Annotated in this window: 50 protein-coding genes, 2 tRNA genes and 2 pseudogenes (2 of these 54 running past the window's edge); 36 read left to right on the top strand and 18 right to left on the bottom strand. The window is 73.5% G+C overall.

The genetic code is table 11. The features are described 5' to 3' along the window. The 8 genes from OOK41_RS30025 to OOK41_RS29990 all read left to right on the top strand — a co-directional run. A protein-coding gene (locus tag OOK41_RS30025; RefSeq protein WP_207892754.1) for a diguanylate cyclase crosses the window boundary here: on the top strand, positions 1–527 show its final stretch. The gene continues 1,759 nt to the left of window position 1, outside the view; 527 of the gene's 2,286 nt are visible here — the last part of the coding sequence; its start codon lies off the left edge, out of view; its stop codon occupies positions 525–527. 9 nt (positions 528–536) lie between these two features. After that, complete coding sequence (locus OOK41_RS30020; protein WP_266267507.1) at positions 537–1,538, top strand: UTP--glucose-1-phosphate uridylyltransferase; 1,002 nt, start codon at positions 537–539, stop codon at positions 1,536–1,538. Further along, positions 1,535–2,848, top strand: a complete 1,314-nt coding sequence (glp, locus tag OOK41_RS30015; protein WP_117668816.1) for a gephyrin-like molybdotransferase Glp — start codon at positions 1,535–1,537, stop codon at positions 2,846–2,848. The genes OOK41_RS30020 and glp overlap by 4 nt, the downstream gene beginning before the upstream one ends. 164 nt (positions 2,849–3,012) lie before the next feature. Next, positions 3,013–3,663, top strand: coding sequence for a GNAT family N-acetyltransferase (locus OOK41_RS30010; RefSeq protein ID WP_117668817.1), 651 nt, complete (start codon positions 3,013–3,015; stop codon positions 3,661–3,663). Positions 3,664–3,832: 169 nt separating this feature from the next. Further along, positions 3,833–4,627 carry a hypothetical protein gene (locus OOK41_RS30005; protein WP_266267506.1) on the top strand — a complete coding sequence of 265 codons (795 nt, stop codon included), beginning with the start codon at positions 3,833–3,835 and terminating at the stop codon, positions 4,625–4,627. A 283-nt stretch (positions 4,628–4,910) separates the two neighbouring features. Next, a tRNA-Ala gene (locus tag OOK41_RS30000) sits at positions 4,911–4,984 on the top strand. Positions 4,985–5,217: 233 nt separating this feature from the next. After that, entirely contained in the window at positions 5,218–5,691 is a 474-nt protein-coding gene (locus tag OOK41_RS29995; RefSeq protein WP_266267505.1) for a hypothetical protein, read from the top strand. Positions 5,692–6,101: 410 nt separating this feature from the next. Continuing rightward, positions 6,102–7,478, top strand: coding sequence for a M23 family metallopeptidase (locus tag OOK41_RS29990; RefSeq protein WP_266267504.1), 1,377 nt, complete (start codon positions 6,102–6,104; stop codon positions 7,476–7,478). A gap of 117 nt (positions 7,479–7,595) precedes the next feature. On the opposite strand, the gene OOK41_RS29985 is transcribed toward OOK41_RS29990, so the two are convergent. Next, positions 7,596–8,450, bottom strand: coding sequence for a hypothetical protein (locus OOK41_RS29985; RefSeq protein WP_266267503.1), 855 nt, complete (start codon positions 8,448–8,450; stop codon positions 7,596–7,598). A 193-nt stretch (positions 8,451–8,643) separates the two neighbouring features. On the opposite strand from OOK41_RS29985, the pseudogene OOK41_RS32125 reads away from it, so the two are divergent. Both OOK41_RS32125 and OOK41_RS29980 read left to right on the top strand, forming a co-directional pair. Continuing rightward, positions 8,644–8,904: pseudogene (locus OOK41_RS32125) on the top strand (winged helix-turn-helix domain-containing protein); the annotation flags it as partial. Beyond that, positions 8,790–11,729: a BTAD domain-containing putative transcriptional regulator gene (locus OOK41_RS29980; protein ID WP_353962220.1), complete on the top strand. Its 2,940-nt coding sequence runs from the start codon at positions 8,790–8,792 to the stop codon at positions 11,727–11,729. The pseudogene OOK41_RS32125 and the gene OOK41_RS29980, both read left to right, overlap by 115 nt. A 74-nt stretch (positions 11,730–11,803) precedes the next feature. On the opposite strand, the gene OOK41_RS29975 is transcribed toward OOK41_RS29980, so the two are convergent. The 6 genes from OOK41_RS29975 to OOK41_RS29950 form a co-directional block, all read right to left on the bottom strand. After that, the gene (locus tag OOK41_RS29975; RefSeq protein ID WP_266267501.1) at positions 11,804–12,649 is read right to left on the bottom strand and encodes a hypothetical protein; all 846 of its coding nucleotides are present in this window, start codon (positions 12,647–12,649) and stop codon (positions 11,804–11,806) included. A gap of 223 nt (positions 12,650–12,872) precedes the next feature. Next, a complete protein-coding gene (locus tag OOK41_RS29970; protein WP_266267500.1) occupies positions 12,873–13,529 on the bottom strand; it encodes a 4'-phosphopantetheinyl transferase in 657 nt (218 codons plus the stop codon). Next, positions 13,522–13,662 (bottom strand): hypothetical protein, encoded by a 141-nt coding sequence (locus OOK41_RS29965; RefSeq protein WP_165878293.1) that lies wholly within the window; start codon positions 13,660–13,662, stop codon positions 13,522–13,524. The genes OOK41_RS29970 and OOK41_RS29965 overlap by 8 nt, the downstream gene beginning before the upstream one ends. Before the next feature lie 138 nt (positions 13,663–13,800). Next, positions 13,801–14,616: a peptidase gene (locus OOK41_RS29960; protein WP_266267499.1), complete on the bottom strand. Its 816-nt coding sequence runs from the start codon at positions 14,614–14,616 to the stop codon at positions 13,801–13,803. A gap of 2 nt (positions 14,617–14,618) precedes the next feature. Next, positions 14,619–15,938 (bottom strand): VWA domain-containing protein, encoded by a 1,320-nt coding sequence (locus OOK41_RS29955; RefSeq protein ID WP_266267498.1) that lies wholly within the window; start codon positions 15,936–15,938, stop codon positions 14,619–14,621. 505 nt (positions 15,939–16,443) lie between these two features. Next, positions 16,444–18,039, bottom strand: coding sequence for a dolichyl-phosphate-mannose--protein mannosyltransferase (locus tag OOK41_RS29950; protein ID WP_266268043.1), 1,596 nt, complete (start codon positions 18,037–18,039; stop codon positions 16,444–16,446). A gap of 212 nt (positions 18,040–18,251) precedes the next feature. On the opposite strand from OOK41_RS29950, the gene rsmI reads away from it, so the two are divergent. Next, positions 18,252–19,100 (top strand): 16S rRNA (cytidine(1402)-2'-O)-methyltransferase, encoded by an 849-nt coding sequence (rsmI, locus tag OOK41_RS29945; protein ID WP_117673276.1) that lies wholly within the window; start codon positions 18,252–18,254, stop codon positions 19,098–19,100. 55 nt (positions 19,101–19,155) lie between these two features. Here the strand turns inward: rsmI and OOK41_RS29940 are convergent, their stop codons facing one another. Then, positions 19,156–20,217: a hypothetical protein gene (locus OOK41_RS29940; protein WP_266267497.1), complete on the bottom strand. Its 1,062-nt coding sequence runs from the start codon at positions 20,215–20,217 to the stop codon at positions 19,156–19,158. A 259-nt stretch (positions 20,218–20,476) separates the two neighbouring features. On the opposite strand from OOK41_RS29940, the gene metG reads away from it, so the two are divergent. Further along, positions 20,477–22,300: a methionine--tRNA ligase gene (gene metG, locus OOK41_RS29935; RefSeq protein WP_117673274.1), complete on the top strand. Its 1,824-nt coding sequence runs from the start codon at positions 20,477–20,479 to the stop codon at positions 22,298–22,300. 81 nt (positions 22,301–22,381) lie between these two features. Here metG and OOK41_RS29930 read toward each other — a convergent pair whose 3' ends face one another. Further along, positions 22,382–23,233 (bottom strand): alpha/beta fold hydrolase, encoded by an 852-nt coding sequence (locus tag OOK41_RS29930; protein ID WP_117673272.1) that lies wholly within the window; start codon positions 23,231–23,233, stop codon positions 22,382–22,384. Positions 23,234–23,330: 97 nt separating this feature from the next. Beyond that, a complete protein-coding gene (locus tag OOK41_RS29925) occupies positions 23,331–24,578 on the bottom strand; it encodes a hypothetical protein (protein WP_266267496.1) in 1,248 nt (415 codons plus the stop codon). Positions 24,579–24,727: 149 nt separating this feature from the next. On the opposite strand from OOK41_RS29925, the gene OOK41_RS29920 reads away from it, so the two are divergent. The 6 genes from OOK41_RS29920 to OOK41_RS29895 all read left to right on the top strand — a co-directional run bounded on the left by OOK41_RS29920 (position 24,728) and on the right by OOK41_RS29895 (position 30,677). Next, on the top strand, positions 24,728–25,642 hold the full coding sequence (locus OOK41_RS29920) for a TatD family hydrolase (RefSeq protein WP_117673299.1): 915 nt from the start codon (positions 24,728–24,730) through the stop codon (positions 25,640–25,642). Between the two features lie 4 nt (positions 25,643–25,646). Continuing rightward, positions 25,647–26,516, top strand: coding sequence for a 16S rRNA (adenine(1518)-N(6)/adenine(1519)-N(6))-dimethyltransferase RsmA (rsmA, locus tag OOK41_RS29915; protein WP_266267495.1), 870 nt, complete (start codon positions 25,647–25,649; stop codon positions 26,514–26,516). A gap of 135 nt (positions 26,517–26,651) precedes the next feature. Further along, positions 26,652–27,608, top strand: coding sequence for a 4-(cytidine 5'-diphospho)-2-C-methyl-D-erythritol kinase (locus tag OOK41_RS29910; RefSeq protein ID WP_266267494.1), 957 nt, complete (start codon positions 26,652–26,654; stop codon positions 27,606–27,608). 106 nt (positions 27,609–27,714) lie between these two features. Beyond that, a complete protein-coding gene (locus OOK41_RS29905) occupies positions 27,715–29,517 on the top strand; it encodes an ABC-F family ATP-binding cassette domain-containing protein (RefSeq protein WP_266267493.1) in 1,803 nt (600 codons plus the stop codon). A gap of 116 nt (positions 29,518–29,633) precedes the next feature. Next, entirely contained in the window at positions 29,634–30,089 is a 456-nt protein-coding gene (locus tag OOK41_RS29900) for a DUF4383 domain-containing protein (protein ID WP_117673262.1), read from the top strand. Positions 30,090–30,206: 117 nt separating this feature from the next. Then, positions 30,207–30,677 (top strand): DUF4383 domain-containing protein, encoded by a 471-nt coding sequence (locus OOK41_RS29895; RefSeq protein WP_117673260.1) that lies wholly within the window; start codon positions 30,207–30,209, stop codon positions 30,675–30,677. Positions 30,678–30,699: 22 nt separating this feature from the next. On the opposite strand, the gene OOK41_RS29890 is transcribed toward OOK41_RS29895, so the two are convergent. The 3 genes from OOK41_RS29890 to OOK41_RS29880 are packed head-to-tail and all read right to left on the bottom strand — an operon-like array spanning position 30,700 to position 32,635. Beyond that, complete coding sequence (locus tag OOK41_RS29890) at positions 30,700–31,392, bottom strand: TetR/AcrR family transcriptional regulator (protein WP_117673258.1); 693 nt, start codon at positions 31,390–31,392, stop codon at positions 30,700–30,702. Positions 31,393–31,451: 59 nt separating this feature from the next. Next, positions 31,452–31,580: a hypothetical protein gene (locus tag OOK41_RS29885; protein WP_266267492.1), complete on the bottom strand. Its 129-nt coding sequence runs from the start codon at positions 31,578–31,580 to the stop codon at positions 31,452–31,454. Positions 31,581–31,621: 41 nt separating this feature from the next. Continuing rightward, the gene (locus tag OOK41_RS29880) at positions 31,622–32,635 is read right to left on the bottom strand and encodes an acyl-CoA desaturase (RefSeq protein ID WP_266267491.1); all 1,014 of its coding nucleotides are present in this window, start codon (positions 32,633–32,635) and stop codon (positions 31,622–31,624) included. Positions 32,636–32,882: 247 nt separating this feature from the next. On the opposite strand from OOK41_RS29880, the gene OOK41_RS29875 reads away from it, so the two are divergent. From OOK41_RS29875 to cysN, 8 genes and pseudogenes are all read left to right on the top strand, one after another. Then, a tRNA-Gln gene (locus tag OOK41_RS29875) sits at positions 32,883–32,953 on the top strand. A 33-nt stretch (positions 32,954–32,986) separates the two neighbouring features. Further along, positions 32,987–34,573 (top strand): annotated as a pseudogene (gene glmU / locus OOK41_RS29870) (bifunctional UDP-N-acetylglucosamine diphosphorylase/glucosamine-1-phosphate N-acetyltransferase GlmU). A gap of 51 nt (positions 34,574–34,624) precedes the next feature. Further along, positions 34,625–35,605, top strand: coding sequence for a ribose-phosphate diphosphokinase (locus tag OOK41_RS29865; RefSeq protein WP_117673252.1), 981 nt, complete (start codon positions 34,625–34,627; stop codon positions 35,603–35,605). 352 nt (positions 35,606–35,957) lie between these two features. After that, positions 35,958–36,650, top strand: a complete 693-nt coding sequence (locus OOK41_RS29860; RefSeq protein WP_266267490.1) for a 50S ribosomal protein L25/general stress protein Ctc — start codon at positions 35,958–35,960, stop codon at positions 36,648–36,650. A gap of 119 nt (positions 36,651–36,769) precedes the next feature. Then, positions 36,770–37,360 (top strand): aminoacyl-tRNA hydrolase, encoded by a 591-nt coding sequence (gene pth / locus OOK41_RS29855; protein ID WP_117673249.1) that lies wholly within the window; start codon positions 36,770–36,772, stop codon positions 37,358–37,360. A 122-nt stretch (positions 37,361–37,482) separates the two neighbouring features. Further along, complete coding sequence (locus OOK41_RS29850) at positions 37,483–38,301, top strand: inositol monophosphatase family protein (RefSeq protein ID WP_117673247.1); 819 nt, start codon at positions 37,483–37,485, stop codon at positions 38,299–38,301. 78 nt (positions 38,302–38,379) lie between these two features. Continuing rightward, positions 38,380–39,291 (top strand): sulfate adenylyltransferase subunit CysD, encoded by a 912-nt coding sequence (gene cysD, locus OOK41_RS29845; RefSeq protein WP_266267489.1) that lies wholly within the window; start codon positions 38,380–38,382, stop codon positions 39,289–39,291. Beyond that, entirely contained in the window at positions 39,291–40,592 is a 1,302-nt protein-coding gene (cysN, locus tag OOK41_RS29840) for a sulfate adenylyltransferase subunit CysN (RefSeq protein WP_266267488.1), read from the top strand. The genes cysD and cysN overlap by 1 nt, the downstream gene beginning before the upstream one ends. 104 nt (positions 40,593–40,696) lie before the next feature. Here the strand turns inward: cysN and galK are convergent, their stop codons facing one another. Next, a complete protein-coding gene (gene galK / locus OOK41_RS29835) occupies positions 40,697–41,818 on the bottom strand; it encodes a galactokinase (protein WP_266268042.1) in 1,122 nt (373 codons plus the stop codon). Positions 41,819–41,877: 59 nt separating this feature from the next. Further along, entirely contained in the window at positions 41,878–42,861 is a 984-nt protein-coding gene (gene galE, locus OOK41_RS29830) for a UDP-glucose 4-epimerase GalE (RefSeq protein ID WP_117671001.1), read from the bottom strand. Positions 42,862–43,129: 268 nt separating this feature from the next. Here galE and OOK41_RS29825 point away from each other — a divergent pair, with 268 nt between their 5' ends. The 6 genes from OOK41_RS29825 (at position 43,130) to OOK41_RS29800 (ending at position 47,701) form a co-directional block, all read left to right on the top strand. After that, on the top strand, positions 43,130–44,149 hold the full coding sequence (locus OOK41_RS29825; protein WP_266267487.1) for a hemolysin family protein: 1,020 nt from the start codon (positions 43,130–43,132) through the stop codon (positions 44,147–44,149). Positions 44,150–44,182: 33 nt separating this feature from the next. Next, positions 44,183–45,208, top strand: coding sequence for a tryptophan--tRNA ligase (gene trpS, locus OOK41_RS29820; protein WP_266267486.1), 1,026 nt, complete (start codon positions 44,183–44,185; stop codon positions 45,206–45,208). 20 nt (positions 45,209–45,228) lie between these two features. Then, the gene (locus OOK41_RS29815; RefSeq protein WP_117671007.1) at positions 45,229–45,810 is read left to right on the top strand and encodes a 2'-5' RNA ligase family protein; all 582 of its coding nucleotides are present in this window, start codon (positions 45,229–45,231) and stop codon (positions 45,808–45,810) included. 48 nt (positions 45,811–45,858) lie between these two features. After that, positions 45,859–46,782, top strand: a complete 924-nt coding sequence (locus OOK41_RS29810; protein WP_117671009.1) for a YihY/virulence factor BrkB family protein — start codon at positions 45,859–45,861, stop codon at positions 46,780–46,782. Position 46,783: 1 nt separating this feature from the next. Beyond that, complete coding sequence (locus OOK41_RS29805) at positions 46,784–47,155, top strand: GntR family transcriptional regulator (RefSeq protein ID WP_117671011.1); 372 nt, start codon at positions 46,784–46,786, stop codon at positions 47,153–47,155. 102 nt (positions 47,156–47,257) lie between these two features. Next, positions 47,258–47,701 carry a hypothetical protein gene (locus OOK41_RS29800; protein WP_117671013.1) on the top strand — a complete coding sequence of 148 codons (444 nt, stop codon included), beginning with the start codon at positions 47,258–47,260 and terminating at the stop codon, positions 47,699–47,701. Positions 47,702–47,898: 197 nt separating this feature from the next. On the opposite strand, the gene OOK41_RS29795 is transcribed toward OOK41_RS29800, so the two are convergent. After that, positions 47,899–49,545: a glycoside hydrolase family 13 protein gene (locus tag OOK41_RS29795; RefSeq protein WP_266267485.1), complete on the bottom strand. Its 1,647-nt coding sequence runs from the start codon at positions 49,543–49,545 to the stop codon at positions 47,899–47,901. A gap of 275 nt (positions 49,546–49,820) precedes the next feature. After that, positions 49,821–50,894, bottom strand: a complete 1,074-nt coding sequence (locus OOK41_RS29790; protein ID WP_117671017.1) for a LacI family DNA-binding transcriptional regulator — start codon at positions 50,892–50,894, stop codon at positions 49,821–49,823. Positions 50,895–51,093: 199 nt separating this feature from the next. Here OOK41_RS29790 and OOK41_RS29785 point away from each other — a divergent pair, with 199 nt between their 5' ends. The 4 genes from OOK41_RS29785 to OOK41_RS29770 all read left to right on the top strand — a co-directional run bounded on the left by OOK41_RS29785 (position 51,094) and on the right by OOK41_RS29770 (position 56,987). Then, positions 51,094–52,350 (top strand): maltose ABC transporter substrate-binding protein, encoded by a 1,257-nt coding sequence (locus tag OOK41_RS29785; RefSeq protein ID WP_266267484.1) that lies wholly within the window; start codon positions 51,094–51,096, stop codon positions 52,348–52,350. Continuing rightward, positions 52,350–53,990: an ABC transporter permease subunit gene (locus OOK41_RS29780; protein WP_266267483.1), complete on the top strand. Its 1,641-nt coding sequence runs from the start codon at positions 52,350–52,352 to the stop codon at positions 53,988–53,990. Before OOK41_RS29785 ends, OOK41_RS29780 begins: the two co-directional genes overlap by 1 nt. A 32-nt stretch (positions 53,991–54,022) precedes the next feature. Further along, positions 54,023–54,922: a sugar ABC transporter permease gene (locus OOK41_RS29775; protein ID WP_117671047.1), complete on the top strand. Its 900-nt coding sequence runs from the start codon at positions 54,023–54,025 to the stop codon at positions 54,920–54,922. A gap of 202 nt (positions 54,923–55,124) precedes the next feature. Then, on the top strand, positions 55,125–56,987 hold the full coding sequence (locus OOK41_RS29770; protein WP_266268040.1) for a glycoside hydrolase family 13 protein: 1,863 nt from the start codon (positions 55,125–55,127) through the stop codon (positions 56,985–56,987). 51 nt (positions 56,988–57,038) lie between these two features. Here the strand turns inward: OOK41_RS29770 and OOK41_RS29765 are convergent, their stop codons facing one another. Continuing rightward, positions 57,039–57,671 carry the 3' portion of a DUF305 domain-containing protein gene (locus tag OOK41_RS29765; RefSeq protein WP_165878213.1) on the bottom strand. It continues 87 nt past the right edge of the window, so only the last 633 of its 720 coding nucleotides appear in the window; its start codon lies beyond the right edge, outside the window — the gene reads right to left on this strand; the stop codon is at positions 57,039–57,041.

Raw genomic sequence — 57,671 nt, 5'->3', positions numbered from 1 at the left:
TCCGCGAGGTGGACCTGGCCTTCCGCCAGGGCGGGGAGGAGTTCGTGGTGCTGCTGCCGGAGACCGACGCGCGGGGCGCGACCATCGTGGCCGAGCGGCTCGGCGCGGCCGTCCGGGACGCCCCCGTCGCGCTGGACGGGCCCGGCGGGGTGACGATCGGGATGACGGTCTCCGTCGGCATCGCCGTGTACCCGGACCACGCCACCACGGGCCAGCAGGTCCTCGACGCCGCCGACGACGCCCTGTACGCGGCGAAGGCGGCCGGCCGGGACACCTGGCGGCTGGCCGAGGCACGGCCCTGGCCCCCGGTGGAGGAGATCGCCGTGCCGGCCGCCGCGGTCAGCCCCCCCGACGGCCTGCCCCGGGCGGGTGCGGCGATCGATGGGCGGGACTCCCCGCTCCGCGTCACGGCGGTGCTCGGCCCGGTCGACGTCGAGGCCGGGTGGCCCGACGCCCCGGTGGCGCGGTCCGGGCCGGGCGGCGCGTCTTCCGGTCCTCACCCGTCGCGGCACGCCCCTGGCCGATAGTCTCGCGACATGTCGGAGCACTCAGCGAGCCCCTCACCGGCCGCCGCAACCGGTCGTTCCCGCGCCGTCAAGGCCGTCATTCCCGCTGCGGGCCTGGCCACCCGGTTCCTGCCGGCCACCAAGGCGGTGCCCAAGGAGCTGCTGCCGGTCGTCGACCGGCCGGTGCTCCAGTACATCGTCGAGGAGGCCACCCAGGCCGGCATCGGCGACGTGCTGCTGATCACCGGGCGGGGCAAGACATCGATGGTGGACCACTTCGACCGTCGGCCGGACCTGGAGGCCCGGCTGGAGGCCAAGGGCGACGCCGAGCGGCTGGCCGCCGTGCGCGGCCCCAGCGAGCTGGCCGAGATCTACACCTGTCGCCAGCCCGAGCAGCTCGGTCTCGGTCACGCCGTCGGGTACGCCGAGTCGCACGTCGGGGACCAGCCCTTCGCGGTGCTGCTGGGCGACGAGTTCGTCAAGCCGTCCGAGCCGCTGCTGCCGGCGATGCTGGAGCTGCAGGCCCGCACCGGCGGCGTGGTGCTGGCCTTCTTCGAGGTCGACCCGGCCGAGACGAAGCGGTACGGCATCGCCTCGGTCGAGCCGGCCGAGCCGGAGCTGACCGACGTCGGCGAGGTCGTGAAGGTCACCGGCATGGTCGAGAAGCCGAAGCCGGAGGACGCCCCGAGCAACCTCGCCGTCCTCGGCCGGTACGTGCTGCCGGGGCGGATCTTCGACGCGATCCGGCGGACGAAGCCGGGCAGCGGTGGGGAGATCCAGCTCACCGACGCGATGGAGCTGCTGCGCACCGAGGGCGTACCGGTGCACGCGATCGTCTACCGGGGCACCCGCTACGACACCGGCATGCCGCTGGGGTACCTCCAGACCGTGGTGCAGATCGCCTGCGAGCGGGAGGATCTCGGCGCGGAGTTCCGCGCGTGGCTCGCCGAGTTCGTCAACAACGGCGACGAGACCGTCACCGCGGCGATCCTGAACGGCATGCGCGACGCGTCGGGCGGTCCTAATACATGACCGCGACGGCCGACGCCGAGGCGGCCGCGAACGAGTTGACGCCGCTCGCCGACTACCTGGGCAGCGTGCTGCGCAGGTTACGCGCGCTGCCTCCGCTCGACCTCGACCTCACCCAGGCGTACGGCAACGTCCTCGCCGAGGACGTCGTCGCGCCGCACTCCTTCCCGGCCTTCGACCAGGCAGCCGTGGACGGGTACGCGGCCCGCTGGGAGGACCTTTCCGGTGCGGGCCGGGTCGGCGGGTACCAGGCCGGCCGCTCGGGTCCGCCCGGGTCCCGCACCGTGCGGCTCAACGTGGTCGGCGACCTCGGCGCGGCGAGCTGGCGGCCGGTGCGGCTCACCCCGGGGTCGTGCTTCTCGGTCGCGGCCGGGGCGCCGCTGCCGATCGCCGCCGACGTGGTGGTGCCGGTGGAGTGGACCGACCAGGGCATGGCCGCCGTGGAGATCTTCCGCACCCCCAAGCGCGGGTACGGGGTGCGCCGCGCCGGTGAGGAGCTGCCGGCCGGGACGCTGCTCGCCCGCGCCGGCACGTACGTCTCCCCGGCCCTGGTCGCGGTGTTCGCCGCCACCGGCATCGGGCACGTGGTGGTCCGGCCCAGCCCCCGGGTGGTCGTCGTGGCCACCGGCGACGAGCTGGTCGACGTGGGTCGGGGCAGCCAGCCCGGCCAGGTGGTGGACGCCAACTCGCACGCGCTGACCGCCGCCGCGGCCGAGGTCGGCGCGCTGGCGTACCGGGTGGGGATCTGCGACGACGACCCGGAGGGGCTGCGCGGGTTGCTGGAGGACCAGACCCTGCGCGCCGACCTGATCATCACCACCGGCGGCACCGGCACCGGACCGGGCGACATGGTGCGCCGGATCCTGTCCCGCCGGGAGGGCGGCCGGGCCGGGCCGGTCGCCTTCACAGAGGTGGCCCTCTATCCCGGCACCGCCCTCGGGTTCGGTACGGTCGGCGCCGAGGAGGTGCCGGTGGTCTGTCTTCCCGGTGAGCCCGGCGCGGCGCTGATCGGCTTCGAGGTGCTGGCCCGCCCCGCCATCAACCTGCTGGCCGGGGCCGAGCCGGTGTTCCGGCCGAGCGTCCGCGCGCACCTGCTGGAGACCATCACCTCGCCCGGCGGGCTGCGCGAGTTCCGGCCCGCGCACGTCGCCGAGCGGCGTGGCGGCGGCTACACCGTCCAGCCGCTGTCGGGCGGGCCGTTCACCCTGTCCGGGCTGGCCGAGGCGAACGGGCTGATGGTGCTCGGCGAGCGGGTGACCGCCGCCGCCGCCGGCTCCACCGTGGACGTCCTCCTGCTGGACCGGCGCCGGTGAGCGCGAGGAGTGAGCTTGCGAGCCCCGCAGTCGTGAACGGGAGGCGGGCAGGGTGAGCGCGAGGAGTGAGCTTGCGAGCCCCGCAGTCGCGATCGAGAGGCGGGCAGGGTGAGCGCGAGGAGTGAGCTTGCGAGCCCGGCAGTCGTGAACGAGAGGCAGGTTCGGTGAGCCTGTTGCGGGCCGGGCGGTCGCCGGGCTGGCCGGTGGTGCTCGCGGACGGGCCGGTGCTGCTGCGGCCGTACCGGCGCTCGGACGCGGCGGCCTGGTCGGAGGTGCGCCGCGCCAACCGGGCCTGGCTGGCCCCCTGGGAGTCCGCGCTGCCCGGGGGCTGGGACGAGCTGAACTCGCCGGCCGCGTTCCGCTGGGTGCACCGGGACCAGCGCCGTTCGGCGCGCACCGGCGAGGGGATGCCGTTCGCGGTCTGCCTGCGCGAGCAGGAGCGGGAGCGGCTGGTCGGGCACCTCAACATCGGCAGCATCGTCCGGCGGGCGTTCTGTTCCGCGTACGCCGGGTACTGGGTGGACTCGCGGGTCGCCGGGCAGGGGGTCATCCCCACCGCGCTGGCGCTCGCGGTGGACCACGCCTTCGGCCCGGGTGGGCTGCACCGGATCGAGGTGAACATCCGGCCGGAGAACAAGCCGTCCCGCCGGGTGGTGGAGAAGCTGGGCTTCCGCGAGGAGTCGTACCACGTGCGTTACATGCACATCGACGGTGCCTGGCGTGACCACATCGGGTACGCCATGACCAGCGAGGAAGTGGTCGCCGAGGGTGGCCTGCTGGCCCGCTGGCATCGGCTGCGCGCGACCGCCGGGTGAAGCGTCCCACCTGTGCCTGATCGGCGCGGCGCACAATCAAGACGGTCGGCGGCCCGTAACCTCAAGTAACTGCAAGCGCTGCCCGCCCGCAGGATCGACCGCCCGGGAGGCGATTTGTCGAAGATCCTGCGGCCGTACGGTGGTTGTCCCGAACTCGGTGACGGGAGGGGTGAGGGTGCCGACCTCGGTGCTCCTCGCCGTCCTCGCCGCCGCCGGTCTGCTCGCCCTCGCGCCGGCGCTGGTTCGCCGGTACGACGCCACCGAGCGGCTGGTGGCGGAGCGGGCGCAGTCGACGGCGCGGGTGCTCCAGCGCCGCCGGCGGGGCCGCACTGTCCCCGGCCGCCGGCCGGTCAACCCCTCCAGGGCACTCGTTGTCACCCTGAGTAAGGACACGAACACGGGCCGCTTGTCCGCCCCGGTCTCCGCCCCGCCCGTCGCAGGCCGGCGGCGGCGTCGGCTGCGTGCCGTCCCGCCGGCGGCGAAGTCCCGTCGACGGGCCACCCCCCGGCGCCGCCAGCACACCCCGGCGATCTACCGCCGCCGCCGGGTGCTGGCCGCCCTGCTGCTGCTCAACCTCGTCGAGCTGATCGGCGTGGCCGTGGTCGGCCCCGGGTTCTGGATCAGCTTCTCGGTCACCGCGACGCTGCTGGTGACGTACGTCGTACACCTGCGCAAGCTCGCGCTGGCCGAGCGCCGGCGGCGGCGGGCCCGGGCCCGGGAGACGGCGTGGCTGGCCGCCCGGCAGGCCGAGGTGCGCCGCGAGCAGGCCCGCCGGGCGGCGGCCCGCCGGGAGGCGCAGCGCCGGCTGGCGGCCCAGCGCGAGGCGGTGCGCCGCACGGCGATGGGCCTGGACCGCCCGGCCGACCTGCCGCCCGCGGCCAGCGGCGGCTCGGTGTCGTACCGGCGTACGGGCGGCCTGCGGGGCCGCCCGTACCAGTCGGGCCGCACCTCCCACTCGGCCTGACCCCGCCTCGCGGTACGCACGGTTCGCGCGACGGCTTGATCGACTTCATGTCACCGACATCGCGCCCTCCCGCCTCCCGGAACCCGCGCCGTCAATGACACGTCAACCGGTCGAGGGTGCTCAGGGGTGATCTTGGATGATTTCGGCCCCTCCGGGGACCGGTTCCTACCAAGATCAGGTCGGCCGGCGGGGTGGATTCGCTTGGCGCGCGGGTGTGCTGTTAGTCTTGTTGCCGGCCCGCCCGGTGAAAGCCGGGTGGGACCAATGCCGGTTTGCCGGCGGAGGGGCTGTGGCGCAGACCGGTAGCGCACCTCGTTCGCATCGAGGGGGTCAGGGGTTCAAATCCCCTCAGCTCCACCCAGTTCAAAGGCCGTTTCCCGGTGTGGGAGACGGCCTTTTCGATCTTGTACAGCAGCGGCAGATGCGGTGCCGAACTGCTCGCCGAGACGCTTGAGCGCGGATCGTGCCGGCAGGGTCCGCATGGTGACCCGGGGTGGTCCGCCTGATCTTCTGTGTCCGCCGGGACGAAGGTGAGCGCCGGCCGCACAGGTCTTTGCATCGGAAGGTGGCTGTTGCCTAGCCTGTGTGTCATGGGCTGGAACACCTCTGCGGTCTTCGTCGCCGGCCACGACCCGCTCGCCATGCTGGCCGCCGTCACGAGGGCCACCGGAGAAGCGGTCCACGGCGACGAGGCGACCTCGGGCATGCGCCACGACGTCGTCTACACGGCCCGGACCGGGCAGTGGCACGAGTTGTGGGACCCATCCCTGACGTACGTGATGACAGAGATCGACCTGACCGGCCACCGGGCGCTGTCGGTCTTCTTCTCCAGCGTCAGCAGTAGTTACGGGTTCACCTATCACGACGGGCGCACCCTGGCCCGGCATCTCGTCTACGCCGACGGGGAACCCGTGGTCAACGAGGGCGCCCCACTGCCGGTCGAGCAGGGGCTGACCTTCCCGGAGTGGGGGCCGGACGAGGACTTCGTCTGGGCCGTCATCGACGACATCACCGGCATCACCTTCGACCCGGACCGCCGTTATCAGGTCCATCAGGTCCACTGACTGTCGCCGGACCCACCGGATCCACGACGGCAGCCCCGCGCCGTCCTCGGCCCGGCCGACCCGCCCGGTGACAACGTCTGACCGACACGAGACGGCGACAGCCAGCATGACGGTCGTGCTCAGCGACACCGGACGACGACAAGTGGCAGTCGACTGCTCCTGGTCGCTCTGCTCTGCACCGTTGGAGGACCGTCGAGGGCGCCAGGACAGCGTCGGTCACCGGTACGCGATCGGGTGCGGCTGCTGGACTCCGTCGTGGCGCACACGCCGACGGTGATCAAGGCGTCTCCGCGCCGAGTGCGACCTGCGTCGGGACGCGCATCTGGCTGCTGGGGTGATCTTCTGGACGCGGTTCGCCAGTATGATTGACGTTCATCTACCTCGTAGTCCAGTTCGGAGGGAACTCCTCAATGACGGGTCTATTCGCCCGGGCCCTCACGTCGGCCTGCCTGGCATTGGCGACCGCCGGCGCCTCGGTGCTCGCGGTCGTGGGCACCACCGCTGTCGTGGCCACGCCGGCCGAGGCCGCCGGCCCCCGACCCAACTTCCAGATGCCGTTTCCCTGCGGCGAGACCTGGAGACTGGCCACCTACTACGGCCATGACGACTACGACATCGACATGACCTTCACCGGCGGGGCGAGCAACGGCCGGCCGATCCTCGCCTCGTACGGCGGCACCGTCACGTTCGCCGGCTGGGGAAGCGGCGGCGGCTGGTACGTGATCATCGATCACGGCGGCGGTTGGCGGACGCTCTACCTGCACATGATCGAGTCGCCGATGGTCGGTGCCGGGCAGTGGGTGTCGACCGGCCAGCAGATCGGCCGGGTCGGCAGCACCGGCAACTCCACCGGCCCGCACCTGCACTACGAGCAGGTGCGCGACGGCGTCAAGACCGAGTCGTACTTCAACGGGGTGGCCTCCGGCATCACCTCCGACGGCAGCCCGTCCACCGGTCCGCTGTACGTTTCCGGCCCCACCTCGCCGGCCCGGAACATGACCAGCCAGAACTGTGGACAGGTCGCCGCCAACCGTCAGGTGTACGAGTCCGGCAGCCACAGCGGTTGGCAGATGCTGCCGGTCAACAGCATCACCGGCTCGGCTACCGCGTCGATGGTCCTCAACGGCAACAAGCTGCTCTACACGGTCAACGACGGCAGGGTGTACGAGGCGTCCAGCGACACCGGGTGGCGCAATCTCTGGACCGGCATCTCCGGCGTCAGCAACAACGCCCTGGCCGTGATCAACGTCGACGGGGTCAAGTACGTCTACACCGTGGCCGGGGGGATGGTGCACGAGGCGGCGAGCAACAACGGTTGGCGGAACCTGAACACGGGCATCGCCGGGGTCAGCGCCGACGCCCTGGCCGCGATCAACCTCAACGGGGTGAAGATCGTTTACACCGTGGCCGGGGGCTCGGTGCACGAGGCGGCGAGCAACAACGGTTGGCGGAACCTGAACACGGGCATCGCCGGGGTCAGCGCGAATGCGCTGGCCGTGATCAACGTCAACGGGGTCAAGTACGTCTACACCGTGGCCGGGGGGATGGTGCACGAGGCGGCCAGTAACAACGGTTGGCGGAACCTCAACTCCGGCATCGCCGGGGTCAGCGCCGACGCGCTGGCCGCGATCAACTTCAACGGGGTGAAGATCGTCTACACCGTGGTCGGGGGGATGGTGCACGAGGCGGCCAGCAACAACGGTTGGCGGAACCTCAACTCCGGCGTCCGTGGCACGGCCGTCTCGGCGACGAGCAACAGCGGGGTGAAGATCCTTTACACCATCTGACGGCCGCCTCGGCACGCCGGGACCGTACTGTCCGACGCCGGCATCGGTCGACGTGGCCGATCCCGGCCGGCATCCGGTCCGGGTGCCGCCACCGTTGGCGGCACCCGGACCCACGGGTCAGCTACCGCAGATGCCGTACCCGTTGAGGCTCCACGTGCCGGCGAAGCCGTCGGCGTCCTCGTCCGCCCGCAGCCGCAGGGTGGTGTCGCCGGTGATGTTGAGCGCGGTGAGCAGCACCTGCCCGTTGCCGGCGTTGATGTCCGCCCCCACGCTGTAGAGCGCCTTGCCGGCCGGGCAGCTCTTGATCTGGGTGTCCTGCGGGTCGCTCGCGCCCGTCCCCGTCACCACGATCCGCTCCAACCCGGCGGGCGCGGTGGCGCAGACCGCGTACGAGGTGGCGCTCCAGCCGGCCGGCGAGGTGCCCTGCACCGCGACTGCCCGGACCGTCACCGACGTCAGGTCGAACGACGGCACCACCTGGTCGAGCACGACGTCGCCCAGGCCGCTGTTGATCCGCCCGCCCATCCCGATGACCTTCTTCGTCCCGCAGCTCGCCGTGACGAAATCCGTACCGACCGCACCGGTCGTCGCCACGACCTGGTAGCCGGCCGGCGCGGTGGCGCACTGGGCGAGGGCCTGGAGCGTCCAGGTGTCGGCGTAGTTCGTCGGGCCCACCTCACGCATCGTCGCGACGAAGCCGGTGCCGTTCGCCAACGGCTCCAGCCGGTCCAGCCCGACCCGTCCCTCGGCCGTCGACCCGGCCGTGAGGAATCCGCCGCCACCGGTGACCACCTTGCCGGCCGGGCACCGCGCGGTCGCCGACTTGTCCGCGCTGCTCGGGCCCACCGAGTCGGTGGTCGTCTCCAGCCCGGCGGGGTCTGCCGAGGCCGGCGCCGCCCCGCCGATCGACCCCAGCAGCGCCGCCGCCCCGACGACCGCCGTCAGCACGCCACGTCCCGTGATTGCTCGCATTTGTCGATCTCCCTGTCCCCTCCGGACGGTCGGCGCGCTGGCACCGGACCGTTCTCCGCCGGTCGGTCGCCGGCGGCTGGGAAAAGCCTGGGCGGCCCCGCTTGGCGCCCGCTATCCGACGGCTTGCCGCCGGCCACCCCGCACGTCCCGTCCATAGACTTGGGTCGTCCGATCACGACTCGTGAGGAACGTCATGCGGTGGTCCGTCCTCGGTCCGGTCCAGGTCACCGCCCGGGGTCGGGCCCTCGCCATCGACCGCCCCCAGCACCGCGCGGTGCTCGCGCTGCTGCTGCTCGACGCCGACCGGCTGGTCTCCGCCGGGCAGCTCGTGGCGGGGCTCTGGGCGGACGACCCACCGGCCACCGCCCGGACCCAGGTGCAGGTCTGCGTCTCCCGGATCCGGGCGGCCCTGCGCGCCGAGGGCGCGGCCGACCGGCTGGTCACCCAGGGCGGCGGCTACCGGCTCACCGTACGTGGGACGGAGCTGGACCTGGCCGAGTTCACTGCGGCGGTCGAGCAGGCCCGCGCCGAGGAGGCCGCCGGCCGGCGGAGGCGGCGCGGCTGCTGCGCGCCGGCCTGGCGCTGTGGCGCGGGCCGGCGCTGGCCGGCGCGGCGGGTGCCTTCGTCGCCACCGCCGCCGCCGGCCTGGACGAGCAGCGGCTGGCCGTCCACGAGCGACTCGCCGCCGTGGAACTCGGCCTCGGCCGGTGCGCCGGGGTCGCACACACCCTGCACCCCCTGGTCACCGCCCACCCGCTCCGCGAGCCGCTGGTGGCCCGGTACCTGCTCGCCCTGGCCGGCTGCGGCCAGCAGGCCGCCGCGCTGCGGTGGTACGCCGAGACCCGGCGCCAACTCGTCGACGAGCTGGGCGTGGAGCCGGGCACCGAGCTGGCCGAGGCGCACCTGCGAGTGCTGCGGGGCCAGGTGCCGGCCCGGGCCGTACCGTCGGGCGGACCCACCCCGCCGGACGGGCCGGACCGACCCGCCGCCGGCTCGACGGCGCCGGCCGCCACCGGGCCGACGCCCGCCATGCCGGCCGCGCCCACCGCCACCGGGCCGGCCGGGCCCACCGCGACTGTTCCCGCCGGGGCGGTCGCGCCCCAGCCTGCCGGGCCGCCCCCGGCACAGCTCCCCGGCGAGCCGGCCTGGTTCACCGGGCGGGCGGCGGCGCTGCGCGAGCTGGACGGCCTGCTGCCCGGCGACCCCGTCGGCGAGGACGCCACCGGCATCACCCGCACCGGCGGCACTGGCAGCGGGGACGGCACCGGCCGGGCGGTCGTGATCTCCGCGATCGCCGGCACCGCCGGGGTGGGCAAGACCACCCTCGCGGTGCACTGGGCGCACCGGATCGCGCATCGCTACCCGGACGGGCAGCTCTACGTCAACCTGCGCGGGTTCGACCTCGACGGCCGGGCCGTCCCGCCAGGTGAGGCGCTGCGCGGCTTCCTGGCGGCGCTGCACGTGCCGCCCCAGCGGGTGCCCACCGACCTGCCCGGGCAGTCCGCGCTGTTCCGGAGCCTGCTAGCCGACCGGCGGGTGCTGGTGCTGCTCGACAACGCCCGCGACGACGAACAGGTGCGGCCCCTGCTGCCGGGCTCGCCGGGCAGCCTGGTCGTGGTGACCAGCCGCAACCGGCTCACCGGGCTGGTGGTCAGCGACGGGGCCCGTCCGGTGACCCTCGACCTGCTCGCGCCCGGGGAGTCGCGGGAACTGCTGGGCCGACGGCTCGGCCGAGGTCGCGCTGGCACCGAGCCGGCGGCACTCAACGAGATCGTGCGGCGCTGCGCCGGCCTGCCGCTGGCGCTGGCCATCGTGGCCGCCCGGGCTGTCGGACAGCCCGACGTGCCACTGGCCTCCCTCGCCGCGGAACTGCGGGCGACCAACGGGGACCGGCTCGCCGCGCTGGAGACCGGGGACCCCGCGACCGACGTCCGGGCGGTCTTCTCCTGGTCGTACCGGGCGCTGGACGCTGAGTCCGCCCGGCTGTTCCGGTTGCTCGGTCTGCACCCGGGCCCCGACGTCGCGCGGCCGGCGGTGGCCAGCCTGGCCGGCCTGCCCCTGTCCCGGGTCGGCCCGTTGCTGGTCGGGCTGGCCCGGGCGAACCTGCTCACCGAGCGGGTTCCCGGCCGGTACGCCATGCACGACCTGCTCCGCGCCTACGCCTCCGAGCTGTGTCACGAGGCCGACCCGGAGGCCGAGCGGGCGGCCGCCCGGAGCCGCCTCCTCGATCACTACCTGCACGCCACGTACGCGGCGGACCACCTGCTCGACCCGTACCGGCTGGCCCGGCCGGCGACGCTGCCGGTGCCGGAGCCCGGGGTGACGGTGGGCGACCGGCCGGACCACGCCTGGGCGACCGGCTGGTTCGCCGCCGAACACCACGTCCTGCTGGCCGCCGTGGAACAGGCGGCGGGCACCGGACTGGACCGGCACGCGTGGACGCTGGCCGCCGCCCTCACCACGTACCTCGACCGGCGCGGGCACTGGCCCGAGCTGGCAGCCGCGCACCGCACCGCCCTGGCGGCGGCCCGGCGCCGGGGCGACCTGGCCGGGCAGGCCCTGGCGCACCGGGGCCTGGCCATCGCCTGCACCTGGCTGGGCGACCACCGGGGGGCGCACCTGCACTACGGCCGTGACCTGGAGCTCTACCGCGAACTGGGCGACGACACCGGCCGGGCGCACACGCATCTCGGGGTGAGCTGGGTGCTGGCCCGGCAGGGCCAGCACCGGGCGGCGCTCGACGAGACGCAGCGGGCACTCGACCTCTACCGGGCCGCCGGCTACCGGGTCGGGCAGGCCAAGGCGCTCAACAACCTGGGCTGGCTGCACGCCCGCCTCGGCGAACCCGGGCCGGCACTGCGCTGCTGCCGGGCGGCCCTGCGGCTGCACGAGGAGAACGGCGACCGGCACGGCGCCGCCCTGACCTGGGACAGCCTCGGCTACGTCCACCACGGGCGGGGTGACCACGGGCAGGCCGCGAGCTGCTACCGGCGGGCGCTGGCACTGCACCGCGAGCTGGGCGACCGGTACGACGAGGCGGAGGTGCTGGACAACCTCGGCGACACCGAGCGCGCGGCCGGCGACCTCGCCGCCGCCCGCCGGGCCTGGCGGGCGGCGTCGGCCATCTTCGACGAGCTGCGCCATCCCGACGCCGACCGGCCCCGGGCCAAGCTGGCCGCCACGGCCGAGCCGTCCCGACCGCAGTCGTGCCGGACCGCCCCGCTCGTGGTCGGTCAGACCGCCCCGGGCCGCACGGCGCCCGCCGAGCGGCACCCGTGAGTTGGAGGGGCCCTCAGCCCTTCAGCGATCGGGTCATGTCGCGGTCGTCCGACCAGTAGAAGCAACGATCGGACCTACGGCTTCCAGGAGCCGGCGGTCTTCAGCTTGTGCCGGTACTCCATCGCCCCGTTCTTGTCGGCCACGTCGAAGGTGACGCTGCCGCTGCGCTGGCTGCCCTCCCTCAGGTTGACGCCGGAGTCGAGCAGGTCGCCGCAGCCGGCGAACGCGCCGGAGATCCCGTTCTCGGTGCTGCCGTCGTCGCCCACCCACTGGAAGTAGAACGGGTTTATCGACATGTTGCCCTTCTTCACCGTCGCGGTGACGTCCGCGATCAGGTAGAGGCCCTTGTCGGGCTCGGGCGAGTACGCCTTGCAGCCCTTGGTCGAGGTGCGGAACCGCAGCACCGTGATCTCCAAGGTGCCCTCGTCGTCGGTGATGACCAGGGTCTGGCCGGCCTTCAGGTTGAACGTCTCGCCGTTCGCCGGGGTCGACGACGAGGACGGGCCGCTGGTCTCCACGGGCCCGGGAAGCTGCCGCTCCGCCTCCTTGGCCGCCTCGTCGACGCCCTTGCCGAGCGCCACCACGCCGCCGATGCAGCAGAGCAGGGCGAGCACCGCCGCGACGACCGCGATGATAATGATGATCGGCTTCTTGCTGCTCTTCGTCGGCGGGACCGGGCCGATCGGGTAGCCCGGGCCGCCCGGCGCGGCACCCGGCTGGTACGGCGGGTACGGCATGCCGGACACCGGCGGGTACGCCGCGTCCGGGCCGGGCGGCGGCGGGTATCCGCCCGGCTGGTACGCGGGGTCCGGGGCGGGCGGCGGCGTGAACCCGCCCGGCTGCGGCGGCTGGTACGGGGATCCGGAGGTCGGCGGGTACGGCGCGCCGGAGACCGGCGGCGGGTACGGTGCCCCCGACACCGGAGGCGGGTACGGCGCGCCGGACACGGGTGGCGGGGGCAGCGGCGCGGTCGGATCAGCCGGCCACTGCGGCACGGGCGCCGTCGGTTCCTGGTTCGGCTGGTATGGATCCTGCGGCCCGTAAGGGGGCTGGGGGTGGCTCACCGTACTCCTCGGCACCTGATCACGATCGCGACGATCCGACGGTAGCGCCCCCGGCACAGTCCCGGGTGCACGTACCGTCTCAGCGGGGTAACAGGATGGCGGCGGTGCGGACCAGGTCGGCGTCGACAGCGAACCGTCCGGTGATCGTCGCGGGCGGGTCGGGCACCGGGGCCGCGTCCAGTCGGGCGGCGGTGATCCGGGCCGTGAACAGGCCGGAGTCCGGATCCAGCTCGACCCGGGCGTCGTGGAAGTCGAGCCAGGTGCCGACGATCGGGTGCCAGACCTTGTAGACGGTCTCCTTGGCGCTGAACAGCACCGCCGGCCAGGAGACTCCGGCCGGCAGCCGGGCGCAGTCGTCCCACTCCTCGGGCAGCCCGATCAGCCTGCGTACCCCGGCGTTGAGTTCCTTGTGCCGCTCGGCGTCCATGCCGACGGAGCGGACCTGGTCGGCGCGGGCCGTCGCCGCGGCGCAGTAGCCGCGGGTGTGGGTGATGCTGCCGACCACCCCGGCCGGCCAGACCGGGGACCGGTTCGGCGCCGACGGCACGGCGACGGACGGCACCCCGAGCCGGGCGAGCGCCCGCCTGGCGCAGACCCGCCCGGCGGTGAAGTCCCGTTGCCGGCTCTCCACCACCCGCTCGCCGAGGCAGGCCCGCTCGGCGGGCAGCAGCTCCCCGACCCAGTCGTCAGCCTCGGCGACAGCCACCGCCACCTCGGGCGGCAGCAGGTCACGCACTTTCGGCCCCGGCCACCGCGCAGCCCGAGGTCCGGCTGAGTGGTCCCACAGCACCGGCCGGGTCGCCGTTGTCGGCGCCGGCCAGCCAGGCGCGGACCCGCTCCCGTTCGGTGGTCAGCTCCCGGATGCTCATCGGTGCCGAACGTACCGCAACCGGTGACACCGGAGGGGCCCCGGACGCCGCACCGGCCGACCCGCCGGTGGCCACCCCTTCCGAAGGGGGTGGCCACCGGCGGGCCGGCCGACGACGGCGGACCGGGCGGGGCACCGGTCAGGGGCGGCGCGGGCGGCGGGTCAGGGCGAAGCCGACCACGCCGGCCACGGCGGCCAGCACGCCGCCGACCGTGGTCCAGATCCAGCGCGAGGACCCCTCGGGCAGCCAGCCGGTGAGGAGGCTCTCGTCCTCCTCCTCGGCCGGTGCCGCCGCCGGCTCACCGGTGAGCACCGTGCCGGCCTTCGTGTTCGGCACCAGCGGCGCCTTCAGCTCCCCGTCGTCGGCCGGGGCGTCGCCGTCGCCCACGTCCGAGACGAGCAGGTCCACGTCGACCGGCAGGCCGAGGTCCGGCTCCGGCAGGTCCACCACCGAGAGCCGGACGTAGTACGTGCCGGGCAACGGGTCGGCCGACCACGGCTCCGCCCAGGACCGGACCTGGCGCAGCGTGCAGCCGAGCGTGACGCTGGTCGCCGCCGCCGTGGCGGTCGGCGTCTGCGCCCCCGCCGTGCACGCCTGCCGCCGGCGCAGGCCGTCGAAGACCTCGACGGTCCAGGTGGACGCGCCCGTGCGGCCCTTGGGGAAGCCGACCGTCGCCGCGATCTCGTGGATCTGCCCGGCGCGACCCGGGAAGGACCAGTAGAGGTGGTCGCCGGTCGACGCGCCGACCTGGACCGGTTGCCCGGCGGTGATCGCGGTGGCGGTCAGGAACGAGGTGCCGGCCTTGGTGACCGTGGCGGCCCCGGGGGAGGGGGTGGGCGCGGCGAGCGCGTCCCGGGCGGCGGGCGGCGGGCCGGCCAGCGCGGGGCCGGCCGGCAGGGCCAGGGCGGTGGCGGCGGCCAGCGCCGCCCCGGACCGGATCAGCGGGGTACGCATCGTCAGTTCTCCCTCCAGGTCGCGACCCACCAGCGGGTGAGCAGGCCGGCGACGAGGCCGGTGAGCAGGCCGGCCAGGGTCAGCAGCACCAGCAGCACCCAGCCCCGACCCAGGTCCGGCCCGCCCGGGGCCGGCGACGACGCGACCACGTCGACGGTCAGCTCGATCGGCATTCCGGGGGTGGCCCGGGTGCCGGGACGGGGTGCGAACGCGTTGCTGACCACCAGGCAGACGGTGGTCGGGGCGGCGTCCGCGTCGCCCGGCGCGGGGCTCGGCGACTCCCCTTCGTCGGCGTCCGCGTCCGTGTCGGCGGCGGCCGACCAGCGCAGGCCGGCGGAGACGACGTCGGTACGGCCGCTGCCGGCGTCCACGCCGCGGACCAGCTCGCGGCCGTCCGGGGCGGTGGCCCGCAGCAGCACCCCGTAGTCGGGGTTGACCGGGCGGTCCAGCGCGATGCTCACCGAGGCACGCAGCTCCTGCCCGGGGCGCACCGGGACCCGGTACCAGCGGTGCTCGGAGAACTGCTCCCGGTCGGTGTAGACGCCGGGAGCGAGCAGCGGCGCGTCCGGGCAGCGGGCGGAGCCGCCCACCACGGCCGGGGCGGCGGTGTACGTGTCCCGGGCCCGGTCCACCAGCTGCTTGATCCGGCCGGTCAGCTCGTCCGCGCTCTGCGCGGCCGTGTACGTCCCACCGGTCGCGTTGGCGATGCAGAGCAACTGCCGGCGCACCTTGTCGTCGGGGGCCAGGCCGAGGGTGTCCACCACCAGCTTGGTGCCCTGCGCGGCCAGCTCCCGGGCCACCTCGCACGGATCCGGCGGGGCACAGGTGTCCTCGCCGTCGGTGATCAGCACGATCCGGCGGGCGGTGGCGCCGGTGCCCAGGTCCTGCGCGGCCGAGCGGAGCGCCAGCCCGACCGGGGTGAAGCCGGTGGGCCGGAGGGTGGCCACCGCCGCCTTGGCCTGGGTGCGGTCCACCTGGCCGACGGGCACGATCTGCTGGGTGTCCTGGCAGCCGACCTTCTTGTCCTTGCCCTTGTAGGTGGCGCCGAGGACCCGGATTCCGAGCTGGGTCTCCTCCGGCAGCGCGTCCACGACCTCGTTGAACGCCTGCTGCGCCACCGAGATCCGGCTCCGCCCGTCGATGTCCCGGGCCCGCATCGAGCCGCTGACGTCGAGCACCAGCTCGACCCGGGGCGGCTCGGCGGGGGTCTCCTCGTCGGCCCACGCGGGCGCGGGCCCGGTCAGCACGACCCCAGGTCCGATCAGGACGGTCGCCGCCAGCAGTCCACGGAGGACGGATGTCGATCGTCTTCTGTTGATCACCGGGGCGAGTGTAGTGAGATCCACTCTGGATGGTCGGTCGGCCCCCGACGGCCGCCCGCCGCTCGGCCGACGGCCCGTACGGCCGCCTGCCGGTGTCGCCGGGGGTGGGAGGGTCGGCCGGAGGATCTCGTAAGGTTCTCGCCGGATGACTGACGGTTAGCTGCCTGGTGTAAACCATTAGGTTGGGGTGAGTTCCGTCAGAAATCTGACCCGAGTCCACCCGTTGTGCCGGTGGTGCCCGGTGGTTAAGCTCTCATTGCGCGCCCCAATCGCCCGCTTCCCCCGTGGCAGGCGATCGGGGCGCGCGCCTTTGTGCCCGGGGGCGGTCGGGCCCCTCGCGTCGCGCCGGCGCTGTCGGCTATCCGATATCCACGTCGCCCTCGGTCCGGCCGGCCCGCGACGGCTCTTACCGGCTACCGGTCATGCCTCGCCATCACCGTCCGCGACAGCCAGGGCGGCCCCGTGCCGGGACCGCCGGTCGTGGGTCGCCGTCGCGAGGCCGTCGTCAGATCCAGCGACCGTCCAGCCAAATCCGGGCCGACCACTCCGCGTACGGCAGCAGCTTCCCGACGAAGATCGGATAGAAGTACGCGAAGCAGAGCGCGACCAGCAGCACGTACGCGCCGACCACGACCCCGCCGACCAGCCGGCGGTCGGCCGCGTCCTCGTCCGCCCCGCCGGGGCCCGGGCTCCCGGCCGGTGCCCGGGCCCCGGCGGGGGCCGGGGAGGCGATCGCGCCCAGCACGTAGACCACCGCCAGCACCAGGAACGGCAGGGCCGGCGCGGCGTAGAAGGAGAACATCGTCCGCCCGTCCAGGGCGAACCAGAACCAGGGCAGCAGGCCGGCCGCCGCACAGAGCAGGATCGCCCCGGCCCGCCAGTCCCGCCGGGCCGCGCCGATCCAGGCCGCCCCGAACAGGGCGGGCAGGAACGACCACCACAGCAGCGGCGTGCCGAGCAGCAGGATCTCGGAGGCGCAGGTGGGCGCGCCGCAGGCGCCGTCGCCGGACCAGTAGAACGCCACCGGCCGGCCGAGCAGCAGCCACTGCCACGGCCAGGACTGGTACTTGTGCGGTTTGTCCAAAGTTGTGTGGAAGCCGTACGCGGCCTTGTGGTACTCCCACAGGTTGTTCAGCGCCCCGAGGTACGGGGTGTCGCTGAGCCCTTCCGCGTTCGGGTACCGGGCGGCGAGCCGGTAGTAGCCGTCGTCGCTCAGCAGCCAGCCCGACCAGGTGGCCACGTAGGTGACGACCATCAGCACCCCGGCCAGCGCCAGCCAGGGCACCTCGTCGAGCAGTGCGTCGCGCCACGGCCGGCGCACCCCGGCGGACCGGCGGACGCCGACCTCCCAGAACAGGGCCAACAGCGCGAAGGCCGGCAGGAAGTACACCGCGCTCCACTTCACCGCGCAGGCGCAGCCGAGCAGTACCCCGGCAGCCAGCCGCCACCAGGGCCAGTTCCGCCAGCCGCCGGCCGGCCGGCCTGCCCGCCCCGCGGCGGTGGGGTCCAGCCCGGCCTCCAGCGCCCGGCTCCACCGCCGCCGCCGGGCGTCCCGGTCGAGGACGAGGGCGCCGAACGCGGCCAGCACGAACAGCAGCAGGAAGATGTCGAGCAGGGCGGTGCGGGAGAGCACCAGGTGGAAGCCGTCCAGGGCGAGCAGCAGGCCGGCGGCGCAGCCGAGGGTGGTGGAGCGGAACAGGCGGCGGCCGATGCGGACCAGCAGCAGCACCGACACGATGCCGGCGATCGCGGCGCCGATGCGCCAGCCGAACTCCGGGGCGGTGGTCGTCAGGTGCCCCGGCACGGAGATGTTGTGCTCCGCGTCGGAGTATCCGAACGCCCACTCGCCGAGCCCGATCAGCCACTTGCCCAGCGGCGGGTGCACCACGTACGACGGGCCGTTGTCCTTGTAGTTCCACTCGACGCCCTTGTCGACCAGCCCCCAGCCGTCGCGGGCGTAGTAGATCTCGTCGAAGATCTTGCCCTTCGGGCCGCTGAGGCCGACCAGGCGCAGGATCGCCGCGATCGCCACCACGACGGCGGTGGCCAGCCACGAGTTGACGTCCAGCCGGGCGTCGACGGTGGCCAGCCGCCGCCGCACGGTCGCGGCTACGCCCCCTCCGCCGCTGGTGGGGGGAGGCGTGGACTGCTCGGTCGCGGCGCCGGTTCCGGCGTGCTCCGATTCCGCCCGGCCCGCGCTCGCGCTCTGCGCTGTCGACGCACTCGTCACGAGGCGATCGTAGGCTGCGGAGGTGCCCGGTGGCGCCCGTCGTCCCCGATACCGGTACCGCTGTCGATGAAGGAGTGCCTTTCGTGGGTGAAATGTCCGAAGTTGGCCGCCTGATTCTCCTCGGCGCGCCGCTCGGCAACCCGGCCGACGCGTCCGCCCGGTTCCGTGAGGTGCTCGCCGCCGCCGACGTGGTCGCCGCCGAGGACACCCGGCGGCTCACCCGGCTGGCCCGGGACCTCGACGTCGCCGTGCCCGGCCGGATCGTCTCCTACTTCGAGGGCAACGAGGAGCGCCGCACCCCCGAGCTGGTCGAGGTGCTCCGCGAGGGGTACGTCGTCGCGCTGGTCACCGACGGCGGGATGCCCAGCGTCTCCGACCCCGGGTACCGGCTGGTCCGGGCCGCGCTCGACGCCGGGGTGCCGGTGACCGCCGCCCCCGGCCCGAGCGCCGTCACCACCGCGCTGGCCCTGTCCGGGCTGCCCAGCGACCGGTTCTGCTTCGAGGGCTTCCTGCCCCGCACGCCCGGCGCGCGGCGTTCCCGGCTGCGCGCACTGGCCGGCGAGGAGCGGACCCTGGTGCTGTTCGAGGCCCCGCACCGGATCAGCGGTGCGCTCGCCGACCTGGCCGCCGAGTTCGGCGCCGACCGGCCGGCCGCGCTCTGCCGCGAGCTGACCAAGACGTACGAGGAGGTGGTTCGCCGGCCGCTCGGCGAACTGGCCGCCTGGGCCGCCGACGGCGGGCCGCGCGGCGAGATCACCCTGGTGGTGGCCGGCGCCGCGCCGGCCGCCGTCGAGCGCCCGGACGACGCGACGCTGCGCGCCGCCGTGGCCGAACGGGAGGCTGCCGGCCTGTCCCGGCGAGACGCGATCACCGAGGTCGCCACCGGGTACGGCCTGCGCCGCCGCGAGGTCTACGCGGTCGTGCACGCCTGAGACCATCCCGTCCGGCCACGCGAGCGGGCCGGACGGGGCGGCCGGGCGGTACGGGTCACCAGGCGGCGGCGAGGAGACCGGCCGTGATCACGAGCGGGCCGGCCACGGCGGCGGCCGTCGCCCACCGGCGGGCCCGCCGGTCGGTGAGCAGGGTGGCGCCGGTGCACCGGGCGATCGCCCCGCCGCAGGCCAGCACCAGCAGCAGCCCGAGCAGCCAGCGCAGGTGCAGGCCGGCCCGGGTGTCGGCGTACGCCGTGTCGGCCGCCGGCCCGGTCATCCCGGCCGGCAGGGCGGAGCCGGTCGTGCTGCGCTCGGCGGGCACCCCGCTGATCCGCACCCCGAACGCGACGAACCGGCCGTCGTCGGCGGTGAAGACCCCCCGGCAGCGTTGGGTCAGCCCGCCGCCGGTGCACTCGCCGACCACCACCGTGCCGGTGACGCGGTGCCCGACGGACAGCCAGAACGGGCCGGCGCTCACCCAGGCGAAGAAGGCGGCGAGCAGGCTCAGCGCCAGCAGTGCGGAGAGCCCCCGCCAGGGATCCGGAGGCCGGGCGGGGCGGTCGGCCCGCTGCCGTCGGGCCCGGGCGACGACCGCCCGGCCGGTGTCGCCACGCCGCCACCGGCCCGGTCGGCCGTGCTCCTCCCGCAGTGGCGTGCCGTCCCAGTGCACCTCCTCGATCGGCGCCCAGAACAGCCCGTCGTCGTCGGACTCCGGCGGGCCCCCGGCGGTGGTTCCCGGGCGGAAGCGACCGCCCGGCTGCCGGACCGGGACCCGGCGCGGCACGGCGCCGACCGGCGCCCCGGTGGTCGGCTCCACCTCCACCGGCCGGTCGGGGCCGCCGGTGGCCTGCCCGGGCACGACGGCCGAACCGGCCGCCCCGGACGCGGCGCTCGGCCCGGACGTGGTGCTCGGCCCGGACGGCGGCCCGCTCGGCCCGGACGGCGGCCCGCCCGAGGAGGGGGCGGGACCCGGCTCGGCCGGTTCGGCGGCCGGGAGGGGGCGGGGCTGCGGCGCCACGGTCCCGGCCCGGGGCGACGGCCCGGGCGGCGGGTCGTCGTCGCGCGCCGGCCCGGCGGGCGGTTCCTCGTGTTCCCGGGCGGCTCGTCTGGCGGTCACGGGCTTCATTGGACCCCGGCCGGCGCGGGCTCCCGGGCAGCTCAGACCGTGTGTCGGCGACAAATCCGGCAATTGTCGCCACCCCGCCACCTTGATCACCGCCGCCCGGGCGGTGGGGGTGGGGGTGGGGTGGGTTGCCCGAGGGGGGCCATCGGGCTGCCTGGTCCGGGTTGCGTCGGGTCGCCCCGACAGGGTGTCGACCGCACGGGCGGCCTATTGGTTCGCGGGACGCCCGACGCGGTCACTAGGCTTGCTGGTCATGAGTCACGTTCTCGCGGCGGTAGCCTGGCCTTACGCCAACGGCCCGCGCCACATCGGCCACGTCTCCGGTTTCGGCGTTCCCTCCGACGTCTTCGCCCGGTACATGCGGATGGCCGGCCACGACGTGCTCATGGTGTCCGGCACCGACGAGCACGGCACCCCGATCCAGGTGCAGGCCGACGCCGAGGGGGTCACCCCTCGCGAGCTGGCCGACCGGTACAACCGGGTGATCGCCGAGGACCTGCGGGCGCTCGGGCTGTCGTACGACCTGTTCACCCGTACCACCACCCGCAACCACTACGCCGTGGTGCAGGAGTTGTTCTCCGGGATGCACCGCAACGGCTACATCGTCCCCAAGGTCACGGTCGGCGCGATCTCCCCGTCCACCGGCCGGACCCTGCCCGACCGGTACATCGAGGGCACCTGCCCGATCTGCGGGTACGACAGCGCCCGTGGAGACCAGTGCGACAACTGCGGCAACCAGCTCGACCCGGTCGACCTGATCAACCCGAAGTCCAAGATCAACGGCGAGACTCCGGAGTTCATCGAGACCGAGCACTTCTTCCTCGACCTGCCGGCCCTGGCCGACGCCCTGCGGCAGTGGCTGGACAGCCGGGAGGGCTGGCGGCCCAACGTGCTGCGGTTCTCCCGGAACCTGCTCGACGACCTCCAGCCCCGGGCGATCACCCGGGACCTGGACTGGGGCGTGCCGATCCCCCTCGACGGCTGGCGGGACCGGCCGGACAAGCGGATCTACGTATGGTTCGACGCGGTCATCGGCTACCTGTCCGCGTCGATCGAGTGGGCCCGCCGCACCGGTGACCCGGAGGCGTGGCGGAAGTTCTGGAACCCGAGGGACGCCGAGGGTGGCACCCCGTCCGCCGACGGCGGCGGGCAGAGCTGCTACTTCATGGGCAAGGACAACATCGTCTTCCACTCGGTGATCTGGCCGGCGCTGCTCAGCGGCTACTCGGGCGAGGGCGCGCGCGACGGCGAGCCGGGCCGGCTGGGCCGGCTCGACCTGCCCACCGAGGTGGTCTCCAGCGAGTACCTGACCATGGAGGGGCGAAAGTTCTCCTCATCCCGCAAGGTGGTCATCTACGTCCGGGACTTCCTGGAGCGGTACGACGCCGACGCGCTGCGCTACTTCATCGCCGTCGCCGGCCCGGAGAGCAACGACACCGACTTCACCTGGGCCGAGTTCCTCCGCCGCAACAACGACGAACTGGTCGCCGGCTGGGGCAACCTGGTCAACCGGTCCGTCTCCATGGCGGCGAAGAACTTCGGCGCGATCCCGCCGGTCGACCCGGCCGGGCTCACCGAGGCCGACGAGGCGCTGCTCGCCACCGCCCGGGCCGGCTTCGCGACCGTCGGCGGCCTGATCGGCCGGCACCGGCAGAAGCAGGCCATCGGCGAGGCGATGCGGGTCGTCGCCGAGGCCAACAAGTACCTCTCCGAGCAGGCCCCGTGGAAGCTCAAGGACGAGGCGGACAAGCCCCGGATGGGCACCATCCTGCACGTCGCCCTCCAGGTGGTCAGCGACGCGAACACGCTGCTCACCCCGTTCCTGCCGCACTCCGCGCAGAAGATCCACGAGCTGCTCGGCGGCACCGGCGTGCACGCGCCGATGCCCGTGCTGGAGGAGGTCGACGACCTCGACGGCGGGCCCGCGTACCCGGTGCTGACCGGGGACTACACGGTCGGGGCGCGCTGGGAGTCCGTACCGCTGGAGGTGGGCCGGCCGCTCGCGGCGCCGAAGCCGGTCTTCCGCAAGCTCGACCCGTCGATCGTCGACGAGGAACTGGCCCGGCTCGCCGGCTGACCGCCGCACCGGCCCGAACCACCGCGCCGGCGCGGCCCCCCGGGGGCCGCGCCGGCTGGTACGCCCGCCCCGCCGGCCGCCTCAGCGCCGGGCCATTGCCGGGGCCACCACGAACTCCAGGATCGCGCGGTTCACCTCGTCGCCGTTGGTCCACGGGATGCCGTGCGGCGCCCCCTTGAGGGTGGTCAGCCGCCCGTCGGGCAGCATCGACTGCAATCGCTGCCCGGTCGCCGCGTACGGGAGCACCCGGTCCTGGTCGCCCTGCACAAGCAGCACCGGCACGTCGATCCGGGGCAGGTCGGGCCGGAAATCGGTCAGCCACGCGTCCACGGACTGGTACGTGCCGATCGCCGAGGCCCGCGTGCCGATCTCCCAGTGCGCCCGGTACGCCTCCTCGCTGACCAGCTTGCCCTTGTTGTCCGCGTAGTTGAAGAAGTTGTCGCAGAAGCTGGTGAGGAACGCGAACCGGTCGGCGAGGATCGCCTGCTGGAACCCGTCGAACAGGCTCCGGTCCAGCCCCTCCGGGTTGTCGGCGGTCTTCAGCAGGAACGGCGCGAGCGGGGCGAGCAGCACCGCCCGGTCCACCCGGTCCGACCCGTACGTGCCGAGGTAGCGGGTCACCTCCCCGGTGCCCATCGAGTGCCCGATCAGGATCGCATTGCGCAGGTCCAGCTCGGTCATCAGCACGTCCAGGTCGGCCGCGAACGTGTCGTAGTCGTACCCGGCCGCCGGCTGGCTGGAGTTGCCGAACCCCCGTCGGTCGTACGTGATCGTGCGGTAGCCGGCGGCGAGCAGGGCGCTGGTCTGCTTCTCCCAGGTCGCCCCGTTGAACGGGAATCCGTGGATCAGCACCACCGGCTGCCCGGCACCGTGGTCCTCGTAGTACAGGTCGATGGGCGCAGAGTTCTCCGCGCCGACGGTGATGAACGGCATGTCGTCTCCCGGAGCGGGGTCGGGGTCGTCGGACGCCCGCGCATTCCCGGCCCGCCCGCCGTTATGCCCACCCGCCGCCGCGCCGGCCCGCCGCCGGTCAGCCGGGGTACGGCACGTCCACCATCCGGTCGTCGGTCACCTCGGTCGCCGGGGCCCAGGTCTCGTAGACGCCCCGTTCCTGGCACTGCGCCCCGGTCGCGACCACCGCGTCCGGGTCCGGCCGGGTCAGCCGCAGCCGCAGCCAGTCGGCCTCCTCCCGCAGCACCAGGCAGGGCACGCCCCGCCAGCCGGCGTGCCGCAGCCGACGGACCACCGCCTCGACCGGGTACCGCGCGGCCCGGGTCATCGCCAGCACCCGGAACCCGCCGGGGAGGTCGGCCACCGCCTCGTACCCGGTCCCGGCGTACCCGCCGACGAGCTGGGTCGAGCGGGGCGTCTCCCCGGTCGGCAGGTACTCCTGGTCGGGGGACAGCCCGGGCACCGCCGCGAGCAGGTGTCGCCACTGTGGGCCGACCATCCGCAACCAGCCCCGCTGCTCGGCCTGGTAGCTGTACAGCACCACCTCCTCACCGGACGCCGGGTAGGCGAGCAGGGTGGCGTTCGCCGGCATCGGCAGGTCGGCGAAGTCCCGGGTCACGAACTCCGGGACGAGCTGCGCCTCGCTCGGCACGAACCCGGTGCCGAGCACCGGCGGGCCGAGCCGGTCCCGGGGCGGCAGCGCGGTCAGCCCCCGCCACGCCGCGCCGACCGGCGGGACGTAGTCGCCCGGGTCGGCGGCCCGCCAGCGCAGCGTGTACGCCACGTCCAGGTCGTCCCGGCCGCCCGGCGAGTCGGTGCGCAGCACCGCCAGCTTCTCCGGGGTACGCAGGTGGGCGATGTCGTGCTCGCGGTGGCAGAACCCGTGCGGCAGCCAGCCCCGGGCGTACCCGGCGAGCTGCCGGGCGGAGAGCACCTTGACCATCCGGGTGCCCCGGCGGACCACCGCGGACGCCCGGACCGCCGCCAGCGTCGGGTCGCCGGCCGCGGCCGGCTGCTGGCTGAGCCGGTGCACCTGCGCCCAGCCCCGCTCCCGGTGCAGCGGCACCAGCAGCGGCGTCTCCGCCTCCTCGGCCGGCTCACCGACCCCACGCACCGCCGTCACCTCGGTAACGTGCACGAACCTCCGCCAGGGCAGCGGCACCCCCGACCGGGGCGCCCACTCGAAGCCGGGCGCCTCCTCGGCGCTGAACAGCTCGTACGCCGCGCCCCGGGCGATCTCCTCGGCCGGGTACACCACCCCGCCGCACGTCACGCGCAGCCCCGTCCGCTCCTCGGCGGCTCCACTGGCCTGGGGGACGACGCTCACCCCGGCGACGCTAGGCCCGTCCGGTGCCGGGCAGGTGAACCCCGGATGTCGGCCCGGTGAGCGGGACCTGGTCAGCGCGGTGCCGGGGGAGGCGGTGGCGGGGCGCGGGAGGGACCGGGTGGCGGACCGGCGCCGACCGGTGGTGTGTGATGCTGGCGGCGATGACCGAGCCGACTGAGTCCCGCCGCCAGCGGGCCACCCGCCGGGGCGGGGAGTTCCCGCCCGCGCCCGAGCCGCTGCCCCGTCCCGTGCCGGACAGCCACACCCACCTGGACATCACCGTCACCGAGGCCGGTGCCCCGGCCGGCGGGGCGGGCGGGAACGCCCGCGCCGACGACCCGGTCGCGGCGACCGTCGCGGTGGCCGCCGAGGCCGGCGTGGACCGGCTCGTCCAGGTCGGCGTGGACGTGGCGTCCTCCGCGTGGGGCGCCGACGCGGCCGACCGCTACCCGGCCGTGCTGGCCACCGTCGCCCTGCATCCCAACGAGGCGCCCCGGCTGACCGACCTCGACGAGGCGCTGCGGGCGATCGAGGCGCTCGCCGCCCGGGCCCGGGTGCGCGGGATCGGCGAGACCGGGATGGACTTCTTCCGTACCGGCGACGAGGGCCGGGCCGCGCAGGAGGAGAGCTTCCGCGCGCACGTCGCCATCGCCAAGCGGTACGGCAAGGCCCTGGTCATCCACGACCGGGACGCGCACGCCGACGTGCTGCGGATCCTCGACGACGAGGGCGCCCCGGACACCGTCGTGCTGCACTGCTTCTCCGGCGACGCCGGGTTCGCCGCCGACTGCGTGCGCCGCGGCTACCTGCTCAGCTTCGCCGGCACCGTCACCTTCGCCAGCGCCGTCGCGCTGCGCGAGGCCGCCGCGCTCACCCCGCTCGACCAGCTCCTGGTGGAGACCGACGCGCCGTACCTGACCCCCACCCCGCACCGGGGGCGGCCCAACGCGTCGTACCTGATCCCCCTCACCGTGCGGGCGCTGGCCGCGACCACCGGCGCGGACCTCGACGAGCTGTGCGCGGCGCTGTCGGCCAACGGCGAGCGCGCCTTCGGTCCGTGGTGACCCGGTGACCGGCCTGCTCGGCCCGGCGGAGATCCGGGACCTCGCCGCCCGGCTCGGCGTGCACCCGACCAAGAAGCTCGGCCAGAACTTCGTGCACGACCCGAACACCGTCCGCCGGATCGTCACCGCCGCCGGGCTGGCCCCGGACGACGTCGCCCTGGAGGTCGGCCCCGGCCTCGGCTCGCTCACCCTGGCCCTGCTGCCGGTGGCCGCGCACACCCACGCCGTGGAACTCGACCCGACGCTGGCCGCCGCGCTGCCGGAGACCGCCGCCCGGTTCGCCGGGCCGGCCGCCGCCCGGCTGACCGTGCACCACGCGGACGCCCTGCGGATCGGCGCCGCCGAACTGGCCGACCCCGCGCCGACCGCGCTGGTGGCGAACCTGCCGTACAACGTGGCGGTGCCGGTCGTGCTGCACCTGCTGGCCGAGCTGCCCGGCCTGCGGCACGGGCTGGTGATGGTGCAGAAGGAGGTCGCGGACCGGCTCGTCGCCGGACCCGGCTCCAAGGTCTACGGCATCCCGTCGGTCAAGCTCGCCTGGTACGCCCGAGCCCGCGCCGCCGGCCGGGTGCCGCCCAACGTGTTCTGGCCGGTGCCCAACGTCGACTCCGGGCTCGTCGCCTTCACCCGCCGCGAGCCGCCCCGCCCCGACGTGCCCCGGGAACGCGTCTTCGCCGTCGTGGACGCCGCGTTCGCGCAGCGCCGCAAGACCCTGCGGGCCGCCCTGGCCGGCTGGGCCGGCGGCGCGGACCGGGCCGCCGCGACGCTCACCGCCGCCGGCGTGGACCCCGGGGCGCGCGGCGAGTCGCTCACCGTCGAGCAGTTCGCCGCCATCGCCGCGTCGGCCCCGACCGCCGCACCGGCCGCCCAGTAGGCTGGCGCGGTGCCCAGGACCGGGCACGCGTACGACCTGGCTGACGGCCGGTTCGCCGCCGGCCGCCGACTCCGCCGAGGAGCTGATCGTGACCAAGCCGTTCGACATCCGCCTGCGCCTGCGGGACATCGCCCCGTGACCGAGGCCTGGCGACCGGACGACGATGACGACCAGCAGCGGCGCGGAGCCAGCGGCCCGGTCCGGGTGCGGGTGCCCGCCAAGGTCAACCTGCACCTCGGGGTGGGCCCGCTGCGCCGGGACGGCTACCACGAGCTGAACACCGTCTACCACGCCATCTCCATCTACGACGAGCTCACCGCCCGCCGGGGCGACACCCTCACCCTGACCATGGAGGGGGAGGGCGCCGGCGAGCTGGCCCTGGACGACACCAACCTGGCCATCCGGGCCGCCCACGCCCTCGCCGGGTACGCGGGCGTCCCGCCGCACGCCCGGCTGCACCTGCGCAAGCAGATCCCGCTCGCCGGCGGGCTGGCCGGCGGCAGCGCCGACGCCGCCGCCGCGCTGGTCGCCTGCGACGCCCTCTGGGGCACCGGGCTGTCCCGCGACGAGCTGGCCGGGATCGCCGCCGACCTCGGCTCCGACGTGCCGTTCCTGATCCACGGCGGCACCGCGCTCGGCACCGGCCGGGGCGAGGCGGTCAGCCCCGTGCTGGCCCGCCCCACCTCCTGGCACTGGGTGGTCGCCATCGCCGACGGCGGGCTGTCCACCCCCGCCGCGTACGCCGAACTCGACCGGCTCCGCGACGCCGGGGCCGCCGGCCCGCCGCTGGGCAGCACCGACGGGCTGTTCGCGGCGCTGCGCCAGCGGGACCCCCGGGTGCTCGCCGCCGCCCTCGGCAACGACCTCCAGGACGCCGCGCTCGCCATGCGCCCGTCCCTGGCCGGCACCCTGAAGGCCGGCGAGGCCGCCGGGGCGCTCGCCGGCATCGTCTCCGGCTCCGGGCCGACCTGTGTGTTCCTCGCCACGAACGCCGACGACGCCGAGCGGATCGCCGCCGAGCTGGCGACCGCCGGGGTGTGCCGCCAGGCGCGCACCGCGCACGGCCCGGTGCCCGGCGCGCGGATCGGCTGAGGCGTACGCCCGCCGGGGCGGACCGGAACGCCCGCGTACCCTTGGAGGCCAGGCGTCCCCAGGTGCCCGCCGGCACCGGGACGCCTTGATCATGAGAGGTGGGGTCGTGGCCAACATCGTCAACCTGGACCGGGTGTCCAAGGGGTACGGCGCCGCCGGGCCGCTGCTCACCGACGTCTCGCTCGGCCTCGACGACGCCGACCGGATCGGCGTGGTCGGCCTCAACGGCGCTGGCAAGTCCACCCTGCTGCGGCTGCTCACCAAGCAGGAGGAACCGGACGACGGCCGGGTCACCCACCGCCGTGACCTGCGCGTCCTGTGGCTGCCGCAGGCCCTTCAGCTCGCCCCCGAGGCCACCGTCCGGGACGTGGTGCTCGGCACCGCCTGGCTCGCCGAGAGCATGGGCGCCGAGCACGAGTGGGCCGGCGACGCCGGGGTCCGCGGCATCCTCGCCGGCCTCGGCATGCCGTACCTGGGCCTCGACCAGCCCGTCGGCCCGATGTCCGGGGGCGAGCGCCGCCGGGTCGCCCTCGCCGCCCTGCTGGTCCGCGACTCCGACCTGCTCATCCTCGACGAGCCCACCAACCACCTCGACGTCGGTGGCGTCGACTGGCTGGCGAAGCACCTGGTCGGCCGCAAGGGCGCCCTCGTCGTGGTCACCCACGACCGGTGGTTCCTCGACGCGGTCTGCACCGCCACCTGGGAGGTCGCCGACCAGACCGTCCGGGCGTACGAGGGCGGCTTCGCCGCCTGGACCCTGGCCCGCGTCGAGCGGGAGCGGGTCGCCGCCGCCACCGAGGCCCGCCGGCAGAACCTGCTCCGCAAGGAGATCGCCTGGCTGCGTCGCGGCCCGCCCGCCCGGACCTCCAAGCCGCAGTTCCGCATCGACGCCGCCAACGCGCTGATCGCCGACGTGCCGCCGGCGCGCGACACCATGTCGCTGCAACGGCTCGCCACCGCCCGGCTCGGCAAGCAGGTGTACGACCTGGAGGGCGTCCGGCTGTGCGCCGGCCCGAAGGAGATCCTGCACGACGCCACCTGGCATGTCGGCCCCGGTGACCGGATCGCCATCCTCGGCCGCAACGGCGCCGGCAAGACCACCCTGCTGCGGCTGCTGGCCGGCATCACCCGCCCCGACGGCGGACGGTTCGCCACCGGCTCCACCGTCCGGCCCGCGTTCCTCTCCCAGGAACTGGCCGAGCTGCCCGGCCACCTGCGCGTCCTCGAAGCCGTCGAGGAGGTCGCCCGCCGGGTGCAGCTCGGCGACCGGGAGGTCTCCGCCGCCCAGCTCGCCGAGGTCTTCGGCTTCGACGACCGACGGCTCTGGACCCCGGTCAGCGACCTCTCCGGCGGTGAGCGCCGCCGGCTCCAGATGCTCCGGCTGCTCGCCGGCGAGCCCAACGTGCTCCTCTTCGACGAGCCCACCAACGACCTGGACACCGACACCCTCGCCGCGCTGGAGGACCTGCTCGACTCCTGGCCCGGAACCGTCATCGTGGCCAGCCACGACCGGTACCTCATCGAGCGGGTCACCGAATCGGCGTACGGGATGTTCGGCGACGGCCGGCTGGTGCACCTGCCCGGCGGCGTCGACGAGTACCTTGCCCGGGCCGCGAACCGGGAGCCGGCGGTGACCGACACCCCGACCGCCGGGGCGCCCACCACCCCGGCGGCCGACGGGATGTCCGCCGCCGAGGCCCGGCAGGCGAAGAAGGAGCTCACCCGGCTCGAACGCCAGATCGGCAAGCTGGACCAGAAGGAGGCGGCGCTGCTCGACCAGTTCGCCGCCAACGCCACCGACTACGCCAGGGTCGCCGAGCTGGACGCCCAGCTCAAGGACGTGCGGGCCGAACGGGAACAGGTCGAGGAGACCTGGCTGGCCCTCGCCGAGCAGGTTCCCGGGAACTGAGCCGGCCGGCGTCCCGAAGGCGAGCCGGCCTCGGGTGGGGGGTGTGCGGCGTCACAGCCCGCCGTGCGGGACAATCGCAGGTGACCCCTCACCCGCACGGTCTTGGAGACTCAGACATGGCCCACACCCCCGTCAACCACCCCGCGCGGCCGATCTACCGGGCGATCGGCGGGCTCGTTGGTCTGTACTTCGTGGTCTTCGGAGTGCTCGGCCTCATCGCGAGCGCCGGCAACGACGTCCTCGCCCAGGATGACACGAAGGTGCTCGGCCAGGGGACCAATCTCGGATTCTCGCTGCTCAGCATCCTGCTGGGCGTCGTGATCCTGGCCGGCACCGGGATCGGTCGCAACCTCGACGTCGTGATCAACCAGTGGCTGGCGTACGTGCTCATGGTCCTCGGCCTGGCCGAGCTGGCCTTCCTGCACACCGACGCCAACATCTTCAACTTCACCATCTTCACCGACATCGTGGTGCTGACCCTCTCGCTGGTGCTGCTGATGGTCGCCATGTACGGCAAGGTCGGCACCGACGAGGAGAACGAGGCATGGCAGAAGGCCCGGCTCGTCCTCTGACCGGGTACCCGCCGGGCGGGATCGTCGGTCGGCGGTCCCCGCCCGGCGGTTCGGCCCGCATCCGGCGTCCACCCAGGCGACAATTCTTCCGAACGGGTACATCCGGACGGAGGAGTCATGGCGCATGTTCCGGTCAACCACCCGGCGCGACCGCTCTACCGCGCACTCGCCGGGCTCATCGGGCTCTACATCCTGGTCTTCGGCGTCTGGGGAGTGGCCGTGACCTGGGGCGAAGGGCTGTTCAACCGGGGCAGCACCTGGGCCCTCGGCCTACGCACCAACCTCGCGTTCTCGCTGGTCTCGGTGATCTTCGGGCTCGTGCTGATCATCGGCGCGTCCCGGCGCACCAACCTCGGCCACTACATGAACCTGACCGCCGGGGTGGTCTTCCTGGTCACCGGCGTGCTGATGATGTCCGTCCTACAGACCTCGGCGAACTTCCTCAACTTCTCGATGTCCACCGTCGTCGTGTCGCTGCTGTTCGGTCTGGTGCTCCTGGCCACCGGCCTCTACGACAAGATCGGCCCGCCCGAGCACGCCGAGGCCGAACGCCGGCGCCGCCGGGCAGCCGTCCCCGGGGGCCGCTGAACCCGGCCGCCCCGGGCCCCGGTCACCGGCCCTTCGCCGTGATCAGGGTCGGCTTCGCGTCCAGGTGCGACAACCCGTTCCAGGCCAGGTTGACCAGGTGCGCGGCCACCGTCTCCTTACGCGGCTTGCGCACCTCCAGCCACCAGCGCCCCGTCAGGGCCACCATCCCGACGAGGGCCTGCGAGTAGAGTTCGGCCAGCTTCGGGTCGTAACCCCGGGTCTTGAACTCGGCGCCGAGGATGTGCTCGACCTGGTGCGCGACGTCGTTCATCACGCTGCTGAAGTTGCCCGTCGCGGACATCACCGGCGACTCCCGGACCAGCACCCGGAAGCCGCTGGTCTCCTCCTCGATGTACCCGAGCAGGGCCATCGCCGCCTGCTCCAGCAGCTCCCGCGGATGGCCGGCGGTCAGGGCCGTGGTGATCCGGTCCAGCAGGGCCCGGACCTCCCGGTCCACCACCACCGCGTAGAGCCCCTCCTTGCCGCCGAAGTGCTCGTAGATCACCGGCTTGGAGACCTTCGCCCGGGCCGCCACCTCCTCGATCGAGGTCGCGTCGAAGCCGCGTTCGGCGAACAGTTGCCGGCCGATCGAGATCAACTGCTCACGCCGCTGCGCCGCCGACATCCGCACCCGCGAGGGCGGCTTGCCCGCCGCCGCCGCAACCGGCCGCCGCCGACCGCGTGTGTTGCCCTCGTCGACCGGACCGTCCACCATGTCGTCACCTCGCCGGCGCTCGGGGACGCCCTGTCGTGGGATGCCGCTGCCTCCGCTGTTCACGCCGCCGGCCCGTCCGGCACCGGGACGGTGTCGCCGCGTCGTCCGACCGTACCCGGGCCGGACCCGGGGTCCGGGCCGCCGGGCCGCCGGGCGTCGCCCGCGCTGCTCCCGCTGCCCTCGGTCATCTGGCCATCCTGCCAGGCTGCCGCGATCCCCACCGACCGGTCTACCGCCGGGCGACCGGCTCCACCCGCCGCGGGCCCGCCGGTTCGACCCGCTCGGCGGGGCCCCGCTCGGGACCGACCAGCCTGGCCGCGATCCGCTCCGGCTTCGGCCAGCGCACCGCCCAGGCCGCCCCGGTCTTCTCGAACAGCCAGATCACCCGGGCCGAGATGTCGACCTGGCCGCGCAGCACGCCGTGCCGGGCGCTGGTCGGGTCGGCGTGGTGCAGGTTGTGCCAGCTCTCGCCGAACGACAGGATCGCCAGCGGCCAGAAGTTGGCCGCCCGGTCCCCCTGGCGCATGGCGAAGGGGCGCTCGCCGTACACGTGGCAGACCGAGTTGATCGACCAGGTGACGTGGTGCAGCAGCGAGATCCGTACCAGCCCGCCCCAGAACAGCGCGGTCAGCGCGCCCTGCCAGGACCGGGCGAGCAGCCCACCCGTCAGCGCCGGGCCCAGCACCGAGACCACCACCAGGGCCGGGAAGAGCCGGTCCACCCGCCGGGTCGTCCGGTCGGCGAGCAGGTCCGGGGCGAACCGCTCCCGGTTGGACAGTTCCCGGCCGAACAACCAGCCGACGTGCGCGTGGAACAGGCCCTTCGTCAGGCCCCGGACGCTCTCGCCGAAGCGCCACGGCGAGTGCGGATCGCCCTCCAGGTCGGAGTAGGCGTGGTGCCGCCGGTGGTCGGCGACCCACTGGATGATCTCGCCCTGCACCGCGAAGGAGCCCGCCACCGCCAGCGCCGCCCGCAGCCCCGGGCGGGCCCTGAACGAGCCGTGGGTGAAGTAGCGGTGGTAGCCGACCGTGATGCCCAGCCCGGACACGACGTACCAGAAACTGGCCACCGCCACGTCGGTCCAGCTCAGCCAGCCGCCCCAGGCGACCGGGACCGCGGCGACCAGGGCCAGGAACGGGACGACCACGAACGCCCAGAGGGCGATCAGGATGCCGGGGGACTGGGCGCCCTGGGTCAGGGGCTTCGGACCGGAGGGGTGGGGTTCGAGCGGGGCGGTCGACATGGCACCTCGCAGCGGGACGGCATGGTCACGAAGTTACGCCTACGTCACCGTAACTTAAGGCCCTGTCGGCCGCACGGGACAGTTTCGTACGTGGATGCCTCCGGGCAGCGCGGAGTGCCGCCGGAGTGCCGCGCCGGCTGTGATGGAGGACCGGACGGATCATGAGGGGGAATGGGCGATGGCGCAGAGGGCTCGGGACGCTAAGGTGTAGGGGTCTGCCGACCGCTTGGTTTGCCCGTTTAGACCGTCCCGGGTCGTCTAATGGCAGGACGTCAGGTTTTGGTCCTGATTATAGGGGTTCGAATCCTCTCCCGGGAGCTTCCGCTGTACTGCCGCCATTGCGTGGTTAGCATGGCCGCGAGACTGTCGCCGTCCCGACGGGAGCACGTCGTGTCCCAGCTCCACCACCGCACTGTCGTCGTGCTCGCCGCCGGGGAGGGCAAGCGGATGAAGTCGGCGCTGCCCAAGGTGCTGCATCCGCTGCTCGGCCGGACCCTGCTCGGCCACGTGCTGACCGCCGCCGCGCCGCTCGCGGCCGACCGGACCATCGTGGTGGTCGGGCACGGCGCGGACCAGGTCCGGGCACACCTGGCCGAGGTCGCCCCGGCGGCTACCCCGGTGCTCCAGGCCGAGCAGCTCGGCACCGGCCACGCGGTCCGGATCGCGCTGGACGCGGTGCCGGACGCCGCCGGGACCGTGGTGGTGATCAACGGCGACGTGCCGCTGCTCCGCGCCGAGACGGTTGCCGCCCTGGTCGAGGCGCACGAGGGCGCGGGTGCCGCGGCCACGGTGCTGGCCGCCGAGGTGCCCGACCCGACCGGACTGGGGCGAATCGTCCGGGACGCGGCGGGTCGGCTGGAGCAGATCGTCGAGGAGCGCGACGCCACCCCCGCCCAGCGCGCGCTGCGTGAGATCAACGCCGGCATCTACGCGTTCGACGCGGCGCGGCTGCGGGCCTCGCTGGGCAAGCTCTCCGCCGACAACGACCAGGGTGAGGAGTACCTCACCGACGTCTTCGGCCTGCTCGTCACCGCCGCCGAGCCGGTGGCGGTGCACGTGGCCGCCGACCACGTCGAGACGCTGGGCTGCAACGACCGGGTCGAGTTGGCGGCGCTGCGCCGGCTGCTGCGCGACCGGGTCAACGAGGGGTGGATGCGTACCGGGGTCAGCATCCTGGACCCGGCGACGACCTGGATCGACGTGACGGTCGCGGTGGACCGGGACGCGGTGATCGACCAGAACACGCAGCTACGCGGCGGGACCGTGGTGGGCGCCGAGGCCGTGGTCGGCCCGGACGTGACCCTGATCGACACGGTGGTCGGCCCGGGAGCGACCGTGCTGCGCAGCCACGCCGTCGACGCCGAGGTCGGCCCGGGGGCCAGCGTCGGGCCGTACGCGTACCTGCGGCCGGCGGCGAAGCTGGCCGAGAAGGCCAAGGTCGGCACCTTCGTCGAGGTGAAGAACTCGGAGATCGGCCCGGGCGCGAAGGTGCCGCACCTGTCGTACGTGGGTGACGCGACGATCGGGGCGCGGGCCAACATCGGCGCGGCGACGATCTTCGTGAACTACGACGGGGTCAACAAGCACCGCACCACGGTCGGGGAGGCGGCGTTCGTCGGCTGTGACACCAGCCTGATCGCCCCGGTGGAGGTCGGCCCGGGCGCGTACGTCGCGGCGGGCAGCGCGATCAGCCAGGACGTGCCGCCGGGCGCGCTCGGGGTGACCCGGGCGCCGCAGCGCAGCATCGAGGGCTGGGTGGCTCGGAGGCGGCCCGGCACCGCCTCGGCGGAGGCGGCTGAGCGAGCCCGCCGAGCTGCGGCGGAAGCGCCGGAGGATGCGTCGGAGGCCTGATGGGCCGCAAGGGAAGGTGAGGCAATCCACGGGGGCGCCGAGGCGGTTCGACGGCCGTTCGGCGGGGGAGATACTGCAACCGAATAGTCCCGGCCACACCGCAGCCGGGACCACCGACCAACGGGAGCAGACGGGCCCATGGGCAGCATCGTCGCCGAAAACCGCAAAAGCCTGATGCTCTTCTCCGGACGTGGCTTTCCGGAGCTGGCCAAGGAGATCGGCGAGGTGCTCGGCATCGCGCCGACGCCCGCCGACGCGTACGAGTTCGCGAACGGGGAGATCTTCGTACGGTTCAAGGACTCGGTGCGCGGTTCGGACGCCTTCGTGGTGCAGTCCGTCACGCACGGGGTCAACACCTGGGTCATGGAGACCCTGATCATGATCGACGCGTTGAAGCGCGGCTCGGCCAAGCGGATCACCGTTGTCCTGCCGTTCTATCCGTACGCGCGGCAGGACAAGAAGCACCGCGGCCGGGAGCCGATCTCGGCGCGGCTGGTGGCGGACCTGCTGAAGACCGCGGGCGCGAACCGGATCCTGACGGTGGACCTGCACACCGCGCAGATCCAGGGCTTCTTCGACGGCCCGGTGGACCACCTGTTCGCGATGGACGTGCTGGCCGAGTACGTGGAGCGCAAGTTCGCCGGTCGGCCGATGACGGTGGTGGCGCCGGACTCGGGCCGGGTGCGGGTGGCGGAGCGGTGGACGGACCGGCTGGGCGGCTGCCCGCTGGCGTTCATCCACAAGACCCGGGATCCGCTCAAGCCGAACCAGGTGGTGGCGAACCGGGTGGTCGGCGAGGTGGAGGGCCGGGTCTGCCTGATCGTCGACGACATGATCGACACCGGCGGCACGATCACCAAGGCCGCCGAGATCCTCAAGGAGTCCGGGGCGGCGGAGATCGTCGTGGCGTCCACCCACGCGCTGCTGTCCGATCCGGCGGCCGAGCGGCTGAAGAACAGCCCGATCACCGAGGTCGTGGTGACCAACACGCTGCCGCTGCCGTCCGAGAAGCAGCTCGACAAGATCACTGTGCTGTCGATCGCGCCGCTGCTGGCCCGGGCGATCCGGGAGGTCTTCGACGACGGGTCGGTGACCACCCTCTTCGGCGGCCTGAGCTGACGGCCGGCCCGCGCGCCGGCCGTCGTCCCACGGCCGGCGCGTGGACGTCGGGTTGACTACGACAGGGCGTCCGGACCGTGTCCGACCGCGCGCCGGACCGGCGTCCGCTGGGCGTTTTTGCTCCTCCGGACGGCAGAGGCGGGGACTGCCGTCAGGGGCGTAATCAACTCGGGTAGACTGTTGCGGTTGCCACGGCGAGGGTGCCCGGCGGGCCGCTGAAAAGCGCCGCACGGATGCACCGTCATCGACGCGGTGCTCCGGGCAGTCGTTCATGACGCATGAGCCCCAGCGAGCCCCTCGCCCCAGCACCGCCAGTCGACAAGCCGCCGCAGCAAGCATCAGGAGTTTCCCCGTGTCCGAGGTAAAGATCAGCGCCGAGCCCCGTACCGAGTTCGGCAAGGGTGGTGCCCGTCGTACCCGCCGGGCCGGCCTGGTGCCCGCCGTGCTTTACGGTCACGGCGAGAAGCCCAAGCACATCGCGCTGCCCGCGCGTGAGTTCGCCGCCGCGATCCGCAAGGGCGGCGCCAACCAGCTCTTCGCGATCGAGGTCAGCGACGGCACGCAGGTGCTGGCGCTGCCGAAGGCGATCCAGCGGGACCCGATCAAGGACAGCTTCGAGCACGTCGACCTGCTGCTGGTCCGCCGTGGCGAGAAGGTCACCGTCGAGGTTCCGGTCCAGCTCACCGGCGAGGCCGCCAAGAACACGCTGATCGTGCACGACCACGACACCCTCACGGTGACCGCCGACGCCACCAAGGTGCCGGACCACCTGGAGGCGTCGATCGAGGGTCTGGAGGCCGGCACCCAGGTCACCGCCGCCGACGTGGCGCTGCCGGCCGGCGTGGAGCTGGTCGCCGACCCGGAGCTGTCGGTCGCCGCGGTGACCGCCGCCCCGACCGCCGAGCAGCTTGAGGCCACCCTCCCCGAGGTCGAGGAGGCCGCCGCCGAGGCCGAGGCCGAGGTCGGCGAGGAGACCGCAGAGGGTGCCGAGGCCCCGGCCGCCGAGGGCGAGCAGGCCCCGGCCGAGGCGAAGACCGAGGCCTGACCGGTCCGCGTTCCGTGCGACAGGCGCTCCCGAGGTCGGGGGCGCCTGTCGGCGTATCGGGATGGTCGTCGGGTCAGGACGGCCGCGGTGGGCGACGCTGAGAGCGGGAGGGGCGTGGCGTGACGGACGAGGCGGGGCCGTGGCTGGTGGTCGGCCTGGGCAACCCCGGTCGGGAGTACGCGGGCAACCGGCACAACGTCGGCTTCATGGTGGCCGACCTGCTGGCCGCCCGGGTGGGCGGGAAGTTCGGCCGGCACCGGCGGGCGGTGGCGGAGGTCGCCGAGGGGCGGCTCGGGTTCGGCGGCCCGAAGCTGGTGCTGGCGAAGCCGCTGACGTACATGAACCTCTCCGGCGGGCCGGTGGCCGGGCTGGCGCAGTTCCACAAGGTGCCCCCGGGCCGGGTGATCGCCATCCATGACGAGCTGGACATCGACTACGGGCAGTTGCGGGTGAAGTGCGGCGGCGGCGAGGGCGGGCACAACGGGCTGCGCTCGATGTCGAAGTCGTTGGGCACGAAGGACTACGTCCGGGTGCGGTTCGGCATCGGCCGGCCCCCGGGCCGGCAGGACCCGGCGGACTACGTGCTGTCGGACTTCTCCGCCGCCGAGCGCAAGGAGCTGGAGTTCCTGCTCGACCGGGCGGCGGACGTGGTGGAGTCGGTGATCACCCGGGGCGTGGAGCCGACCCAGAACCTGTACCACGGGGCCTGACCCGGGCGGGGCGTACGCGGGCCACCGGGGCGGGGCCGGTAGTCTGCGCCTTTCGGGCGAACCGCGGCCGGCGGCCCGGGTCGCCGGCGAGGCGACGGGAGCGAGTTGTGGGCAGTCCTCCGATGATCGACGGCGCGTTCGCCCGGTGGTTGGCGGCCCAGGCGGGGCAGGCGCTGCTGGGCCTGCGGACGGAGTTGGGCTTCGCCGACCCGGGGGCGTTGAAGTCGGCCGGGGACAAGGTCTCGCACGACCTGATCCGGACGGAGCTGGCGAAGTGGCGCCCGGGGGACGCGGTCCTCTCCGAGGAGGACGAGGGCTCGCGGCTGGCCTGGGCGGCGGAGGTGAACGCCGGGGCGGTGTCCCGGCTGACCGCCGACCGGGTGTGGATCGTCGACCCGCTGGACGGGACGCGGGAGTTCGCCGAGGAGGGCCGCTCGGACTGGGCGGTGCACGTGGCGCTCTGGGCGCGCAACGGGGTCACCCCGCACGGCCTGGTGGCCGGCGCTGTCGGGCTTCCGGCGCAGCACCGGGTGCTGGGCACGGACCACCCGCCGGCGTACCCGCCGATGACCCTGGAAGCGGCGACCGCGGGCGGTGGGCGGACCATCCGGTTGGCGGCCAGTCGTAGCCGTCCGCCGGTTTTCCTGACCGATCTGGCGGAGGACGTCGGCGCTCATCTGGTTCCGATGGGCTCGGCGGGGGCGAAGATCGCCGCGGTGGTGACCGGTGAGGTCGACGCGTACATCCACGCCGGCGGCCAGTACGAGTGGGACTCGGCCGCCCCGGTGGCTGTGGCGACGGCCACCGGACTGCATGCTTCCCGAATCGACGGTTCTGCGCTGAAATACAACGAGGCTGATCCGCGCCTGCCCGACCTGCTGGTCTGCCGCAAGGATCTCGCCAGCCGGTTGCTTGCAGCGCTGCAGAGGCATGCCGGGTAGCCTGAGCTTCTTCTTTACGTGTCCGACCGGAAAGGTCTGGAATCCCATGGGCGGATCCGAGCGAATCGAGGCCGTGTCATGACCACCCCCGCCGCGTACCAGGTCTCACACCTCGATGCCCTGGAGGCGGAGAGTGTGTTCGTGATGCGTGAGGTGGTGGCGGAGATGGAGCGGCCGGTGTTGCTGTTCTCCGGTGGTAAGGACTCGATCGTGATGTTGCGGTTGGCGCAGAAGGCGTTCGCGCCGGGGAACATTCCGTTTCCGGTGATGCATGTCGACACGGGTCACAACTTTCCGGAGGTCTTGGAGTATCGGGATCGTCGGGTGGCCGAGTTGGGTTTGCAGTTGATCGTGGCGAGTGTGCCGGAGGCGTTGGCGCGGGGGATGGTGCGGGAGGCGGCGGACGGGACGCGGAACCGGGTTCAGACGCCGGTGTTGTTGGATGCGGTGGAGAAGCATCGGTTCGATGCTTTGTTTGGTGGGGCGCGGCGGGATGAGGAGAAGGCGCGGGCGAAGGAGCGGGTGTTCTCGTTCCGGGACGAGTTTGGGCAGTGGGATCCGAAGAATCAGCGTCCGGAGTTGTGGTCGTTGTACAACGGTCGGCATCATCCGGGTGAGTCGATTCGGGTGTTTCCGTTGTCGAACTGGACCGAGTTGGATGTGTGGCACTACATCGCTCGGGAGGTGATTCCGTTGCCGTCGATCTATTTTGCGCATGAGCGTGAGGTGGTGGAGCGGGATGGGATGTTGTATGCGGTGAACGAGTTTTTTCGGCCGCGGGTGGGTGAGGAGCGGTTCAAGGCGCGGGTGCGGTATCGGACGGTGGGGGACGCGTCGTGTACGGCGGCGGTGCGGTCGGACGCGGACAGTGTGGAGTTGGTGATCGAGGAGGTGGCCGCGACGCGGGTCACCGAGCGGGGTGCCACCCGGGGTGATGATCGGGTGAGTGAGGCCGCGATGGAGGACCGTAAGCGGGAGGGTTACTTCTGATGGGCATCGACACTGTGGGCGTCGAGGTTGATGCGTCGGCTCGGCCGATGGATCTGTTGCGGTTCGCGACCGCGGGTAGCGTCGATGACGGTAAGTCGACGTTGATCGGCCGTTTGTTGTATGACACGAAGTCGTTGTTCACCGACCAGTTGGCCGCGGTGGAGGCGGTGTCGGCGGCGCGGGGGGACGAGTACACGAATCTGGCGTTGTTGACCGATGGGTTGCGGGCGGAGCGGGAGCAGGGCATCACGATCGATGTGGCGTACCGGTATTTCGCGACGCCGCGGCGGAAGTTCATCATCGCGGACACGCCGGGGCATATTCAGTACACGCGGAACATGGTGACGGGTGCGTCGACGGCGGATCTGGCGTTGATCCTGGTGGACGCGCGTAAGGGTTTGGTGGAGCAGTCGCGTAGGCATGCGTTCCTGTGTTCGTTGTTGCGGGTGCCGCACCTGGTGTTGTGTGTGAACAAGATGGACCTGGTGGACTTCGACCAGGCGGTGTTCGAGGCGATCGCGGACGAGTTCACGGCGTTCGCGGCGAAGTTGGACGTGCCGGATCTGACGGTGGTGCCGGTGTCGGCGTTGCGGGGCGACAACATCGTGTCCCGGTCGGAGAACATGCCGTGGTATGACGGGCCGTCGTTGTTGCATCATCTGGAGCGGGTGCACATCGCCTCGGACCGTAACCTGCAGGACGTGCGGTTCCCGGTGCAGTACGTGATCCGGCCGCAGTCCACGACGGTGACCGACTACCGGGGGTACGCGGGTCAGGTCGCGTCGGGGGTGTTGAAGCCCGGCGACGAGGTGATGGTGCTGCCGTCGGGGTTCACCTCCCGCATCGCCGTGGTGGAGACCGCGGACGGGCCGGTGGACGAGGCGTTCCCGCCGATGTCGGTGACGGTCCGCCTCACCGACGAGATCGACATCTCCCGCGGTGACATGATCTGCCGGCCGAACAACGCCCCCGCGGTCGCGCAGGACATCGAGGCGATGGTCTGCTGGATGGACGAGACCCGCCCGTTACAGGTCGGCGGCAAGTACGCCATCAAACACACCACCCGCACGGCCCGGGCGATCGTCCGGGGCCTGCACTACCGCCTCGACATCAACTCCCTACACCGCGACGAGACCGCCGCCGAGCTGAAGCTCAACGAGATCGGCCGGGTCCGGCTACGTACCACCGTGCCGCTGCTCGCCGACGAGTACCGCCGCAACCGCACCACCGGCGGCTTCGTGATCATCGACGAGACCACCAACCGCACGGTGGGCGCCGGCATGATCGTCGAAACCGCCTGACCCACCCGCCCTCGACCGGGCCGCAGATTCACGGAAAGAGTGGCTATCCCGGCCCGGATAGCCACTCTTTCCGTGAATTCGCGGGGAGGAAGGCGGGTGGGTGGTCAGGGGAGGCGGTGGGTGGCGGGGGCGGGGGCGGCCAGGTGGAAGTTGGGGGCGTGGAAGCCTCGGCCGGCGTACGCGGTCGTGACGGCGTCCGCCACCGCGTCGGAGCGGTCCGCGTCGACCAGGGCGAGGACGCAGCCGCCGAAGCCGCCGCCGGTCATCCGGGCCCCGTACGCCCCGGCCGCGAGGGCTGCCTCGACCGCCGTGTCGATCTCCGGCACGGTGATCTCGAAGTCGTCCCGCATCGAGGCGTGCGAGGCGGTCAGCAGCGGCCCGATGTCCCGGATCCGGCCGGCGCGTAGCAGTTCGACGGTGTCGAGCACCCGCTGGTCCTCGGTGACCACGTGCCGGACCCGGCGGCGGATCTCGTCGCCGTCGAGCCGGGCGAGGGCCTCGTCCAGCCCGGCGGCGGGGACGTCGCGCAGCGCGGCCACCCCGAGCAGCTCCGCCGCCTGCTCGCAGGAGGCGCGGCGGGAGGCGTACTCGCCGTCGGCGTGCCGGTGCGGGGCCCGGCTGTCGACCACCAGCACGGCCAGCCCGGCGGCGGCCAGGTCGAACGGGACGTGCTCGACGGCCTCGGTGCGGCAGTCGAGGAACAGCGCGTGGCCGGCGCGGCAGCGGATCACCGCGGCCTGGTCCATGATCCCGGTGGGCGCGCCGACGTAGGTGTTCTCGGCCCGCTGGGCGAGCCGGGGCCGCCGCTCGGCCGGCAGGTCCACCCCGCCGAGGTCGACCAGCGCGGCCAGCACGGCGGCCTCCAGCGCGGCCGAGGAGGACAGCCCGGAGCCGAGCGGCACGTCCGAGGCGATGGCCAACCGGGCGCCGGGCACGTGGTGGCCGGCGTCGCGCAGCGCCCAGACCACCCCGGCCACGTACGCGCCCCAGCCGGTGACCCGGCCGGGCGCGGCGACCTCGTCGGCGCCGAACTCGACCGGGCAGTCGGACAGCTCCGACCCGACCGTCCACCGCCCGTCGTCCTGCGGGGCGGCGGCGACGACGGTACGCAGCGGCAGCGCGAACGGCAGCACGAACCCGTCGTTGTAGTCGGTGTGCTCGCCGATCAGGTTGACCCGGCCGGGAGCCGCCCAGCGGCCGGCGGGTGGCTCGCCGTACCGGTGCAGGAAGCCGGCGGTGGCGCGGTCGGCGACGTCGCCGGTGGGGCCGGGACGCGCGGGGTCGGTCACGGGCGCCCCGGGACGTGCCTGCGGTAGAAGGCCCAGGCGTCGCCGACCATGTCGTGCAGGGTTGGCTTCTCGGGCACCCAGCCCAGTTCCTCGCGGGCCAGCGCGGAGGAGGCGACCAGCTCGGCCGGGTCGCCCTCGCGGCGCGGCGCCACCTCGACCGGCAGCGGCCGGCCGGTGACCTCGCGGACCACGTCGACGACCTGCCGGTTGGTGAACCCGGCGCCGTTGCCCAGGTTGTAGATCCGGTGCCGGCCGGGCGCGGCGGCGGCGAGCGCCAGCAGGTGGGCGCGGGCCAGGTCCTCGACGTGGATGTAGTCGCGCACGCAGGTGCCGTCGACCGTGGGGTAGTCGTCGCCGAAGAGTTGGAGCTTCTCCCGCCGGCCGGCGGCCACGTCCAGGGCGATCGGGATGAGGTGGGTCTCCGGGTCGTGCCGCTCGCCGATGGCGAGGTCGCCGTGCAGGTACGCCCCGGCGACGTTGAAGTAGCGCAGCGACACGGCGGCCAGGTCGTGCCCGATCGCCTCGGAGGTCAGCGCCATGTCGACGGCCAGCTTGGTGGCGCCGTACGTGTTGGTGGGGGCCTTGACGGCGGTCTCCGGGATGGGCAGCTCGACCGGGTTTCCGTAGACGGCGGCGGTGGAGGAGAAGACCATCCGTGGCACGCCGGCGGCCCGGACCGCGTCGATCAGGGCGAGCGAGCCGACGGTGTTGGTGTGCCAGTACAGCTCCGGCCGGACCATCGATTCGCCGGCGGCGATCAGGGCGGCGAGGTGCAGCACCCCGTCGAAGCCCGCCCCCGGGGTGAGTACCCGGGCGGCGTCGTGGATCGGCGCGTCGACCCAGGTGGCCTCCGGGGCGAGCGCCTCGCGGTGCCCGGTGCGCAGGTCGTCGAGGACGACCACCTCGTGGCCGGCGTCGAGCAGCAGCCGGGTCACCACGCTGCCGATGTAGCCGGCGCCGCCGGTGACGAGCAGTTTCACGTCGGGTCCTCCTGCCTGGCCGTGCCGAGCCGCGGCCGTTCGTGATCACCCTACGGTGGCCCGCTGCGGCGGCGCGGTGCCGACGAGCCGCCGGCCGGGTGAAAGCGGTCGCGTCGCCACCCGCCATCCCACCATGAACCTGCAACAACGAACAGTTCCGAACACACTGGCTCCGCCACCTCGACGGGTCGATCCGGGCGGCACCGCCGGCTCTGCCCTTCGCGCTACCGCCCATGCCGGGCCCTTCGGGGCCTTACCATCTACAGGCATGCGGGAAGCGGGCGGTCCCGGGCCCCGACGACGATCGTCGGGGCGGGCCCGACGCGAGCCGGGGCCGCTGGCCCGGGCGGTCGCCCGGCTGGTGGTCCGGGCCGCCGACGGCGCCACCCGGCTGGTCACCGACCTGCTCGGGGCCAGCCCCGCGGCCGGCCGGGAACGGATCAGCGAGGCGGAGCTGCGCGACCTGGTCGCCGCCAACACCGTCCTCGACCCGGACGAGCGGCGGATCATCGACGAGGTGCTGGTGGCCGGCGCGAGCCTGGTCCGTGAGGTGATGATGCCCCGCACCGAGGTGGTCTTCCTCTCCGTCGGGCTGAGCCTGGCCGAGGCGGAGCGGCTGGTCCGGGCCGAGACGCACACCCGGTACCCGGTGGTCGACGGCACCCACGACGACGTGGTCGGCTTCGTCCACCTGCGCGACGTGCTGCTGCGTCCCGACCTCGACCCGGACACCGCCGTCGGCGAGCTGGCCCGGGAGGTCAAGCGGCTGCCCGGTAGCAAGCGGGTGTTGGCCGCGCTGACCGAGATGCGCCGCGAGGGCCACCACCTGGCGGTGGTGGTCGACGAGTACGGCGGCACCGCCGGCATCGTCACGTGCGAGGACCTGATCGAGGAACTGGTCGGGGAGATCCACGACGAGCACGATGGCGCCGCCGAGCCGGCGCTGGCCGGGCTGCCCGCCGTGGTGGACGGCCGGCTCAACCTCGCCGACTTCGCCGAGCGCACCGGGGTACGGCTGCCCGCCGGCCCGTACGAGACGGTCGGCGGGTACGTGATGGCCGCGCTCGGCCGGCTGCCGATCGACGGCGACGAGGTGCTGGTGCCCCTGGCCCCCACCGACGGCCGCCCCCCGGACGTCCCGCCCGGGGGGTGGCTGCTGCGGGTGCTCGCGCTGGAAGGGCGCCGGGTGGCCCGGCTCGCGGTCTCCGCGGTGCGCCTGCCCGAGCCGCGGCGCGAGGTCGCCGCCCCGGTGCCGGCGGCCGAGAGCCGACCCGCCGGGCCGTCATGACGTACGGCGGGAGGTGCTGACAGAATTGCCGGCATGTCCGACGTACCCGCCCGCCCACGCGTCTTCTCCGGCATCCAGCCGACGGCCGACTCGTTCCACCTCGGAAACTACCTCGGCGCGGTGCGGCACTGGGTGGCGTTGCAGGACACCCATGACGGGTTCTACTGCGTGGTCGACCTGCACGCCATCACCGCGGGGCACGACCCGGCGGTGCTGCGCCAGCGGTCCCGGGTGGCCGCCGCGCAGCTTCTGGCGGTCGGCCTGGACCCGGAGCGCAGCACCCTGTTCGTCCAGTCGCAGGTGCCCGAGCACCCGCAACTGGCCTGGGTGCTCGGCTGCATCACCGGCTTCGGCGAGGCCAGCCGGATGACCCAGTTCAAGGACAAGTCGCAGAAGCAGGGCGGCGACCGGTCCAGCGTCGGCCTGTTCACGTACCCGATCCTCCAGGCGGCCGACATCCTGCTCTACCAGGCCGACGCCGTCCCGGTCGGCGAGGACCAGCGCCAGCACCTGGAGCTCTCCCGCGACCTGGCCCAGCGATTCAACTCGCAGTTCGGCCGGACGTTCACCGTCCCCGCGCCGCACATCGTGAAGGACACCGCGAAGATCACCGACCTCCAGGACCCGACCGCGAAGATGTCGAAGTCGTCGTCCTCGCCGACCGGCATCGTGGACCTGCTGGAGGACCCGGCCCGCTCGGCCAAGAAGATCCGTTCGGCGGTCACCGACACCGGCCGGGAGATCGTCTTCGACACCGAGACCAAGCCGGGCGTCTCCAACCTGCTCACCATCTACTCGGCGCTGGGCGGGCGGGGCATCGACGACATGGTCGCCGCGTACGCCGGCAGGGGCTACGGCGACCTGAAGAAGGACCTGGCCGAGGTGGTCCGGGAGTTCGTCACGCCGATCCAGGAGCGCACCCGGGCGTACCTCGACGACCCGGCCCAGCTCGACAAGCTGCTCGCGGCCGGCGCTGGGAAGGCCCGCGCGGTGGCCTCGGCGACGCTGCGCGACGCGTACGAGCGGGTCGGTTTCCTCCCGCCGGTGCGCGTCGAGTAGCCGGCCCGCGGGAGGTACGGGTGGACGGGTCGGTGGCCGGAGGGGTGGCGCGGAGCGTGGATCGCAGGGACGGGGCACCGGTGGCCGGTGACACCATCCAGATCGGGATCGCGGTGGACATCCCGGAGCCGTGGGGCGGGACACTCACCCGGCGGCGGGTCGAGGCCGGCGACCCCCAGGTGGTCCCGGCGCACGTGACGCTGCTCGGGCCCACCGAGATCCCGCTGGCGGCGCTGCCGGCGGTCGAGCGGCACCTCGCCGCGGTGGCCGCCGCCCACCTGCCGTTCACCCTGCACCTGCGCGGCACCGGCACGTTCCGCCCGGTCACCCAGGTGGTCTTCGTGGCGGTGGCCGCCGGGATCAGCGAGTGCGAGTTGCTGGCCGCCGCGATCAGGGCCGCGCCCGAGCTGCACCGGGAGGCCCGCTTCCCGTACCACCCGCACGTCACGGTGGCGCAGGACGTCGCCCCGGAGGCGCTGGACAAGGCGTACGAGGACCTGGCCGACTTCTCGGCGATGTTCGAGGTGGACGCGTTCACCCTCTTCTCGCACAGCGGGCAGACCCGGTGGCAGCCGCGCCGGGACTTTCTCCTCGGCACCTGAACCGGCGGGCCGTCGACGTACCGGCGGTCGATCGGCGAGGATGACGGCGTGAACGTGATCGGGCGGATCGGGGCCGGCGTCGACCGGCGGGTCACCGCCGCGCGCCGCCGGTCACGGACGTTCGACCACCTGTGGCGGGCCGGGATGCTGTACGGCGAGGTGCTCGCCGGGCGGCTGGCGGCGGCCATCGCGTACTACGGCTTCTTCGCGGTCTTCGCGCTCGCCCTGGTCGCGTACTCGGTCTTCGGGGCGATCCTGGAGGACAACGACGAGGTCAGCGCCGCCGCCGCCGGGTTCCTCCGGGAGAACCTGCCCTTCCTGGACCCGGAGCAGATCGCCCAGAGCAGCAACACCGTCGGCGTGGTCGGCCTGGTCATCCTGGCCTTCACCGGGATCGGCTGGGTGGAGGCGATCCGCTCGTCGCAGCGGCTGATGTACGGGCTCAACCAGCAGCCCGGCAACCTGGTGGTGCGCCGGCTGGTCGACCTTGGCGTGCTGCTGCTGGTGTTCGTGATGCTCGGCGTCTCGGTGGCCGCCGTGGACGCGCTGGAGTCGCTGCTGCGGTTCCTGCTGAGCAGCACCGGCTCGGTGGGGCTGACGGTGGTGAGCGCGGCGCTCAGCGTGCTGGTCAACGCGGTGCTGGCGACCGCGCTGCTGGTGGCGGTGCCCCGGCTGCGGATGAGCCGGCGCCGGCTGCGCCCGGTGGTGTTCGCGGTCGCGGTCGGCATCACGCTGCTGAACACGGTCGGGCGGTACTACGTGGTGCGCACCGAGCGGAACCCGGCGTACACGGTGGTGGCCGGTGCGGTCGGCGTACTGCTCTACCTCTACCTGCTCAACCAGCTCGTCCTGTTCGGCGCGGCGCTCGCCGCGACCAGCCCGTACGGCCGGGTGGTGGACCTGGCCGAGGGGCCGGCACCGGCCGACATCGACGTCGACACCGATCCGGGCGCGCCCGGGGGAGCGGGCTGACATGCGGATCACCGTGGACCCGGCGTCGCCGGTGCCGCCGTACGAGCAGGTGCGCGGCCGGCTCGCCGAGCAGATCGGCGACGGGCGGCTGCCGGTCGGCACCCGGCTGCCGACGGTCCGCCGGCTCGCCGAGGAACTGGGGCTGGCGGTGAACACGGTGGCCCGGGCGTACCGCGAACTGGAGGCCGCCGGGCTGCTGGAGACGCGGGGGCGGCACGGCACCTTCGTGGCGCCGGGCCGGGACGACGCGGTGGACCGGTTGCAGCGGGTGGCGGCCGGGTACGCGGCCGAGGCCGCCCGGCTCGGGGTCGCGCCGGACGCCGCGCTGGCCCTGGTCCGGGCCGCCCTCGACGCGGCCCGGCGGGCTGAGTGAGCCTCGGTCGGGCGGTGGACAAGCGCCGGACCGGCAGCCGAACAGCCGGCAATCCGGGCAAAAGCTGCCCACTCGAACGTGAAGACCCCCCATGATGAGCGCGTGGGCGCTCTCGTGACGTTGGACCTGCCGGCGGACTCGCCGATGCTCGGCCTGCCGTGGATCATCACCTTCGGGCCGCTCGGCGACGCCGACGAGTGGGAGCCGGTGGTCTGCGGCCCGTACGAGCGACCGCACGCGCTGGCCCTCGCCGAGTCGGTGGTGGCCGAGGAGCAGTTCATGGCGGTGGTCGAGCCCCTGCTGCCGGCGCTGTCGCCGGACGAGATCCGCAGCGAGATCGCCGCCGCCCAGCTCGCCGCGCGGGACGAGGCGAACCGGATCGAGGCGGCCGACCTCTACGGCGACTTCGAGGACGTCGTCGACGACGAGCTGGAGGCGGCAGCCGAGGCGGACGACCGGACCGGGCCGCAGCCGGCGCCGGACGAGGCCGAGCTGCGGGCCGGCTTCGCCCGGATCGCCAAGCTGCTCACCGAGAAGGGCGGCTGACCGGTTCCCCGTACCGTCTGCCGGGAGGTGCCCGGCGGAGCGGTGCGCGTCGATCCCGTGGCCCAGATGGCCGCCGGCGCCCCGCGGAGCGGACTCCACGAGGCGCCGGCGGCACCTCACCCCCCACCACAAGGGGTCGACGACTCAGCCGCCCGTCGGCGCGGGGCACGACGGACGACCAGGGGCTCAACAGCGGGTTACCCCGCTCGGCGCCGGTCGAACCACGCGGCGGCGTCCACCGGCAGGACGTGCCCGGCGCCCTGCTCGGTGAGTTCCGCGCTGGCGGCGACCGGCCGGCCGTACCCGTCGATCAGGATCTCGGCGTCGCTGAGGTTGACCACGCAGGTCAGCTCGGCGTCGCCGGCGGTCCGGCGGAAGGCCAGCACCCCCGGGCCGGTGGTCTCCAGCCAGACCACCCCGCCGGCGTCCCGGCCGAGCGCGGGGTGGGAGTGCCGGATCCGCAGCGCGGCGCGGTAGAGCTCCAGCGTCGAGCCGGGCACCCCGGCCTGGGCGGCGACGGAGAGGGCGGCCCAGGTGGCCGGGGCCGGTAGCCAGCTCGGCGTGCCGCCCGCGGGGCCGAAGCCGTACGGGGCCAGCTCACCGCTCCACGGGATCGGCACCCGGCAGCCGTCCCGGCTCTCGCCGGTGCGCAGGAACGACGGGTCCTGGCGCAGCTCGTCCGGCAGGTCGAGCACCTCCGGCAGGCCCAGCTCCTCGCCCTGGTAGAGGTACGCGCAGCCGGGCAGGGCGAGCATCAGCAGGCTGGCCGCCCGGGCCCGGCGCAGCCCGATCTCGCCGTCGCCGTACCGGGTGACGTGCCGCTGCTTGTCGTGGTTGGACAGCACCCAGGTGGTCGGCGCGCCGACGATCTTCGCCTCGGCCAGCGCGGTGTCGATCACCTTGCGGAACGAGTCGGCCGACCAGGTGGCGTCGAGGAAGTCGAAGCTGAACGCCTGGTGCAGCTCGTCCGGGCCGATGTAGCGGGCCAGTCGCTGCGGCGTCTCGGCCCACGCCTCGGCGACCGCCATCCGGCCGCCGGGGTAGCTGTCCAGGATCGGCCGCCAGGACCGGTAGATGTCGTGCACCTCGTCCTGGTCGAAGTAGGGCAGCCGGCCCTTGCCGAGCAGCTCCGACTGACGCCGGCCGGTGGTCATGCTGCTGAAGCCGACGTCCGGCAGCCCCTCGGCCTTGATCATGCCGTGGGCCACGTCGATGCGGAACCCGTCCACGCCCCGGTCGAGCCAGAACCGCAGGACGTCCTCGAACTCGGCGCGGACCTCGGGGTGCCGCCAGTTGAGGTCCGGCTGGGCCGGGTCGAACAGGTGCAGGTACCACTGGCCGTCGGGCACCCGGGTCCAGGCCGGGCCGCCGAAGATGCTCTCCCAGTCGTTCGGCGGCAGCTCGCCGTCGGCGCCCCTGCCCTCGGCGAAGAGGTAGCGGGCCCGCTCGGGGGAGCCGGGGGCGGCGGCCAGCGCGGCGGCGAACCACGGGTGCGCGCTGGAGGTGTGGTTGGGCACCAGGTCGACGATGATCCGCAGGCCCAGGGCGTGCGCGTCGGTGATCATCGCGTCGAAGTCGGTGAGCGTGCCGAACATCGGGTCGACGTCGCGGTAGTCGGCCACGTCGTAGCCGCCGTCGACCATCGGCGAGGTGTAGAAGGGGGTGAGCCAGAGCGCGTCGACCCCGAGGTCACGCAGGTACGGCAGGCGCTCGCGGATGCCCCGCAGGTCGCCGACCCCGTCGCCGTCGGAGTCGGCGAAGCTGCGGACGTAGACCTGGTAGACGGCCGCGGAGCGCCACCAGTCGTCGTCGGAGGTCAGCGGCGTGGGGTTGCTGGCGGTCATCGGTGGCGATCCCCGTTCTGTGGCGCGGACTGCGTGGTGCGGCGTGGCACGGTGGTGTGCCACCCGGGTGTCAGAGCAGAATGCCGCCCGGTTGCTGCAAGAGTCAAGCAGGGTTTGCGCAAGAAATGACGCCGGTGCTGGCGGGGGTGCGGTGCCGACGTCGGCCCGGTGCCGGAATCGCCGGCCCCCGTGGTGGCGCGACGGCGGCCGGCGGGACCCTGGCGGGCGACCGCGGGGGCGGCCGGGGAGCAGGGGCGGGCGTGGGGCGGGCGGGCTCAGGCGGGGACGGCGAGGGCCGGGGGCGCCGGGCGCTGCCGGGTCGCGCCGGCGGCGGCCTGCCGGACGACGGCGGTGGAGCCCCGCACCACCAGCTCGGGCCGGAACAGGTACTCCGAGTGCGGCGCGGCGTGCCCGTTGATCTCGTCGACCAGGGCCCGGACGGCGGCCACCGCCATCGCGGCCACCGGCTGCCGCATCGTGGTCAGCGGCGGGTCGGTGAAGGCCATCAGGGGCGAGTCGTCGTACCCGACCACCGACAGGTCGCCCGGCACGGACAGGCCGCGCTGCCGGGCCGCCCGGACCGCGCCGAGCGCCATCAGGTCGGAGCCGCAGACCACGCCGGTCACCCCGCGCTCCAGCAGCCGCCCGGCCGCCGCCTCGCCGCCCTCCACCCCGAACAGGGTCAGCTCGGCCAGCTCGGCCAGCTCGGTGTCCGGCAGGCCCGCCAGGCGCACCATGGCGGCCCGCCAGCCGGCCACCCGGCGCTGCACCGGGACGAACCGGTCCGGGCCGGTGACCAGGCCGATCCGGCGGTGCCCGAGGGCGACCAGGTGGGCCACGGCCAGCTCGGTGGCCTCCCGGTCGTCGCAGGAGACGAAGGGCGCGGCGACGCCCGGCACGTACCCGTTGATCATGACGACGGGCAGCGGCCGGGCGATCAGCGCCCGGTACCGGTCGTGGTTGGCCGCGGTGTCGGCGTGCAGGCCGGAGACGAACACGATGCCGGAAACCTGGCGGTCGAGCAGCATCTCGACGTACTCGTCCTCGGTGACCCCGCCCGGGGTCTGGGTGCACAGCACCGGGGTGAACCCGCTCTGCGCCAGGGTCGACTCGATCACCTGGGCGAAGGCGGGGAAGATCGGGTTGTCCAGCTCCGGCACGACCAGGCCGACGAGACCGGCGCTGCGCTTGCGCAGCCGCGCCGGACGTTCGTAGCCGAGGACGTCGAGTGCGGTCAGGACGGCCTGCCGGGTCTCGGGGGCCACGCCAGGGCGGTCGTTGAGCACCCGCGACACCGTGGCCTCGCTGACTTCGGCCTGTTGGGCGATGTCGGACAGTCGAGCGCGCATGGCCGCACTTTAGCTCACGGGCAAGTTCTTGCGTACATGCCTGCAAGCCCTTCCATTATCTGCAACCCCTTGCTAACGTCCCCGAAACATGCGAGAGCAGCGGCGCAGCAACCGGGCGTCGGGCAGCAAGAACTTACGAAGGTTCCCACTGGCGGGCCGCCCTTCCCCCGGCGCACCCGCCATGACGACAGGAGTACCGATGCGCATCCGTACCGCGGGTGTGGTCGCCGTTCTCGGCCTGGCGCTGGCCGCCTCCGGCTGCGGCGGTGGCGACGACGACAGCAGCGCGCCGGCCGCGAAGGAGTCCGCCAACGCCGCCGGCGGCAAGCTGGTGATCTGGGCCGACGACAAGCGGACGGCCGCCCTGAAGCCCTTCGCCGAGAAGTTCGGCCAGGAGAACGGCGTGACCGTCGAGGTGCAGGCCGTCTCCAAGGACCTGCAGACCAACTTCGTCACCGCCTCGCAGCAGGGCAGCGGCCCGGACGTGGTGGTCGGCGCGCACGACTGGATCGGCAACATGGTCCAGAACGGCGCCATCGACCCGGTGCAGCTCGCCGCCGACCAGAAGAGCGCGTTCAACGAGACCGCGATCAAGGCCGTCACCTTCAACGGCCAGCTCTACGGCGTGCCGTACGCGCAGGAGAACCTGGCGTTGATCCGCAACACCGACCTGGCCCCCGAGGCGCCGAAGACGATCGAGGACCTGGTCGCCACCGGCAAGAAGCTCAAGGCCGAGAAGAAGGTCAGCGAGATCCTCTGCCTCCAGGTCGGCCAGAACGGCGACGCCTACCACATCTACCCGCTGTACACCTCGGCCGGCGGCTACCTGTTCGGCACCGCCGCCAACGGCGACTACGACCCGAAGGACCTGGGCGTGGGCAAGCCGGAGTCGATCGAGGCGTTCAAGAAGATCGGCGCGCTCGGTGAGAAGGGCGCGGGCGTGCTGAAGCGCTCCATCGCCGACACCAACTCGATCGCCACCTTCACCGGCAAGAAGTGCGCCTACCTGGCCTCCGGCCCGTGGGCCACGGTCGACGTGAAGAAGGCCGGCATCTCCTACGACATCTCCGCCTTCCCCGGCTTCGCCGGTGGCAAGGAGGCCCAGCCGTTCGTGGGCGTGCAGGCCTTCTACGTGGCGGCCAAGGGCAAGAACAAGGCCCTCGCCCAGGAGTTCGTGGCCAACTACACGACCAAGCCGGATCTGGCCGTGGCGCTGTACAACGCCGAGCCGCGCCCGCCGGCGCTGACCGCCGCCCTCGACCAGGTCAAGGGCAGCGACCCGGACCTGGCCAAGTTCACCGAGGCCGGCAAGAACGGCCAGGTGCTCCCGGCGATCCCGGCGATGGCCGCGATCTGGGACCCGTTCGGCAAGGCCGAGGCCGCCGTCATCGGCGGCGCCGACCCGGCCAAGACGATCACCGCGGCCGGCAAGACGATCTCCGGCTCGATCAAGTAATGAGCACGAAGCTGTCCGGCCCGGGTTCCGTCAGGCGGAACCCGGGCCGGGGGCCCGCCGGCTCCGGGCTCCCGCGCACCGCACGCAACGCGCGGCACCACGCGCCGGTCACCGCGACCGGCCTCGCCGTCAAGGTGGTCCTGCTCGGCCTGGTGGCCGGGATCGCGATCTGGGCGGCCTTCCCGCTCGTCGAGGCCGAGAAGTGGGCCGGGCTGGCCCTGCTGGCCGTCACCACCGCCGGGCTGTGCTACCTCTACCTCACCCGCCGGCACATCCCGGCCAAGTACCTGGTCCCCGGCACGCTGTTCCTGATCGCGTTCCAGATCGTCCCGGTGCTGTACACCGCGAGCACCGCGTTCACGAACTTCGGCGACGGCCACCGCGGCAGCAAGGACGACGCGATCGTCGCCATCCAGACCGCCTCGGTCAAGCAGGTGCCCGGCTCGGCGGAGTACGCCCTCTCCGTCGCCACCGCGGGCGACCCGGCCACCGGGCCGCTGATCTTCCTGGTCACCGACCCGAGGACCGGTGCGGTCTCCGCCGGCGACGGCGAGGGGCTGCGGCAGCTCGACGCCGCCGACGTGACCGTCGCCCCGGGCGGCAAGGTCACCGCCGCCGACGGCTACACCGTGCTGAACTTCGGTCAGGCCAGCGCCCGCAGCCAGGAGATCACCGACCTGGTGGTGCCGACCGCCGGGGGCGCGCTGCGCTCGTCCGGCCTGTCCCGCGCCTACGAGGGCAAGGCCATCCGGGCGTACGACGCCGGCTGCGACTGCGTCAAGGACAACGAGACCGGCAAGACCTGGTCGGCCGACGAGGCGACCGGCTCCTTCGTCGCCGCCGACGGCGAGCGCCTCGCCCAGGGCTGGAAGGTCAACGTCGGCCTGTCGAACTTCACCCGGGTGCTCACCGACGAGAACATCTCCGGGCCGTTCCTCGGCACGCTGCTCTGGAACTTCGCCTTCGCGCTCGGCTCCACCGGCGGCACGTTCATCCTCGGCATGTTCATCGCGCTGGCGCTGCACTCGCCCCGGATGCGCGGCACCAACCTCTACCGGGTGCTGCTGATCCTGCCGTACGCCATGCCGTCGTTCGCGATGCTGCTGGTCTGGCGGGACATGTTCAACACCGACTTCGGCCTGATCAACAACCTGTTCGGGCTGAGCATCGACTGGTTCGGCCACGACTGGAGCGCCCGCTTCGCGGTGATCCTGGTGCAGCTCTGGCTCGGCTACCCGTACATGTTCCTGGTGGCCACGGGCGCGTTGCAGGCGATCCCACGCGAGCTGACCGAGGCCACCTCCGTCGACGGCGCGTCGCCCTGGCAGTCGTTCCGGGCGGTCACCCTGCCGCTGTTGCTGGTCGCGCTCTCGCCGCTGCTGATCTCGTCGTTCGCGTACAACTTCAACAACTTCAACGCGATCTACCTGACCACCGAGGGCGCGCCGTTCCCGGCGGACAACCCGACCAACGGCGCGACCGACCTGCTGATCACGTACACCTACCGGCTGGCGTTCGGCGCGCAGGGCGCGGAGTTCGGGTTCGCGGCGGCGATCTCGCTGTTCATCTTCACCATCGTCGCGGTGGTGTCGGCGGTGAGCTTCCGGAGCACCCGCAAGCAGGAGGAGGTGTACTCGTGACCACCCTCACCGGGGTCCCGGCCACGGGCGGCGTGGCCGGCGGACCCCCGCCGGCCAACCGCGACGCGGGCGGCCGGCGGCGCAACCGCTGGTTCGCCCAGGTCGGCTGGCGGCACGTCGTCGGCGTGCTCGGGGTGCTGTTCAGCCTCTTCCCGATCGTGTTCGTGCTCTCCGCGGCGCTCAACCCGCTGGGCACCCTCTCCTCGACGGAACTGGTGCCCACCGACGGGGTGTCGTTCGGCAACTTCGGCGAGCTGTTCGGGCGCACCGCGTTCGGGCGGTGGTTCCTCAACTCGCTGCTGATCGCCGGGGTCGCCTCGTTCACGTCGGTCTTCCTGTCGTCGCTGGCGGCGTACGCCTTCTCCCGGATGCGCTTCCGGGGCCGGCGGGTCGGGCTGCTCTCGCTGCTGCTGATCCAGATGTTCCCGCAGTTCCTGGCGATCGTGGCGATCTTCCTGATCTTCGGCACGATCACCGACCTGTGGCCGTCGATCGGCTTCAACACTCCGTGGGGCCTGCTGCTGCTCTACCTGGGCGGCGCGCTCGGGGTGAACACCTGGCTGATGAAGGGCTTCTTCGACACCCTGCCCCGCGAGCTGGACGAGTCCGCCACCATGGACGGGGCCACCCACGCCCAGGTCTTCTTCCGGATCATGCTGCCGCTGGTGGCGCCGATCCTGGCGGTGACCGGCCTGCTCGCCTTCATCGGCACCATCAACGAGTTCCTGATGGCGAACGTCTTCCTGACCGGCACAGACTCGAAGACCCTGGCGGTCGGCATGTACGGCATGCTCCAGGGCAACGAGCGGAACAACAACTTCGGCATCTTCGCGGTGGCGACCCTGCTCACCGCGATCCCGACGGTGCTGGTCTTCCAGTTCCTCCAGCGCTACATCGTCTCCGGCCTCACCGCCGGGGCGGTGAAGGGCTGAGCCTCCCCTCGGCTCGCACCGGCTGAGCCTCCTCGGCTCGGGCGTCGCGGCCGGTCACCCCGACCGGCCGCGGCGGCCACGCTGCGGCAAGGGCGTCGGCGTTCGACGACGTACACCGGAGCACGCAACCGGCCACCGTCCATCGTGGACGGGGGCCGACCTCTCCCCGTACCGGATCGGACCCGGAAGGACCCCGCCCATGATCCCGCTGCACCCGCACCACGACGGCTCCGCCACCTACGTTCCCGAGCAGGAGCCCGCCCTCGGGCAGCGCGTCCCGGTCTTCGTCCGGGTCCCCGCCGGGGCGGACGTGCGGACCGTGCACGTGCGCACCACCGCAGACGGCGAGCCGCGCTTCGTCGAGGCCGTCGTCGACCGCCGTGCCGGCGGGGACGTCTGGTGGCGCGCCGACGTCGAGGTGCGCAACCCGGTCAGCAACTACCGGTTCATGCTCACCGGCGCCGGCGGCAGCCGCTGGCTCAACGCCGCCGGCCAGTTCGACCACGACGTGCCGGACAACGGTGACTTCAAGCTGGTCAGCCATGCCCCGCCGCCGGCCTGGACCCGGGACGCGGTGATCTATCAGATCTTCCCCGACCGGTTCGCCCGCTCGGCCGCCGCCGCCGCTCGGCCGGCCCCGGACTGGGCGATCCCCTGCGACTGGGACACCCCGGTGATCGGGCGCGGCCCGGAGACGCCGCGCCAGTTCTACGGCGGCGACCTGGACGGCATCGCCGAGCGGCTGGACCACCTGGACCGGCTCGGGGTCAACACCGTCTACCTGACGCCGATCTTCCCGGCCCGGTCCAACCACCGGTACGACGCGGCCAGCTTCGACACCGTCGACCCGCTGCTCGGCGGGGACGCCGCGCTGGCCCGGCTCGCTGACGCCGTCCGGGCCCGGGGCTGGCGGCTGCTCGGCGACATCACCAGCAACCACACCGGCGACGCGCACGAGTGGTTCACCGCCGCCCGCGCCGACCCGCACGCCCCCGAGCGAGGGCTGTACTACTTCGACGAGGCGACCGGCTGCGACAACTCCAGCTCGGCGAGTCTGACGCCGCACTGCGACCTGGAGCCGTCGTACGAGTCATGGAACGGGGTGCGGTCGTTGCCGAAGCTGAACTGGGGCAGTGCCGAGCTGCGCCGCCGCTTCGCCACCGCACCGGACTCCCTGCTGCGCCGCTGGCTGCGGCCCCCGTACGCGCTCGACGGCTGGCGGGTGGACGTGGCGAACATGACCGGCCGGCGGGGCGCGGACGCGTACACCCACGAGGTGGCCCGGCTGCTGCGCGAGGTGGTGGCCGACACCAGGGCCGACGGGCTGGTGCTCGCCGAGCACGGCCACGACCACACCGGCGACCTCGACCGCGACGGCTGGCACGGCACGATGAACTATGTGGGCTTCACCGACCCGGTCTGGTCCTGGCTGCGGCACGGCGACGACCCGGTGCCGAACTTCCTCGGCACCCCGGGCGGGGTCCGGCGGCGGGACGCCGGCGCGGTGCTGGCCACCATGGACAGTTACCGGTCGCTGATCTCCTGGCGGTCGTACGTGCACTCGTGGCAGCTCCTCGGCTCGCACGACTCGGCCCGGATCCGCACCGTGGTCGGCGACGCGGCCCGGCAGGAGGTGGCCGCCGGCCTGCTCGCCACCATGCCGGGCACCCCGGTGATCTTCGCCGGGGACGAACTGGGGCTGACCGGCACGAACGGGGAGGGGTCGCGCACCCCGATGCCGTGGCACCGGCCGCAGAGCTGGGACGCCGGCACGTTCGCGGCGTACCGGGCGCTGATCGCGCTGCGCCGCACCGAGCCGGCGCTGCGCCACGGCGGCCTGCGCCGGGTGTACGCCGACGCGGACACCCTGGTCTTCCTCCGCGAGGCGCCGACCGGCGCGGTTCTCGTGCTGGCCCGGCGGTCCGCCGGCACCCCGGTCCGGATCACCGGCCTGCCCGCGGGGGAGAACGCCTACGGCGGCGCTCCCGCGCTGCGCCCGGACGCCGACGGCGCGGTCGTCCTCCCCGCCGACGGCCCGACCTTCCAGGTCTGGCGACTCGGCTGACCGGCCCGGCGGCGGCCCGGCTTCCGTCGGGCCGCCGCGGCTTCGGTCGGGTCAACCGGCCAGCGCCTCGCGCATCCGTTCGATCTCCACCGACTGTTCGAAGCTGACGCTGGTCGCCGTCTCGTTGACGATGCTGTCGACGCCGAGGGCCAGCGCCTCCCGGGCCATGGCGATGGCGCCCTGGTGGTGCTCGCTCATCATGGCCACGAACATCCGGTCGAAGGCGGGGCCGCGGGCGGTCTCCAGCGCCCGCAGGGCCTCGGCCGACTGCATGCCCGCCATGCCGTGCCGGTGCGCGTCGTCGCTGCCCGACTTCCGGTCCAGGCCCCGGGCCGCCAGCCAGCTCTCCAGCGCGCCGATCTCCGGCGCCTGCGCCGCCAGGATCCGGTCGGCGATGGCGATGATCTTCGGGTTCCCGGCCCGGCCCGAGGCGAGCCGCGCCATCACGAGCGCCTGCTCGTGGTGCGGGATCATCATCGTGACGAACCGGACGTCCGTCGTGTTGTAGGACGGGCTCGGTCCCGGGGTCACCTCGTTCGCGCGCGCGGTCCGGGCGGTCTCACCGGGCCGCCCGGGCATCAGCACCGGGGCGGTGGAGTCCGGTACGCCGGGCTGGGCGACGGGTGCCGGCGGGGTGGCCCCGGTGGTGGCCCGCGCCGACGGCGTCGGGGCGTCGGCGCGCAG

The sequence above is a fragment of the Micromonospora sp. NBC_01655 genome (assembly GCF_026339755.1).
Lineage (GTDB): Bacteria > Actinomycetota > Actinomycetes > Mycobacteriales > Micromonosporaceae > Micromonospora.
The sequence above is the reverse complement of the archived record's forward strand: the minus strand, read 5'-3'. Positions and strand labels throughout refer to the sequence as shown.

Excerpts from the sequence above, each read along its gene's own strand:
- OOK41_RS30020 (WP_266267507.1), top strand. The coding sequence starts at position 537 with ATGTCGGAGCACTCAGCGAGCCCCTCACCGGCCGCCGCAACCGGTCGT.
- glp (WP_117668816.1), top strand. The coding sequence starts at position 1,535 with ATGACCGCGACGGCCGACGCCGAGGCGGCCGCGAACGAGTTGACGCCG.
- OOK41_RS29995 (WP_266267505.1), top strand. The coding sequence starts at position 5,218 with ATGGGCTGGAACACCTCTGCGGTCTTCGTCGCCGGCCACGACCCGCTC.
- OOK41_RS29990 (WP_266267504.1), top strand. The coding sequence starts at position 6,102 with ATGACGGGTCTATTCGCCCGGGCCCTCACGTCGGCCTGCCTGGCATTG.
- OOK41_RS29985 (WP_266267503.1), bottom strand. The coding sequence starts at position 8,450 with ATGCGAGCAATCACGGGACGTGGCGTGCTGACGGCGGTCGTCGGGGCG.
- OOK41_RS29965 (WP_165878293.1), bottom strand. The coding sequence starts at position 13,662 with ATGAGCATCCGGGAGCTGACCACCGAACGGGAGCGGGTCCGCGCCTGG.
- OOK41_RS29960 (WP_266267499.1), bottom strand. The coding sequence starts at position 14,616 with ATGCGTACCCCGCTGATCCGGTCCGGGGCGGCGCTGGCCGCCGCCACC.
- metG (WP_117673274.1), top strand. The coding sequence starts at position 20,477 with ATGAGTCACGTTCTCGCGGCGGTAGCCTGGCCTTACGCCAACGGCCCG.
- OOK41_RS29930 (WP_117673272.1), bottom strand. The coding sequence starts at position 23,233 with ATGCCGTTCATCACCGTCGGCGCGGAGAACTCTGCGCCCATCGACCTG.
- OOK41_RS29920 (WP_117673299.1), top strand. The coding sequence starts at position 24,728 with ATGCTGGCGGCGATGACCGAGCCGACTGAGTCCCGCCGCCAGCGGGCC.
- OOK41_RS29900 (WP_117673262.1), top strand. The coding sequence starts at position 29,634 with ATGGCCCACACCCCCGTCAACCACCCCGCGCGGCCGATCTACCGGGCG.
- OOK41_RS29895 (WP_117673260.1), top strand. The coding sequence starts at position 30,207 with ATGGCGCATGTTCCGGTCAACCACCCGGCGCGACCGCTCTACCGCGCA.
- OOK41_RS29890 (WP_117673258.1), bottom strand. The coding sequence starts at position 31,392 with ATGGTGGACGGTCCGGTCGACGAGGGCAACACACGCGGTCGGCGGCGG.
- OOK41_RS29885 (WP_266267492.1), bottom strand. The coding sequence starts at position 31,580 with ATGACCGAGGGCAGCGGGAGCAGCGCGGGCGACGCCCGGCGGCCCGGC.
- OOK41_RS29880 (WP_266267491.1), bottom strand. The coding sequence starts at position 32,635 with ATGTCGACCGCCCCGCTCGAACCCCACCCCTCCGGTCCGAAGCCCCTG.
- OOK41_RS29865 (WP_117673252.1), top strand. The coding sequence starts at position 34,625 with ATGGGCAGCATCGTCGCCGAAAACCGCAAAAGCCTGATGCTCTTCTCC.
- OOK41_RS29850 (WP_117673247.1), top strand. The coding sequence starts at position 37,483 with ATGATCGACGGCGCGTTCGCCCGGTGGTTGGCGGCCCAGGCGGGGCAG.
- cysD (WP_266267489.1), top strand. The coding sequence starts at position 38,380 with ATGACCACCCCCGCCGCGTACCAGGTCTCACACCTCGATGCCCTGGAG.
- cysN (WP_266267488.1), top strand. The coding sequence starts at position 39,291 with ATGGGCATCGACACTGTGGGCGTCGAGGTTGATGCGTCGGCTCGGCCG.
- OOK41_RS29825 (WP_266267487.1), top strand. The coding sequence starts at position 43,130 with ATGCGGGAAGCGGGCGGTCCCGGGCCCCGACGACGATCGTCGGGGCGG.
- trpS (WP_266267486.1), top strand. The coding sequence starts at position 44,183 with ATGTCCGACGTACCCGCCCGCCCACGCGTCTTCTCCGGCATCCAGCCG.
- OOK41_RS29805 (WP_117671011.1), top strand. The coding sequence starts at position 46,784 with ATGCGGATCACCGTGGACCCGGCGTCGCCGGTGCCGCCGTACGAGCAG.
- OOK41_RS29795 (WP_266267485.1), bottom strand. The coding sequence starts at position 49,545 with ATGACCGCCAGCAACCCCACGCCGCTGACCTCCGACGACGACTGGTGG.
- OOK41_RS29790 (WP_117671017.1), bottom strand. The coding sequence starts at position 50,894 with ATGCGCGCTCGACTGTCCGACATCGCCCAACAGGCCGAAGTCAGCGAG.
- OOK41_RS29785 (WP_266267484.1), top strand. The coding sequence starts at position 51,094 with ATGCGCATCCGTACCGCGGGTGTGGTCGCCGTTCTCGGCCTGGCGCTG.
- OOK41_RS29780 (WP_266267483.1), top strand. The coding sequence starts at position 52,350 with ATGAGCACGAAGCTGTCCGGCCCGGGTTCCGTCAGGCGGAACCCGGGC.